Genomic DNA, 57,671 nt, shown 5'->3' with positions numbered 1-57,671 from the left:
CTTCTCGATCACCGGCGCCTCTGCCGCACGCCAGGTGTTCGTCAAGGGCGGCCCGAACCAGGACCTGTACAACTACGACGCGGCCCACGGCTTCCCCGGCGGCGTCGCGGCCGACACCGCCCTCCACGCCCCCCTCGGCGCGGGCCCGGACGGCAGCAAGTTCTTCGGCCTCAGCCACATCGACTTCTGCTTCATCCCCAGCCCGTACAACGGCGGCATGTGACATCACCGGAGACCGGGGGTCCGCACCACGGGCCCCTCACTCCGGACACACGCCCCAGGGGCGGTCCCGAGCAGCCCGTGCAACCGTCTCGATCACCTCATCGGCACCCGCCTCCAGCGTCCTCGGTCAGTCGTCATCCGGCGAAGGCGGCTGCTGACGTTCGCGGCGCCGGGTTGCCCACGCGGAAACGGATGTCAGCACGAGCGCTGTACCACCGCTCAGCAGGGACAGGATGCCGTCCACGCTGGCAATTCCTGCCGCAACCGCAACCGAGACGAAGCCGCTGACTGAAGTCAGCGCCAAACCTAGGTACGCCGCCCAGCGTTCACGCTCACGCATAGGTCTTCACCCCTGCCACGACGGAGGACAGCAGCACGACGAGCCCGATGGCGTCAGCGCACACGACGTACAGCCAACCCCTAATGGTCCCGCTGCCGTCGTAGCAGAGCATCCGAACTCCGTAAGGCATGAAGGTGAGCCCCATGACCAGCACGACGAGGGCGGTGAAGACAGTCGTCGTAGCAATGGGCTTGTGGTCCAGGCTAGCGGCCACGAGTGATCCGCAGAGTGCCACGGCTGCGGTCACGATCCAATCGATCCAAAAGACAGCGTCGTCCAATACCAGGGCGTGACGCGCAGGTGGGACAGGCTCGCGTGATACGAGCTTCAGCCACGTCTGAAGAGCAGCAACTCCGAACGCGAGCCCAAGGGTGAGTAGCCAGGCCAATCCGTTGCCCCCAAGGTCGTACGGTTCGCGCAGGCATCATGCCAGGGCCGCTGGTCACAAGTCACCTGATGCTGACGCAAGTTGGAGTTGCATCAGGCGCCCGAGGCGGGGGCGGTCGGCTCGGTCAACTGCCAACGGCTTGGCGCTGGCTTGAAGTAGAAGCGCCTCCCCCAGGCGTCCCCCGACAGCGCCCAGCCCCTAGAAAGCCGCAGGTCATGATAGGCAAACGGAGCCCGCTGTAAACCTGCGACCGTGCTGGCTGGGCCGTCTCCGGGCCGTCTGAGGGTGGCCAATGACGGCCTCGGACAGCCAACAACGACCAGGACGGCCCGGCATCAAGCCGGGCCGTCCTGGTGCGTGTGTCCAGCTAGACCCAGGTGTCCAGCCACATCCGCGACCGCCAGTTGTCGATCGGGATGGCCGTGCCCGTGTACAGGGGCCAGAAGTAGATGAAGTTCCAGGCGATCAGCAGCACCAGGACGCCCGCCGCCGACGCGCCGATCAACCGGCGGGTGTCGGAGGAGCCCGGCGGGCCGACGATCGCTCCGATCATCATCGCCACCGCCAGGCACAGGAACGGCAGGAAGACGACCGCGTAGAAGAGGAAGATCGTCCGCTCCTGGTACATGAACCAGGGGAGGTAGCCCGCCGCGATGCCGCAGGCGATGGCACCGGCGCGCCAGTCGCGGCGGAACGCCCACCGCCACAGCACGTACAGGATCGCGAAGCAGGCCGCCCACCACAGCAGCGGGGTGCCGAGCGCCAGCACCTCACGGGCGCACTTCTCGCCCGCGTTCGCCGGGCAGCCGTCGGCGCCGGGGTTCGGGGACTCGTAGAAGTACGACACCGGGCGGCCCAGCACGATCCAGCTCCACGGGTTGGACTGGTAGGTGTGCGGGGACGTCAGGTGGATGTTGAACAGCCACACCTCGTGCTCGTAGTGCCACAGGCTGCGCAGCCAGTCCGGCAGGAAGGTCCAGCTGCCACCCCTGCCGTCGGTGGCCGCCCAGTTGCGGAAGTAGCCGCCGGTGCCGTCCGCCGGGGAGAGGATCCAGCCGAGCCAGGAGAGCAGATAGACGGCGATCGCCACCGGCACCGTCGCCAGGAAGGCGATGCCCGTGTCGTACTTCAGGACCGCCATGTACGGGTGCCGGGCGCCGGCCGTCTTCCGGGCGCCGACGTCCCACAGCACCGCCATCACACAGAACACGATCAGGATGGGCAGGCCGTTCCACTTGGTGCCGATGGCCAGGCCCAGCATCAGCCCGGCCGCCCAGCGCCAGGGGCGCAGGCCGAAGCGGAACGCGTCGGCGACGTGCCCGGCGGGGCGGACCCGGCCGTCGGCGTCCACGGGCAGGGCAGCGGCGAGCCTCTCCCGCGACCGGTCCCGGTCGAGGACCAGACAGCCGAACGCGGCCACCACGAAGAACATCAGCAAGCCGTCCAGCAGCGAGGTCCGGCTCATCACGAAGTGCAGCCCGTCCACCGCCATCAGCGCGCCCGCCAGGCAGCCCAGGAACGTCGAGCGGAACATCCGGCGCCCGATGCGGCACAGCAGCAGGACGGAGAGCGTGCCCAGCAGCGCCGTCATGAACCGCCAGCCGAACGGGTCGAACCCGAAGATCAGCTCGCCGAGCCCGATGACGTACTTGCCGACCGGCGGATGCACGACGTACGCCGCGTCCGTCGGGATCGTGAGATGGCCGTGCGTCTGCAGCACCAGGTCGTTGGCGTTCTTGTCCCAGTTGACCTCGTACCCGCGGTGGACGAGCGCCCAGGCGTCCTTGGCGTAGTACGTCTCGTCGAATATCACCGCGCGCGGGCTGCCCAGGTTCCAGAACCGCATCAGGCCCGCCATCAGCGTCACCAGCAGCGGACCGCCCCAGCCCGACCAGCGGGTGATCCGCTCGGCGAGGACCGGCGGCACGCCGAGCACCTGCCACAGCCGGGGACTCGGCTCGGCGTACGGCGGCACCAGCCGGTCGCGTACGTCACCCGAGGGCGCGTCCTTGGCCGGTACGTACCCGAATCGGCGCAGCCGCTGCTGCCACGACGGCCGCTGGTCGTGCGGTGCCTGGCCCTGCCGGAGGTCCATGGAGGACGCGGTACTGGTCACCCGCGCCATGGTAGGGAACCGTTCTGTGCAAGTCCCGGGCATGTGGCGTACCGGTCGGGATGCGGTCGGTTTCCGGGGGTGCGCCCAGGTGCTGGGAGGATGGGGGTGTGACTGGAATCCTTGTCCTCGCAGGTACCCCCATCGGCGACATCGCGGACGCGCCGCCCCGGCTGGCCGAGGAGCTCGCCGGCGCCGACGTGGTCGCCGCCGAGGACACCCGGCGGCTGCGCCGGCTCACCCAGGCCCTCGGCGTCGCGCCCAAGGGCCGCGTCGTGTCGTACTTCGAGGGCAACGAGTCCGCCCGTACGCCGGAGCTGGTCGAGGAGCTGCTCGGCGGCGCGCGCGTACTGCTCGTGACCGACGCCGGGATGCCGTCCGTCTCCGACCCGGGCTACCGGCTGGTCGCGGCCGCCGTGGCGAAGGACGTCCGGGTCACCGCCGTACCGGGGCCGTCCGCCGTGCTGACCGCGCTCGCGCTGTCCGGCCTGCCCGTCGACCGCTTCTGCTTCGAGGGCTTCCTGCCGCGCAAGGCCGGCGAGCGTCTGTCCCGGCTCCGGGAGGTCGCGGCCGAGCGGCGCACGCTGGTCTACTTCGAGGCGCCGCACCGGCTCGACGACACCCTGGCCGCCATGGCCGAGGTCTTCGGTGCGGACCGGCGGGCCGCCGTGTGCCGCGAGCTGACCAAGACGTACGAGGAGGTACGGCGCGGCCCGCTGGCCGAACTGGCGCAGTGGGCCGCGGAGGGGGTCCGCGGGGAGATCACCGTGGTGGTCGAGGGCGCGCCGGAGAGCGGTCCCGAGGAACTGGACGCGGAGGAGCTCGTACGGCGGGTACGCGCGCGTGAGGAGGCGGGGGAGCGGCGCAAGGAGGCGATCGCGGCGGTGGCGGTGGAGGCGGGCGTGCCGAAGCGGGTCGTGTTCGACGCCGTCGTTGCAGCGAAGAGCTCCGCTGGGTGAGCCGGGGCCGGGGAGCGCCGTAGGGCCCGGGTTCTGTGGCGGGCTGCGGGTGTGTTGTGGCTGGTCGCGCGGGTTCCCCGCGCCCCTTCGGGGCGCTGCCCCGCACCCCATCCATACCCCCTCTGAGCAGGGCTGTTCTCGGGTGAGCGGGTGCGCCATGGGACGGCAAAGGGCTGTCGCCGATGGCAAAGGGAAACGCCGCCGATCGGGGCCTTTTCTGCAAGGAAGGCCCAAATCGCCTCCAACACTCGACAGCCCTGATGCGTTCGCGCTGGTGAAGGCGTCCACTGGTTGAAGAGACGCCCCGGTGAGGGGCGCTTGTCCAGCGGACAAGAGGAGCTGGCATGAGCGAGATCGCAGGGCAGACCGGCCTCCGTGGCACGCCGACAGCCGTCGTTCACGAGTCGTATTCCTTCGCCTGCATGCGATGCGGGCACGGCTGGGAGCAGTCGTACGAGATAGAACACCACACGGACGCCGACGGGCATGAGTTCGTGCTGTACGTGGCCGACGGCCGGGTGGTGCCGTCGCCGCTGAGCCGGCCCGGCTGCCAGAACTGCGACGGCCACGTCGTGCGGATCATGCGCCCGGGGCAGGTCTCGTCGGTGCGCGGCGCCGCCGAGCGGCACCACGCCGTGCCCCAGGCGGGCCCGGTCGAGGCGCCCGCGGTACCGGCGGAGCCCCGGGAGCCGCACCACTGGCACCTGTCCGATCTCCTGCACCCGTTCCAGCGCAAGGCCGGCTGAGCGGATCACCGGACGGTGACGGCATGCCCCTTTCGTAGGATCGGGGCATGCCTTCGAACGCCGGCCAGACCTCCAAGGGCGACAAGAACGCCGCACCGCCGCTTCCGGCGCCGCTGCGCGTTGCGGTCGCCGACTCGCACACCCACCTCGACATGCAGTCCGGCACGGTCGAGGAGGGCCTCGCGAAGGCCGCGTCGGTGGGCGTGACGACCGTCGTCCAGGTCGGCTGCGACATCAAGGGCTCGCAGTGGGCCGCCGAGATCGCCGCGGCCCACGACAGCGTCCACGCCACCGTCGCCCTCCACCCCAACGAGGCCCCGCGGATCGTGCACGGCGACCCCGACGGCTGGTCCCGGCAGGGCGCCCGCGAGCCCGGCGGCGACGCCGCCCTGGACGAAGCCCTCGCCGAGATCGACCGGCTCGCCGGGCTGCCCCAGGTCAAGGGCGTCGGCGAGACGGGCCTGGACCACTTCCGCACCGGCCCCGAGGGCAAGGCGGCCCAGGAGCGGTCCTTCCGCGCCCACATCGAGATCGCCAAGCGGCACGGCAAGGCGCTCGTCATCCACGACCGGGAGGCGCACGCCGACGTCCTGCGCGTCCTGAAGGAGGAGGGCGCCCCCGAGCGGACCGTCTTCCACTGCTACTCCGGCGACGCCGCGATGGCGGAGATCTGTGCCCGCGAGGGCTACTTCATGTCCTTCGCCGGCAACGTCACCTTCAAGAACGCCCAGAACCTGCGGGACGCCCTCGCCGTCGCCCCCCTGGAGCTGGTCCTCGTGGAGACCGACGCGCCCTTCCTGACCCCGGCGCCGTACCGCGGTCGCCCCAACGCGCCGTATCTGATCCCCGTCACGGTGCGCGCCATGGCCGCCGTGCGCGGCATCGACGAGGACGCGCTGGCCACGGCCCTGGCCGCCAACACCGCACGGGCCTTCGGCTACTGAGCGCACGTTCGCAGCGCAACAGTACGTAGTCGCGTCGCTTTGGAGAGTGACGGAGGCTCCGCTAGGTTCTGGGGGCCCGATCCGGACCCCTCTGGCACCTCTGGAGCGTGTCGGCGTGAGCAAGCCGCAGTACGAGACGTACGACCCCTACGGCCATGACGGCTCCGTGCACAGCGCGGAGACCCTGCCCTACGGGCTGTACCAGGACACCTACCGGCCTGCTTACGAGGCCGAGGCGTACTTCGTCCCCGAGCCGGTGCTGCCGCGGCAGGCGGCGAGCGTGCCCGAACCGGTGACCGCGGAGGAGCCCGGCCCGCCCGAGGAGGTGGATGGGCGTGCGGCACGCCGGCGCAGGATGCGCTGCGCCGAGCGCCCGGAGTCCGCCGTGCGCCGCCTGCTGCCGCAGGCGCTGGTCGTGGCCTTCCTCGCCGGCGGTACCACCGCCTTCGTCGCCAAGGACAAGGCGGTCGAGCTGACCGTCGACGGCCGGCCGCGCACCCTGCACACCTTCGCCGACGACGTGCGCGAACTCCTCGCCGAGCAGGGCGTACGCGTGGGGACGCACGACATGGTCGCGCCCGCCCCCGGAAGGGCGCTCGCCAGCGGAGAAGCGGTCGCCGTGCACTACGGGCGCCCTGTCCGGCTCACGCTGGACGGCAGCCGGCGCGAGGTGTGGACGACGGCGCACACCGTGGAAGGGGCGCTGGACGAGCTGGGTGTGCGCGCCGAGGGCGCGTATCTGTCCACCTCGCGCTCCCAGCCCATCGGACGGGCCGGGCTCGCGCTCGACGTGCGCACCGAGCGCGCCGTCACGATCATGGCCGACGGCCGGACCCGGACCATCCGCACCAACGCGGCCACCGTCCGCGAGGCCGTCGAGGAGGCCGGGATCGGCCTGCACGGCCAGGACACCACCTCCGTGCCGCCCGACAGCTTCCCCCGCGACGGGCAGACGGTGACCGTGCTCCGGATCAGCGGCACCCGGGAGGTCCGCGAGGAGCAGATCCCGTTCGAGACCGAGCGCACCGAGGACCCCACCCTCTTCGCCGGCGCCGAGGTCGTCCTGCAGCCCGGGCTGCCCGGACTGCGGCGCGACACCTACCTGCTGCGCATCGTCAACGGGGTCCGCGAGAAGCCCCGCCGGGAGACCACCGAAGTGGTGCGCAAGCCCCGCAGGCAGATCGTGAAGGTGGGCACCAAGCCCCGGCCGACCTCCGGGGACGGCGCCGACCACCTGAACTGGCACGGTCTCGCCGCCTGCGAGTCCGGCGGCCGTCCGCACGCCGTCGACCCCTCCGGGACGTACGGCGGGCTCTACCAGTTCGACGCCCACACCTGGCACAGCCTCGGCGGCACCGGCCGCCCCCAGGACGCGTCGACGGAGGAACAGACCTCCCGCGCGAAGAAGCTGTACATGCGGCGCGGAGCGACGCCTTGGCCGCATTGCGGGACGCGGTTGCACGGCTGACGCGGGCGGGCGGCGCCGGCAAGTGACCCCACCCCCGCCCGGCCACAGCAACCGGCACCTGGCAACTCGGCCGACTTCGTCCCCGTACCCTTGTCCCGTGAGCAGCCCCACCCCCGACGCCCTCCTCGGTCCCGCCGACATCCGTGAGCTGGCGGCAGCGCTCGGTGTCCGTCCCACCAAGCAGCGCGGCCAGAACTTCGTGATCGACGCCAACACGGTGCGCCGTATCGTCCGCACCGCCGAGGTCCGCCCCGACGACGTCGTCGTCGAGGTCGGCCCGGGGCTCGGCTCCCTCACGCTCGCGCTGCTGGAGGTCGCCGACCGGGTCACCGCCGTCGAGATCGACGACGTGCTCGCCGCGGCCCTCCCCGCGACGGTCCAGGCGCGCATGCCGGCGCGCGCCGACCGGTTCGCGCTCGTCCACTCCGACGCGATGCACGTCACCGAACTGCCCGGCCCCCCACCGACGGCGCTGGTGGCGAACCTCCCCTACAACGTCGCCGTACCGGTGCTGCTGCACATGCTCGACACCTTCCCGAGCATCGAGCGCACCCTCGTCATGGTGCAGTCCGAGGTCGCCGACCGGCTGGCCGCCGCGCCTGGCTCGAAGGTGTACGGCGTGCCGTCGGTGAAGGCCAACTGGTACGCCGAGGTGAAGCGGGCCGGGGCCATCGGCCGCAACGTCTTCTGGCCCGCGCCGAACGTCGACAGCGGCCTGGTGTCGCTGGTGCGACGGACGGAGCCGATCAAGACGACCGCCTCAAAGGCCGAGGTCTTCGCCGTCGTCGACGCGGCCTTCGCACAGCGCCGCAAGACCCTGCGGGCGGCACTGGCCGGCTGGGCCGGGTCCGCCGCTGCTGCCGAGGCCGCCCTGGTCGCGGCCGGTGTCTCGCCGCAGGCGCGCGGCGAGTCGCTGACGGTGGAGGAGTTCGCGCGGATCGCCGAACACAAGGACGCCGGGAGCACCGAGCACGAGGAGAGCGGCGAGTGAGCGTCACGGTACGGGTACCGGCCAAGGTCAACGTCCAGCTCGCGGTCGGCGCCGCCCGCCCCGACGGGTTCCACGACCTCGCCAACGTCTTCCTCGCGGTCGGCCTGTACGACGAGGTCACGGTGACCCCCGCCGAGGAACTCCGGATCACCTGCGAGGGCCCGGACGCGCACGAGGTCCCCCTGGACCGCACCAACCTCGCCGCGCGCGCCGCGATCGCCCTCGCGGCGCGCCGGGGCATCGAGCCGAACGTCCACATCCACATCGCCAAGGACATCCCGGTCGCCGGCGGCATGGCGGGCGGCAGCGCGGACGGCGCGGGCGCGCTGCTCGCCTGCAACACGCTGTGGGGTACGGCGGCCTCGCGGGCCGAGCTTCTCGCCATCTGCGCCGAGCTGGGCAGCGATGTGCCGTTCAGCCTGGCCGGGGGTGCCGCTCTCGGCATCGGGCGGGGCGAGCAGCTGACCGCGCTGGACGTCGGCGGCACCTTCCACTGGGTGTTCGCGATGGCCGGGCGGGGGCTGTCGACCCCGGCGGTCTTCCGGGAGTTCGACCGGCTGGCCGAGGGGCGGGAGATTCCGGAGCCGGTGGCTTCGGCGGAGTTGCTGGAGGCGCTGGCGAAGGGGGACGCGGACGCGCTGGGAGCGGCCGTTTCCAATGATCTTCAGCCCGCGGCGCTGTCCCTGTTCCCGGAGCTGGCGGACACCCTGGACGCGGGGCGCGGGGCGGGTGCGCTCGCCGCGCTGGTCTCGGGATCGGGTCCCACGACCGCCTTCCTCGCGCGCGATTCCGAGTCGGCGGAAAAGGTGGCGGCGGCCCTGCGGGCGTCGGGGACGTGCAGGGCCGTGCGGACGGCGGAGGGGCCGGTGGCGGGGGCGACGGTGGTCTGAGGGGCGGGTTCAGAGGTCGTCGATGGCGGTCAGGTCGACGTCGATGTCGTAGGGCACGCTGACCTTGACGTGGTCGTGGTAGATGCCGGTCAGTGCGTAGGTGCCGGTGGCCTCGCCGAGTTCGTACACCTGGACAACAGGGTGGTCGTCTTGGCCCGCCATGTCGACCAGCCAGAAGTGCGGGATACCCGCTGCGGCGTACTTGTGCGGTTTGGTGTCGCGGTCGCGAGCCTCCGAGTCCGGTGAGATCACCTCGATGGCGAGTAGGACATCGGCTGCCTTGAAGTGGGTCTGACGACGGCCGGTCACGGCTTCGGCGCGGACCACGGAGACATCTGGTTCGGGGCCATTGCGCTTGTCGATCACGACGGTCATCTCGCGCTTGACCTTCACCTCGGGCGGTGCTGTGCGCCTGAGGCCGCTGATCAGCATGTCGATCGCATCAGCGTGGAAGATGCGCTGCGGACTCACGAAAACCAGGCTCCCGTCGATCAGCTCGGTGTGCGGCGGGAGATCCGGCAGGGTGAACAGGTCGTCCACGGTGTAGCCGTCCTGCGGTGGCACCGGCCACTGGACGCGGTGCTCTGCGGACTCGGCGGTCATGGTTCCTCCCATGGACGGGATCCTGCTGCCTGCCCTCCACGGTAGCGGCCGCTTCCCGATCAGGTCATCACAAAGAGTGACCACCGCCTCGCGCGCCGCCCTCACCCCCCGAGGCCCTAGGCTAGAAGGCTGACCGTCCCCGCGCACAGGAGTGAAATGGCCGTCAACCTGGTCAATGTCGAGAACGTCAGCAAGGTGTACGGCACCCGTGCCCTGCTGGACGGCGTCTCGCTCGGTGTGTCGGAAGGTGACCGGATCGGGGTCGTCGGGCGCAACGGCGACGGCAAGACCACCCTCATCCGGATGCTCGCCAAGCTGGAGGACGCCGACACCGGACGCGTCACGCACTCCGGCGGGCTGCGGACCGGCGTGCTCACGCAGCACGACTCCCTCGACCCCGCCGCCACCGTCCGCCACGAGGTGATCGGTGACATGGCCGACCACGAATGGGCCGGCAACGCCAAGGTCAGGGACGTACTGACCGGGCTGTTCGGGGGGCTGGACCTGCCGGGCTTCCCGAAGGGGCTGGACACCGTCATCGGGCCGCTGTCCGGTGGCGAGCGGCGCCGTATCGCGCTCGCCAAGCTGCTCATCGAGGAACAGGACCTGATCGTCCTGGACGAGCCCACCAACCACCTCGACGTCGAGGGCATCGCCTGGCTCGCGAAGCACCTGCAGAACCGGCGCTCGGCCCTTGTCTGCGTCACGCACGACCGATGGTTCCTGGACCAGGTCTGCACGCGGATGTGGGACGTGCAGCGCGGTGACGTGTACGAGTACGAGGGCGGTTACTCGGACTACGTCTTCGCGCGCGCCGAGCGTGAGCGGATCGCCGCCACCGAGGAGGCCAAGCGGCAGAACCTGATCCGCAAGGAGCTGGCCTGGCTGCGGCGCGGCGCCCCCGCCCGTACGTCCAAGCCGCGCTTCCGCGTCGAGGCCGCCAACGAGCTGATCGCGGACGTGCCGCCGCCCCGGGACAGCTCCGAGCTGATGAAGTTCGCCTCCTCGCGGCTGGGCAGGACCGTCTTCGACCTGGAGGACGTCACCGTGCAGGCCGGGCCGAAGGTGCTGCTCAAGCACGTCACCTGGCAGCTCGGCCCCGGTGACCGGATCGGTCTCGTCGGCGTGAACGGCGCCGGCAAGACCTCGCTGCTGCGCGCCATGGCCGCCGCCGCCCGCACCGAGGGCGAGGAGCAGCCGGCCGGTGGCCGTGTCACCGTCGGCAGGACGGTCAAGCTCGCCTACCTCTCCCAGGAGGTCGCCGAACTCGACCCCACCTTGCGGGTCCTGGAGGCCGTGCAGCAGGTCCGCGAGCGCGTCGATCTCGGCAAGGGGCGCGAGATGACCGCCGGGCAGCTGTGCGAGACCTTCGGCTTCAACAAGGAGAAGCAGTGGACGCCGGTCGGTGACCTGTCGGGTGGCGAGCGCCGCCGCCTGCAACTGCTGCGCCTGTTGATGGACGAGCCCAACGTCCTCTTCCTGGACGAGCCCACCAACGACCTCGACATCGAGACCCTCACCCAGCTGGAGGACGTCCTCGACGGCTGGCCCGGCTCGATGATCGTCATCTCCCACGACCGCTTCTTCGTCGAGCGCACCACCGACCGGGTCTTCGCGCTCCTCGGCGACGGCACCCTGCGGATGCTGCCGCGCGGCATCGACGAGTACCTGGAGCGGCGCCGGCGCATGGAGGAGGCGGTCGCCGCGCAGGCCGCCGCCGCGGCGCCCAAGCCGGCCACCACGGAGAGGAGCGCCGCCGACCAGCGCGCCGCCAAGAAGGAACTCCAGAAGATCGAGCGCCAGTTGGACAAGATCTCGGAGAAGGAGTCCAGGCTGCACGCCCAGATCGCCGAGAACGCCACCGACTTCGGCAAGGTCGCCGACCTGGACGCCCAACTGCGCGACCTCACCGGCGAACGCGAGGAACTGGAGCTGCGCTGGCTGGAGTTGGCGGAGGACGCGTAAGAGGCACGCGCCCGCTGCCTCCCCGGTGTGAACCAGCCACCGCACGCCCTCTCTTCACCCCCCGCCCCTCACTGCCCCGCCGTCCGCCCCCGGCGCGCAGGGCTGTTGCGTGCGCTGCGTGAAGGGGGCGTGAAGGTGCGTAACGGCGGCATCACGGCCCGGTCGTCCCTTGGGAACAGCGGCGGATCCGAGCCCGTGGGCTGTCGGTGCCGGGTGATAGAAAGGGCCGTCTGAGAACCGTCTGAGTAACGACCCAGGGTCCGTCGAGAACCTCAGGGCGTGGCGAAGAATCAGTGAACGAGGGGGAAGAGCGCTGATGACCCAGCCGCCCGACCAGCCGCCGCAGGGCGGATTCGGAGCGCCGCAGGACCAGCCACCGCAGGGTGGCGGATTCGGCGCCCCGCAGCCGCCATCGGCCCCGGGCGGTTTCGGCCCCCCGAGCGCCCCACAGAGCACCCCGGGCGCACCCCAAGGCGTCCCCGGTGCACCCGGCGTACCACCAGTGCCCCCGCCGCCGGCCCAGCCGCCCGCCGCCCCGCCCCAGCCGGGCTACGGCTACCCGCAGCAGCCGGGCCCGTACGGCACCCCGGGCCCCTACGGAGCCCCCACCCCGCCCGGCGCCCCGGGCCCCTACGGCTATCCGCAGCAGCCGGGACCCTACGGGGCGGCGCCCCAGCCCGGTTTCGGCCGGCCGCAGCAGCCGCCGTACCCGGGCATGCCCGCCGGCGCGCCCGGCAAGAAGAGGACCGCGCTGATCATCGGTGCCGCGGTGGCCGCGCTGCTCGTCATCGGCGGCACGGTGTACGCGGTCACGAGCGACGGCGGCGACGGCGGCAAGAAGCAGCCGGTCGCCCAGCAGAGCGACGACCCCAAGCACGCCGCCTCCGGCACCCCGAGCCCGTCGAGCGGCGGCGGTGACGACCCGGAGAACCTCAACGCCGGCCGCAAGGCCGGTGAGGCGAAGGTGCTCTGGTACAAGTCGGCACCGGACGCACCCGGTGGCGGCGCCGACGCGCCCGGCCTGTGGGTCACCGGCAAGGCCGCGGTGAAGGCGGCGTACAAGCAGGTCTTCGCCTACGGCGTCGGCGACGGCAAGCCCGTGTGGGGGCCGATCTCCTTCCCGCAGAAGATCTGCGCCGTCACCCCGCAGAAGTCGGCCGACGACAAGGTCGTCGTGGCGTACATGAGCGGCGCCGGCGACAACGCCAAGTGCAACCGGCTGCAGCAGATCGACCTGGGCACCGGCCGGAAGGGCTGGAGCGCGGAGGTCGCCGACGGCGGGCTGTTCGACAGCGCGCTCAACGTCGAACTGACCGTGAGCGGCAGGACGCTGATGGTGGGCCGGTCCGAGTCGGGCACGGCGTACGACATCGACAGCGGCAAGAAGCTGTACGACAAGACGAAGTACGGCGCGGGCTGCTTCCCGGCCGCGTACGCGGGCGGCACCGACCGGCTGATCCAGGTGTCCTCCTGCGGCGCCGGCGGCGGCAACGAGCACGACGAGATCCAGGAACTGGACCCGGCCACCGGCAAGGTCCGCTGGACCCAGCCGGTCAAGAAGGGCTGGCAGGTCACCCGGACGTTCTCCGTGGACCCGCTGGTGGTCTATCTGACCAACCAGGACAAGAAGGCCTGGAACATCTCGACGTTCACCAAGGACGGCAAGTTCCGCTCCGAGGTGAAGGTGAACGAGAAGTTCGCCCCCCGCTGCGGCTGGGCGATCCTCGAACGCGATCTGCAGGGCTGCCAGGGCGTCGCCGCGGACGCGAACACGCTCTACCTGCCGACGGACGCCACCAGCACCGCCAACGAGATCGTCGCGATCGGCCTCGCCGACGGCAAGGCCGAGTGGCGGACCAAGTCCCCGGCGGACGAGCCGATGTACCCGGTGAAGGCCGAGGGCGGCAAGCTCGTCGCGTATGTGCAGCCGTCGTACGACGCGGGCGGCCAGGTGGTGTCGATCCCGGTCACCGGCTCCTCCCACACGACCACCAAGCTGCTGCAGAACCCGCAGGGCACCGCCGAGATCGAGGACACCTTCTTCGACAGCGTCGTGGACTGGGTCGACGGGCGGTTCTTCATCTCCGCCGGCCGGCTGTCCGGCAGCGACCAGTCGAAGGAGAAACTGATCATGGCCTTCGGCAACTGAGCCGCCGTCCCCGGCTCCTCGCCCGTCCCCACCGAATCCTTTCGCCGTCCGGCCGTCCGGCCCCACCGAGGTACCCGTCCCATGACCCAGCCGCCCCCTCCGCCGCCGAACCAGCCGCCTAACCAGCCCCCGCAGCAGCCCGGTTTCGGCCCCCCGAGCCCCAACCAGCCACCGCAGCAGCCTCCGCAGCCCCCGCAGCCGCAGCCCGGCTACGGCTATCCGCAGTCCGGCCCGGCCCCCCAGCCGCCGCAGCCCGGCTACGGCTACCCGCAGACCGGGTCCGCGCCGCAGCCCGGCTACGGCTACCCCGGCGCGCAGCAGAACCCGTACGGCCAGCAGCCCCCGGCCTACGGCCAGCAGCCCTCCGCTCCCTACGGGGGCCGGCCGCAGAACCCGTACGCGCAGCCCGCGCAGCCGGGTTACGGCTATCCGGGCCCGCCGCCCGCCGTCCCGATGCAGCCGCAGCCGGGGCAGGGCGGCGGCGGACGGAACAACACCGTGCTGTTCATCGTCGTCGCGGCGGTCGTCGCCATCGCGCTGATCGTCGGCGGCGGCATCTGGTACGCCAGCTCCTCCGGGGACAGCGGCCAGAAGCACGACACCGCGTCCTCCAGCGGCGGCACGGGCGGCAAGAACGGCAGCGGCAGCACGGGGGGCGGGGGCAAGGAGAAGGTACCGGCCGACCCCGCGGCCGACGTGCTGTTCAAGGTTCCGCTGCCCACCACGGACGACGTGGTGAGCACCCCGGGTTCATGGCTGACCGACAAGGTGTACGCCAAGAGCGGCGTCGCCGAGATCGTCGGTTACGACCCGGCCAAGGGCACCAAGCTGTGGACGATCAAGCTGCCCGGCCCGGTCTGCGCGGCCAGCAAGCAGGCCACGTCCGACGGCAGGACCGCGATCACCTACCAGCCGAAGTGGGACACGAAGAACAAGTTCGCCGGGTGCACGCAGATCGCCGCGATCGATCTCGACGCCGGCAAGAAGCTGTGGACGAAGTCGGTCAAGTCCGGTGACTACCCGGTCAACTATCAGAATGTGACGGTCGGCCAGCGCGCCGTCGCGGTCGGCGACACCAACGGCGGTGCCGCGTTCGACATCGACTCCGGCAAGCCGCTGTGGCTGCCGAAGCCGGGCGACGACTGCTACGACGCGGGCTACGGCGGAGGCGCCAAGCTGGTCGCGGTACGCAACTGCGGAGACGTCGACAACGCGCGGCTGCTCATCCAGACCCTGGATCCGAAGACGGGGAAGGTGATCTCCGAGTACCGCATGGACCAGGGTATCGACGAGGCCTCCATCGTCTCCACCGATCCGCTGGTGGTGGCCGCCGCCGCGGGTGACAGCAGCCAGATCACGGACTACTTCTCCATCGACGACAAGACGGGGAAGCTGCTCGCCCACATCTCAGCGCCGGCCGACACCTACGGCGGCAAGTGCGAGGGCATCACCCGCTTCGAGGACTGCCACGGGATCGTCGTCGGCAACGGCAAGCTCTATCTGCCGACCGCGGAGCACGCCGGCTCCTCCGGCCTCGGCCAGACCAACTCGATCGTCGCCTTCGACCTCACCACCGGAAAGCCGACGGGCCAGCGCGCCGACGCCGGCGACGACACCACGCTCGTCCCGCTGCGCATGGACGGGAGCAATCTGCTCGCCTACCGGCCGCCGACGTACAACAAGGGCGGTCAGATCGTCAGTGTCGACGGCGGCAGCTTCAAGATGACCAAGCTGTTGCAGAACCCTGCCGTGCAGAACGTGCGGGAAGCGGAGAGCAACATCCTGCCCGACAGCGACGAGTTGCTCTTCGGCGACGGCCGCCTGTACATGGGGCAGGTCTTCGCCCGCCGCAAGGGCACGTCGTCGATCGGTGAGGAGGACCTGGTGCTGGCGTTCGGCACGGGGGGCTGACGCAACGCCGTCGCCGAAGCGGGTCTCGCCCGAATGGGTGACTTACCGAGAAGTGCCCCGGATTTCATCGATCCGGGGCACTTCTCATCAAGAGGGGCAGCGCTCCGTCGAACAAGCGTGTAGCTTCCGGGGGCATGAAGGACGAGGAGCCGGGGGGCCCTCTGTCCGTGCGGACCGGTGGGCGTCCATAGTGGGGCATCCATGGGGGGGACTGGGGGGTTGCTCTATGGGAGTGCGGCTCATGGTCGTCGACGACCATCGCCTGCTCGCGGAGGCGCTCGCGTCGGCGCTCAAGCTGCGCGGGCACCGGGTGCTCGCCGCGGCGGCACCGGCCGCGGGCGCGGCGGACCTGGTGATCGCGCGGGCGCCGGAGGTGTGCCTGCTGGGTACGGCGGCGCCGGCCGAACCGGGTGTCTTCGATCCGGTGCTGAAGATCAAGCGGGAGCGCCCGCAGGTCGCGGTGTTGGTGCTCGGCCCGGTGCCCTCGCCGCGCGGCATCGCGGCGGCGTTCGCGGCCGGGGCGTCGGGGTACGTGCGGCACGACGAGCGGATCGAGGGCGTCGAGCGGGCGATCATGAAGGCGCGCGCGGGGGAGGCGGCGGTGGCGCCGCAGTTGCTGCAGGGGGCGTTCGAGGAACTGCTCAACCCTGCCGCGCAGCCCGACGACGAGGCGCAGCGGTTGCTGTCGGTGCTGACGCCGCGGGAGGTGGAGGTGCTGGTGCGGGTGGCCGACGGGGAGGACACGCGGCTGATCGCGGCGGGGATGGGGATCGCGCCGAGCACGGCCCGCACCCATGTCCAGCGGGTGCTGATGAAGTTGGGCGTGGGGTCGCGTTTGGAGGCTGCGGCACTGGCGGCGCGGACGGGGTTGCTGGACCGGGCGGGGCCGTTCGGTTCCGGTCCCGAGTAGGCGCCGCTGCCGCGGCGCGGCGCCCCGTAAGGGGCGCGGGGAACTGCGCGAGCAGCCACGACGCGCCGGCAGCCGGGGGACGGCCCGCAGCCCTACGGCGGAACCGTCCCCGACCGACGCTCACTCCTGCGCCGAACCCTCCGGAGGAAGCGGCGGCGGAGTCGGCCGGAGCTTCAGCCAGGCCAGGAAGAAGATGCCCAGCAGGAGCATGCCGATCCCGGTCCAGAGGTTGATGTTGACGCCCTGGGCCTTGTCGATGGCGGCCTTGGAGTCGGTGATGCCGGCGATCGTGACGATGACGCCGTACAGCACGAACAGGCCGCCGATGATGCGCCGCAGGTCGAAGATGCGGGCGGCCGTCGCGGACTTGCCCTCCAGCTCGGTGACTTGCCGCGCCACCTCGTCCTCGGTGTAGTGGTGGCGGCGGTCAGGGTGCTCGGGGTGTTCGGACATGGTTTCCTCGATCCTCCCGCGTCAGAACGAGAACGGGACGTAGCAGACGGCGGCCAGCACGACCGCGCCCCAGCCCAGCAGGGCCGGCCTGCGGTACCAGGCCTCGTCTCCGGGCGCGGACGGTTCGGACATGCCGGGGGAGCGCGTGCCGTAGACCAGGCCCTGCAGCTCCTGCGCCGGCTTCGGCGTGGTGAACAGGGACACCACGACCATCACGACCGCGCCGGCGACGAAGCCCGCGATCGCGGAGACGAAGTTGGCGCCCTGGTCGGAGGGGATGGAGATGATCCCCTTCTTGTAGAACACGAAGTAGTTGATCATCGCGGTCACGGTGCCCGCGAGCAGGCCCCAGAAGCCGGACTTGGCGGACGCGCGCTTCCAGAACATGCCGACGATGAACACGACGAACATCGGCACGTTGAAGAAGGAGAACAGCGTCTGCAGGTAGCTCATGATGTTCGAGAACGAGGACGCCAGGAACGCCGTGCCGATGGAGGCGAGGACGCCGATCACGGTGATCAGGCGGCCGAACCGGACGTAGTAGGCGTCCTCACGGTCGCGCACCACGTACTTCGCCCAGATGTCGTTGGTGAACACGGTGTTGAAGGACGACACGTTGGCCGCCATGCCGGCCATGAAGGCGGCGAGCAGGCCGGTGACGGCGATGCCGAGGACACCGTTGGGCAGCAGTTCCTGCATCAGGTACGGGATGGCGTCGTTGTACTGCAGGCCCGAGGAGGAGGTGCCGATCTTCGGCACGAGGGCTGCGGCGACCAGGCCCGGGATCATCACCAGGAAGACGATGAAGATCTTCGGGTAGGCGGCGATCAGCGGGGTCCGCTGCCCGGCGGAGAGGTTCTTGGCGGACAGGGCGCGCTGCACCTCGGCGAAGTTGGTCGTCCAGTAGCCGAAGGACAGCACGAAGCCGAGGCCGAGGACGATGGTCAGCCAGTTCGCGCCGAGCGGGTTCACATGGCCGATGCCGGTGCCTCCCCACGCGGTGGTGAAGTTCGCGCCGTGCGTCGCGGTGAGCTTGTGGGTCAGGCCGTCCCAGCCGCCGACCTTCTTCAGGCCGAGGGCGGTGATCGGGATGAGGGCGGCCAGGATCACGAAGAACTGCAGCACCTCGTTGTAGATCGCCGAGGACAGACCGCCGAGGGTGATGTACGCCAGCACGAACGCACCGGCGACCACGATCGCGACCCACTGCGGCCAGCCCAGCAGGGCCTCGACGACGATCGCGAGGGCGTAGAGGTTGACGCCCGCGATCAGGATGGCGGCGAACGCGAACAGGATCGAACTGAGCAGGTGCGCACCCCGGTCGAAGCGCAGCAGCAGGAACTCGGGGACCGAGCGGACCTTGCTGCCGTAGTAGAACGGCATCATCACCAGGCCCAGGAAGACCATGGCGGGGATGGCGCCGATCCAGTACCAGTGCACGGTGTAGGCGCCGTACTGGGCGCTGTTCGCGGCCATGCCCAGGATCTCGGTGGCCGCCAGGTTCGCCGAGATGAAGGCGAGACCGGTGATCCAGGCGGGCAGCGAGCGTCCGGAGAGGAAGAAGTCGAGGCTGGTCTTCACCGAGCGGCGGGCGGCGAAGCCGATGCCGAGCACGACGACGAAGTAGATCGCCAGGATCGTGTAGTCCAGCCAGTTGGTGGGGAGCCGTAGCACCGCCGCCAAGTACAGGGGGCTGTCTGTGGGGGTTTGCATGAGTACTCGCTTCGTTGCGCGAACTGATCCAGAGCGGAACCTACGTCTCCGCGTTCAGAAATTGAACACTTCTGTTGGTGTTCTTTGTTTGATTGTGATGATCTGGACGTTGTCGAGTTGCGTTCTGTTATGTTTGATTGTGTTGAGTGATTGGGTGCGGGACGTAGAGGAGTCCGGCGTTGAAGAAGACCTCGACACGGCTGGCAGACGGTCGTGAGCTGATCTACTACGACCTGCGGGACGACACCGTGCGGGACGCCGTCGACCGCCGACCCCTGGAGCGGACCCATACGACGTCCGAGGTCCGCCGCGACGAACTGCTCGGCGACGCGGTCGCCGTCGCCTCCCACCGGCAGGGCCGCACCTACCATCCGCCGGCCGACGAGTGCCCCCTGTGCCCCACGCAGGGCGACCGGCTCAGCGAGATCCCGGACTCGTCGTACGACGTCGTCGTCTTCGAGAACCGCTTCCCCTCCCTCGCCGGTGACTCCGGCCGCTGCGAGGTCGTCTGCTTCACCTCCGACCACGACGCCTCCTTCGCCGACCTGACCGTCGAGCAGGCGCGCCTGGTGCTGGACGCGTGGACGGACCGCACCTCGGAACTGTCGCATCTGCCTGCCGTCGAGCAGGTGTTCTGTTTCGAGAACCGCGGTGCCGAGATCGGAGTGACCCTCGGCCACCCGCACGGACAGATCTACGCCTACCCCTTCACCACTCCGCGCACCGCGCTGATGCTCCGCTCGCTCGCCGCCCACAAGGAGGCAACCGGCGGGGACAACCTCTTCGACGCCGTCCTGGAGCGGGAACTCGCCGGTGAGCGGGTCGTCCTTGAGGGTGAACACTGGGCGGCCTTCGTGCCGTACGCGGCGCACTGGCCGTACGAGGTCCACCTGTACCCCAAGCGCCGCGTGCCCGACCTGCTCGCGCTGGACGAGGCGGCGCGCACAGAGTTCCCCCAGGTGTATCTGGAACTCTTGAGGCGCTTCGACCGTATCTTCGGCGAGGGTGAGCCTCCGACGCCCTACATCGCGGCCTGGCACCAGGCCCCGTTCGGCGCGCTGGAGGACTTCGAGGGGGTCACGCGGGACGACTTCGCGCTCCACCTCGAGCTTTTCACCGTCCGCCGCACTTCCGGCAAGCTGAAGTTTCTCGCGGGTTCCGAGTCCGGCATGAGCGTGTTCATCAACGACGTGCCGCCGGAACGCGCGGCCGAGCGACTGCGAGAGGTAGCGAGTTCATGAAGTACCTGGTGACGGGTGGCGCGGGTTACGTCGGCAGTGTCGTGGCCCAGCATCTGCTGGAGGCCGGCCACGAGGTCACCGTCCTCGACAACCTCTCCACCGGCTTCCGCGCGGGCGTGCCCGCCGGGGCGGCCTTCGTCGAGGGCGACATCCGCGACGCCGCCAAGTGGCTCGACCCCTCCTACGACGGCGTGCTGCACTTCGCCGCGTCCTCGCAGGTCGGCGAGTCGGTGGTGAAGCCGGAGAAGTACTGGGACAACAACGTCGCCGGCTCGATGGCGCTGCTCGGCGCGATGCGCGAGGCGGGCGTCCGCACGTTGGTCTTCTCCTCCACGGCGGCCACCTACGGCGAGCCCGAGCAGGTCCCGATCGTGGAGAGCGCCCCGACGCGGCCGACCAACCCCTACGGCGCCTCCAAGCTGGCCGTCGACCACATGATCACCAGCGAGGCGAACGCCCACGGCCTGGCCGCGGTCTCCCTGCGCTACTTCAACGTGGCCGGTGCGTACGGCACCTGCGGCGAGCGCCACGACCCCGAGTCGCACCTCATTCCGCTGGTCCTCCAGGTCGCCCAGGGCCGCCGCGACGCGATCTCCGTCTACGGCGACGACTACCCGACCCCGGACGGCACCTGCGTGCGCGACTACATCCACGTCGCGGACCTCGCCGAGGCCCACCTGCTCGCCCTGACGGCCGCCACCCCGGGCGAGCACCTGATCTGCAACCTCGGCAACGGCGAGGGCTTCTCCGTCCGCGAGGTCGTCGAGACGGTCCGGCGGGTCACCGGCCGCCCGATCCCCGAGGTCGTGGCCCCGCGCCGCGGCGGCGACCCGGCCGTCCTGGTCGCCTCGGCGGACACGGCCCGCGAGAAGCTGGGCTGGAACCCGAGCCGCGCGGATCTCGCGGGCATCGTCGCGGACGCGTGGGAGTTCGCACAGCACATCTCAAGGGAGCAGTAGTGGGGGCACAGCAGGTCGCGGAGCGCTTCGCCGAGTTGTACGGCGCGGAGCCGGAGGGCGTGTGGGCGGCGCCCGGCCGTGTCAACCTCATCGGTGAACACACCGACTACAACGACGGCTTCGTGATGCCGTTCGCGCTGCCGCACCGGGCCGTCGCGGCGGTCTCCCGGCGCACCGACGGCGTCCTGCGCCTGCACTCGGCGGACATCGACGGCGGCATCGTGGAGCTGTCCCTGGACGCCCTGACGCCCGGGAGCGACGAGAACTGGACGGCGTACCCGGCGGGTGTGGTCTGGGTCCTGCGCGAGGCGGGCCACGCCGTGACCGGCGCGGACGTCCACCTGTCGTCCACGGTCCCGACGGGCGCCGGCCTGTCCTCGTCCGCCGCGCTGGAGGTCGTGATCGCGCTCGCGCTCAACGACCTCTACGAACTGGGCCTGCCGCGCTGGAAGCTGGCCCGGCTGTGCCAGCGCGCCGAGAACGTCTACGTCGGCGCGCCCACCGGGATCATGGACCAGACCGCGTCGGCCTGCTGCGAGCAGGGCCACGCGCTCTTCCTGGACACCCGCGACCTGTCCCAGCAGCAGATCCCCTTCGACCTCGCGGCCGAGGGCCTGCGCCTGCTGGTCGTGGACACCCAGGTCAAGCACGCCCACAGCGGCGGCGAGTACGGCAAGCGGCGGGCCGGCTGCGAGAAGGGCGCGGCCCTGCTCGGCGTCGACGCCCTGCGGGACGTCCCGTACGACGGGCTGGACGCGGCGCTGGCCCGCCTCGGCGACGAGGAGGAGGTCGTGCGCCTGGTCCGCCATGTGGTGACGGAGGACCACCGGGTCGAGCGGGTCGTCGGCCTGCTCCGCGCCGGCGACACCCGCGCCATCGGCCCCGTCCTCACCGAGGGCCACGCCTCGCTGCGCGACGACTTCCGCATCTCCTGCCCGGAGCTGGACCTGGTCGTCGACACGGCCCTGGGCGCGGGTGCGCTGGGCGCCCGGATGACCGGCGGCGGCTTCGGCGGCTCGGCGATCGTCCTGACGGAGGCGGCCGAGGTGGACACCCTCACCAAGGCGATCGAGGAGGCCTTCGCGGCCGCCGGCTTCACGGCTCCGCGCGTGTTCGAGGCGGTGCCGTCGGCGGGCGCCGGCCGACTGGTCTGAGACCCGCCCCGGCCACGACGATCACCGGCCCCCGTACCCGCCCGGCGGGTGCGGGGGCCGGCGCGGATCACGTCGATCTTTGTCGACTTCCGCCTCAATACGAAACTTGCGGCACACGACAAGCACGCTGGACGGCCAGTTCTGTAAATCTCCTTCCGCTGCGTGCTCCCATCCGTACTCTGTGGAACAGCACCGGTGGGGGCCGGTGCTGTTCAGGGGGCGAGACAGGCGGGTACGGCACCCGCGGTGGGGGTAGCAGTTTCCGCGACGGCGGCGGCCGTGCGGCGCGCGTCCTTTCCGTGGGCGTCCGTACCCGCGCGGGTCGTCGCTCTCCGGAGGGCCAGGCCCGGTCCGGGAGGGGTTTCGTGGTTCGTATCCGAGTCCTGGTCGTCGACGACCACCGCATCTTCGCCGAGTCGCTCGCGGCCGCCCTGGCCGCCGAGCCCGATGTCGACGTCTCCGCCGCCGGCAGCGGTCCCGCCGCGCTGCGCTGCCTGGAGCGGGCGGCCGGTGAGGGCCGCCGCTTCGACGTGCTGCTGGTCGACGCCGACCTGGGCGGCCATGTGCCCGGCACCCGCCCGGCCGTGCCCGTTCCGGTGCAGGAGGGTCATGAGGACGGGCTGGTCGACGGGATCTCGCTCGTCGCCGGGGTCCGGGCCGCCCAGCCCGCCGTCCGGATCGTCGTGCTCGCCGAGAAGGACGACTCCCGGCGGGCGGCGCTCGCGCTGCAGGCCGGTGCCTCGGGATGGGTCGCCAAGGACTGCTCGCTGTCCCGGCTGCTGACGGTGATCCGGGGTGTGCTGCGCGACGAGACCCATCTGCCGCCCGCCCTGCTCACCGGCGTGCTCAGGGAGCTGACGGCCGCCCGCCGGCACCGCACCGAGAGCGAGCGGCTGGTGGAGTCCCTCACCCCGCGCGAGCGGGAGGTGCTGCGCTGCATGGTCGCGGGCCTCGGCCGCAAGGCCGTCGCCGAGCGGCTGTTCCTCTCCCCGCACACCGTGCGCACCCATATGCAGAACGTCCTCGGCAAGCTGGGCGTCCACTCCACCCTGGCCGCCGTCGCGCTCGCCCGCCGCGCGGGGGTCGGACCGGCCGAGCTAACCGGGAATGTTGTCGAACGGGGCGGTCAACTGGCGTAGCAGTCCGGCCAGTTCCGCGCGCTGGGCGGGGGACAGCTCCGCGAGGATCGCCCGCTCCTGCTCCAGCAGGCCGGCCAGCGCCTGGTCGGCGCGGTCCCTGCCGGTCTCGGTCAGCCGGACCAGCACGCCCCGCCGGTCGCTCGGGTCCGGCAGCCGCCCCACCAGGCCCTTCTTGGCCAGCCGGTCGATCCGGTTGGTCATCGTGCCCGAGGTGACCAGGGTCTGTGTCAGCAGCTGGCCGGGGGAGAGCTGGTACGGCGCGCCCGCGCGCCGGAGCGCGGTCAGCACATCGAACTCCCACGGCTCCAGCTGGTGCTCGGCGAAGGCGAGCCGGCGCGCACGGTCCAGATGCCGGGCGAGACGGCTCACCCGGCTGAGCACTTCCAGCGGCTCCACGTCGAGGTCCGGACGTTCCCGGCGCCACGCTGCGACCAGCCGATCGACCTCGTCCTCCATGGAGATCAGTGTAGTGGTTGTGTCGACGTGAAGTCTCTTGACATCAAGTCTCTTGACATCAAGAGAGTTGGAGGGGACAGTGGTCGGTATGACGACACCCATCTGGGACCCCGGGCAGTATCTGCGGCACGCCGGTCACCGGGCCCGTCCCTTCGCCGACCTCCTCGCCCGCGTCCCCGCCCCGCCCACGCGGGCGCCCCGCATCGCCGACCTCGGCTGCGGCCCGGGCAACGTCACCGTGCTGCTCACCGAACGCTGGCCCGCCGCACACGTCACCGGCTACGACAACTCGCCGGAGATGCTGGACAAGGCCCACACCCAGCACGAGGGCCCCACCGCCGGGGGCGGACGGCTGGACTTCGCCCACGCCGACGTCCGCACCTGGGCGCCCGAGGAGCCGTACGACCTGATCGTCTCCAACGCCACCCTCCAGTGGGTGCCGGGCCACGCCGACCGCTTCGCCGACTGGATCGCCGGCCTCGGGCCCGGTGGCACCTTCGCCTTCCAGGTGCCCGACAACATCGACGCCCCGCTGCACGCCCTGATGCGCGAACTCGCCGGCACCCCCCGCTGGAAGTCCCGCCTCGCCGACATCCTGCGCCGCACCGACTCCGTGCACACGCCCGGCGCCTATCTGGACCGCCTCGCCCGCCTCGGCTGTGCGACCGACGTGTGGCAGACGACGTACTACCACGTCCTGGAAGGGGCGGACCCGGTCCTTGACTGGGTGAAGGGCACGGGGCTGCGGCCCGCCCTGACCGCGCTCGCCGACGACCCCGAGGCGCGCGACGCGTTCCTGGCCGAGTACCGGGACCTGCTGCGGCAGGCCTACCCGAGTGCGCCGTACGGCACGGTCATGCCGTTCCGCCGGCTGTTCGCCGTCGCCGTGAAGGAGGCCTGAGCATGCTCGCCGCGGTCGATCATGTGCAGCTGGCGGCGCCGGCGGGGTCCGAGCCCGCTCTTCGGTCGTACTACGCCGATGTCCTCGGCATGACCGAGATCCCCAAGCCACCGGTCCTCGCGGCGCGCGGAGGCTGCTGGTTCCAGGCCGGGGCCGTGCAGCTGCATCTGGGCATCGAGACCGACTTCCGGCCCGCGAAGAAGGCCCACCCCGGGCTGCGGGTGACGGACATCGAGGCGTACGCCGGCCGGCTCACCGCCAAGGGGGCCCAGGTGACCTGGGACGACAACCTCCCCGGCCACCTGCGCTTCTACTCGGAGGATCCGGTCGGCAACCGGCTGGAGTTCCTGGAGCCGGTCAAGTCGTCCGGCCGAGGTGGGTGACGGTGGCTGAGTGACGGCGCCTCTTTGCCAGTGGTCGGCAATGGCCAGGGCATCTTCGAGATCCTCGATCACACGGGGAGAGACGAGGAGCGCGCCGACGCGTTCCTGGCCGGTGAGGGCTATGGTCTCGCGGTTGTGGGCCACCCGGCGGACCAGGGCGTCGAGCTGGAGTGCGGCGTCACTGATCGCGATCTCGCTCATGCGCACGCGATCCCGCAGGCATGCCCCGCGGGGGCCCGTTCAGCTCTTCCGATGCCCGATCAACCGCGGCTTCTGCTCCAGACCGTCCAGGCCGTGCCACGCCAGGTTCACCAGATGCGCCGCCACCTCGGCCTTCTTCGGGCGGCGCACGTCAAGCCACCACTGGCCGGTCAGGGCGACCATGCCGACCAGCGCCTGCGCGTACAGGGGGGCCAGCTTCGGGTCGAAGCCCCGGGACTTGAACTCGCGGCCCAGGATGTCCTCCACCTGCGTGGCGATGTCGGAGATGAGGGAGGCGAAGGAACCCGTCGACTGCGGGATGGGGGAGTCACGGACCAGGATGCGGAAGCCGTCCGTGTACTCCTCGATGTAGTCCAGCAGCGCGAAGGCGGCCTGCTCGCACAGTTCGCGCGGATGGCCGGCCGTCAGCGAGCTGGTCACCATGTCCAGCAGCCGCCGCATCTCGCGGTCCACCACCACCGCGTACAGACCCTCCTTGCCGCCGAAGTGCTCGTACACCACCGGCTTGGACACTCCGGCCTTCGCCGCGATCTCCTCCACCGAGGTGCCCTCGAAACCCTTCGCCGCGAAGAGGGTGCGACCGATCTCCAGCAGCTGCTGGCGGCGCTCGGCACCGGTCATACGGGTCCGGCGGGTCCGCCGTGGTTTGTCGTTGCTGGAGGTGCTGCTGGAGTCGGTCGCCACGGCGTCAATCATGCCGCCTTCGCGGTCTCCCTCCGGCGCCGGGAGCCGTCCTGGTCGGAGTTCCGGCGCGAATCGATACGCGAGCGTGACGGCCAGCGCACGTCGTACGCCCAGCCGAGCAGCTCGAAGATGCGGATGAACCGCGCCGAGGAGTCGATCTGCCCGCGCATCACACCGTGCCGCGCCGAGGTCGGGTCGGCGTGGTGCAGGTTGTGCCAGGACTCACCGCACGACAGCACCGCCAGCCACCACACGTTGCCCGAACGGTCCCGCGACTTGAACGGCCGCTTGCCCACCGCGTGACAGATCGAGTTGATCGACCACGTCACATGGTGCAACAACGCCACCCGTACGAGTGAACCCCAGAAGAACGCGGTGAACGCGCCCCACCAGGACATCGTCACCAGACCGCCGACCAGCGGCGGCGCCAGCAGCGACAGGGCCGTCCACAGCACGAACTGCCGGGAGATCGCCCGGATCGCCGGGTCCTTGATCAGATCCGGCGCGTACTTGTCCTGCGGGGTCTGCTCCTCGTCGAACATCCAGCCGATATGAGCCCACCACAGGCCCTTGACCAGCGCCGGAACCGTCTCGCCGAACCGCCACGGAGAGTGCGGGTCACCCTCCGCGTCGGAGAACCTGTGGTGCTTGCGGTGATCGGCCACCCAGCGCACCAGGGGCCCCTCGACCGCCAGCGAACCCATGATCGCCAGCGCGATCCGCAGCGGCCGCCTGGCCTTGAACGAACCGTGGGTGAAGTACCGGTGGAAACCGATCGTGATGCCGTGGCACCCCAGGAAGTAGAAGAACACCAGCAGGCCCAGATCGAGCCAGCTCACCCCCCAGCCCCAGGCCAGCGGCACAGCAGCCACGAGCGCCAGGAACGGCACGGTGATGAACAGAAGCAGCGTGATCTGCTCGATCGAGCCCTTCTGCTCGCCGCCCAGCGTGGCGGAGGGGGTGGAGGTGTCGGTGGCCTGACGGGCTTCTTCGATCACATCGGAACTTGAGGTCATGCGCGTCCCCTGTGGGGTCGAGGGTCGAGACAGGTGCCGGGCCGCCGGGACCGGACGGAAGGCTCCGGCACTTCCCTACGGTTCCGTAACCTACGGCGTCGTAAGTATGGCAGCGTGTCGAGCGGCGGCAAGAGCCCCGGAGCCTGCGCGTCCCCATCGACACCTATCCTTGAACTCGGTCGGACAGCGCGGTCCGCTGAAGTTTCCTTCCCGGACGCTCCGGCCCGTATGCGGCGCCCGCCGCGCGGCAGCCGGCCGGGTTCCCTCCCAGAGAGCTTCCACACTGCAAGGAGCCGCACCTGTGAGCAGTGCCGACGACCAGACCACCACGACCAGCAGCGAGCTGCGCGCCGACATCCGCCGGCTGGGTGATCTCCTGGGCGAGACCCTCGTACGGCAGGAAGGACCCGAGCTCCTCGACCTGGTCGAGAAGGTCCGCCGCCTCACCCGCGAGGACGGCGAGGCCGCCGCCGACCTGCTGCGCGGCACCGAACTGGAGACCGCCGCCAAGCTGGTGCGCGCCTTCTCCACCTACTTCCACCTCGCCAACGTCACCGAACAGGTGCACCGCGGCCGCGAACTGCGCGCCCGGCGCGCCGCCGAGGGCGGCCTCCTCGCCCGTACCGCCGACCGGCTGAAGGACGCCGACCCCGAGCATCTGCGGCAGACCGCCCAGAACCTCAACGTTCGCCCCGTGTTCACGGCACACCCCACCGAGGCCGCGCGCCGCTCGGTGCTGAACAAGCTCCGGCGCATCGCCGCGCTCCTGGAGACCCCCGTCCAGGGCTCCGACCGCCGCCGCCACGACGTCCGCCTCGCCGAGAACATCGACCTCGTCTGGCAGACCGACGAACTGCGCGTCGTCCGCCCCGAACCCGCCGACGAGGCCCGCAACGCCATCTACTACCTCGACGAGCTGCACGCGAACGCCGTCGGCGACGTCCTGGAGGACCTGACCGCCGAACTGGAGCGCGTCGGCGTCAAGCTCCCCGACGACACCCGCCCGCTCACCTTCGGCACCTGGATCGGCGGCGACCGCGACGGCAACCCCAACGTCACCCCCCAGGTCACCTGGGACGTCCTCATCCTCCAGCACGAGCACGGCATCAACGACGCCCTGGAGATGATCGACGAGCTGCGGGGCCTGCTCTCCAACTCCATCCGCTACACCGGCGCCACCGAAGAGCTGCTGGAGTCGCTGAACACCGATCTGGAGCGGCTGCCCGAGATCAGCCCCCGCTACAAGCGCCTCAACGCCGAGGAGCCCTACCGGCTCAAGGCCACCTGCATCCGGCAGAAGCTGGAGAACACCAAGCAGCGCCTCGCCCAGGGCACCCCCCACGACGCGGGCCGCGACTACCTCGGCACCAGCGAACTGCTGAACGACCTGCGGATCATCCAGACCTCCCTGCGCGAGCACCGCGGCGCCCTGCTCGCCGACGGCCGCCTCGCCCGCACCATCCGCACCCTCGCCGCCTTCGGCCTCCAGCTCGCCACCATGGACGTCCGCGAACACGCCGACGCCCACCACCACGCCCTCGGCCAGCTCTTCGACCGCCTCGGCGAGGAGTCCTGGCGCTACGCCGACATGCCCCGCGAGTACCGCGCCAAGCTCCTCGCCAAGGAACTGCGCTCCCGGCGCCCGCTCGCCCCCACCCCGGCACCCGTCGACGCGGCCGGGCAGAAGACCCTCGGCGTCTTCGAGACCGTCAAGAAGGCCCTGGAGGTCTTCGGCCCCGAGGTCATCGAGTCCTACATCATCTCCATGTGCCAGGGCGCCGACGACGTCTTCGCCGCCGCCGTCCTCGCCCGCGAGGCCGGCCTGATGGACCTCCACGCCGGCTGGGCGAAGATCGGCATCGTCCCCCTCCTGGAGACCACCGACGAGCTGAAGGCCGCCGACACCATCCTCGAGGACATGCTCTCCGACCCGTCCTACCGGCGCCTGGTCGCGCTGCGCGGCGACGTCCAGGAGGTCATGCTCGGCTACTCCGACTCCTCCAAGTTCGGCGGCATCACCACCAGCCAGTGGGAGATCCACCGCGCCCAGCGCCGCCTGCGCGACGTCGCCCACCGCTACGGCGTACGGCTGCGCCTCTTCCACGGCCGCGGCGGCACCGTCGGCCGCGGCGGCGGCCCCTCCCACGACGCCATCCTCGCCCAGCCCTGGGGCACCCTCGAAGGCGAGATCAAGGTCACCGAGCAGGGCGAGGTCATCTCCGACAAGTACCTCATCCCGTCCCTGGCCCGGGAGAACCTCGAACTCACCGTCGCCGCCACCCTGCAGGCCTCCGCCCTGCACACCGCCCCCCGCCAGTCCGACGAGGCACTGGCCCGCTGGGACGCCGCCATGGACGTGGTGTCCGACGCGGCCCACGCCGCCTACCGCCGCCTGGTCGAGGACCCCGACCTCCCGGCCTACTTCTTCGCCTCCACCCCGGTCGACCAGCTCGCCGAACTCCACCTCGGCTCCCGGCCCTCCCGGCGCCCCGACTCCGGCGCCGGTCTCGACGGCCTGCGCGCCATCCCCTGGGTGTTCGGCTGGACCCAGTCCCGGCAGATCGTCCCCGGCTGGTTCGGCGTCGGCTCCGGCCTGAAGGCGCTGCGCGAGGCAGGCCTGGACGGTGTCCTCGACGAGATGCACCAGCAGTGGCACTTCTTCCAGAACTTCATCTCCAACGTCGAGATGACCCTGGCCAAGACCGACCTGCGCATCGCCCGGCACTACGTCGACACCCTCGTCCCCGACGACCTCAAGCACGTCTTCGCCACCATCGAGGCCGAACACGAACTGACCGTCCGCGAGGTGCTCCGCATCACCGGCGAGCAGGAACTGCTGGACGCCCAGCCCGTCCTCAAGCAGACCTTCGCCATCCGCGACGCCTACCTGGACCCCATTTCCTACCTCCAGGTCACCCTGCTCAAGCGCCAGCGCGACGCCGCCGCGGCCGGCGTCAGCCCCGACCCGCTGCTCTCCCGCGCCCTGCTCCTCACCGTCAACGGCGTGGCGGCGGGCCTGCGCAACACCGGCTGACCCGCCGCTGAAACAGACGGTGCCCCCGAGGCCGTACGACCCCGGGGGCACCGCCCTTTCCGGCTCCGGTCAGCCACGCGCCTTCCGGCGCCGCACCACCAGATAGCCGCCCGCGCCCATCAGCACGGCCGCGACACCCGACAGCGCACCCACCGGAACACCGTTGCCGGTCTCGGCGAGACCACCGCCACCGCCCTGCGCGGACGGCGAGGAGGACGGAACGGGAGACGACGAGGACGACGAACCGGGGGCCGACGAGGACGGCGACACGGACGACGACGGGGACGAGGACGAGGACGGCGCGGGGGACGCGCTCGACGACGGACCCGACGACGGCGTGCCGCCACCGCCGCCGGAGTCCTGGCAGTTCGTCCAGAACACCTTGTGCTTGGCCGCGCCCTTCTCGCCGTCGAAGTTCCAGAACAGCTTGTAGTGCCCGTCGGGCAGGCTCATGTCCTCGGTGCGGCCGTGGCCGTCCGTGTCCAGGGACAGGGCACCCGACTTCACCGTCGAACCCTTCGTCCCACCGGTCGGGGCCCACACCTCGATGTGCCAGTCGACCTGCTGGCCGCCGTCGAAGTGGAAGGCGTCCAGGTAGAACGAGCACACGTGCGGCTCATTGCGCTGGTCGTACTCGTCCGTCGTGGACTTGTGGATCTTCACATCGCCGTTGTCACCGGGGGGAGCGGCATGCGCCGCCGGGGCGAGGAACAGCGCTGCCGAAAGGCCGGCGGACACCGCGCCGGCTCGGATGAGGGTACGCATGGGGCTGGTCCATCTTCGAGAGGCCTACGGGGAAGATGTGGAGGGGGCGCCCCAGCTTCCGGCTCCGCCTGACCCGGGGTCAATCACGAAGACACAACACCTGCCCGCCATCACCGGCGCGCGGAGTCACGAACCGGCGGACACCGCCAGAAAAGCCCCCGTCAGCAACGCCACCCCGCACCCCGCCAGCACCCACGCCACCCGCGTCAGCCGCATCCCGCCGGCCACCACCACCGACGCCAGCAACAACGCCCCGCCCAACGGCACCCACGCATACAGGATCCCCGCCGGACCCGAGCGCACCGCGTCCGCCGTACCCGGCTTCAGCACCACGTCGTACGTCCGCCCCTTGCGCACCGCCACCGACTCCGCGATCTCCACACGCGCGCGTGCCCGCGCCCCCGCCGACGTCGGCGTGAACGCACCGCTGCACGTATCGCCCGCACAGGCGGTCACCCGCACCGTGCCCTGCTCCCGCCCCTTGGCCAGCATCACGTGCTGCGCGGTCCCCCAGGAACCCCACACCCCGGCGAACAGAATCAACGCGGCGAGCGCGCCCATCACCGCGACCCGCCCGAACCGCAACGCGGTCACGGAGGCCTGGCGAGCAGTGCTGGAGGTGGCAGGCATGGCCGGGATCATTGGCCATACCCGTGCGGGTGGTCAACCTCGCTGTCCGCCGTACCCGCACATGTCAGGAGTTGTACGCGCTCTGCGCCCGCTCCAGGCCCTCGATCACCAGACACTCCACCGCGTCCGCCGCACGATCCACGAAGTAGTCCAGCTCCTTGCGCTCCCCCGACGAGAAGTCCTTCAGCACGAAATCCGCCACCTGCATACGACCCGGAGGCCGGCCGATCCCGAACCGCACCCGGTGATAGTCCGAACCCATCGCCTTCGTCATCGACTTCAGACCGTTGTGCCCGTTGTCCCCACCGCCCAGCTTCAGCCGCAGCACCCCGTAGTCGATGTCCAACTCGTCATGCACGGCCACCACGTTCGCCACCGGCACCCTGAAGAAGTCCTTCAACGCGTTCACCGGACCACCCGACAGATTCATGTACGACATCGGCTTCGCCAGGATCACCCGCCGATTCGCCGGCCCCGCCGGACCGATCCGCCCCTCCAGCACCTGCGCCTGCGCCTTGCCCGCCCGCTTGAACTTCCCCCCGATCCGCTCCGCGAGCAGGTCCGCCACCATGAAACCGACGTTGTGCCGGTTCATGGCGTACTCCGGCCCGGGATTCCCGAGCCCGACGATCAGCCAGGGATCACTACTGGCGGGAGTGGTCACGTGCATGTCTCCTTGATACGCGCCAGCCGCCGCTCCCCGCGAGGGAGAGCAGCGGCTGAACGGATGATGACGACGACGAGGATCAGGCCTCGGCGACCTCTTCGCCCTCGGCGGCCTCCTCGCCCTCGGCCTCCTCGGCCTGCGCGGCCAGGACCTGCAGAACGACAGCGTCCTCCTCGACGGCCAGCGTGGTGCCGTTCGGGAGGGTGATGTCCTTGGCGAGGATGGAGGCACCGGCCGCCAGGCCCTCGACGGAGACGGTGACGGCCTCGGGGATGTGCGTGGCCTCGGCCTCGACCGGCAGCGCGTTCAGGACGTGCTCCAGCAGGTTGCCACCCGGGGCCAGCTCGCCCTCGGTGTGCACCGGGATCTCGACCGTGACCTTCTCGCCACGCTTGACCAGCAGCAGGTCCACGTGCTCCAGGAAGCCCTTGATCGCGTCACGCTGCACGGCCTTCGGAATGGCCAGCTCGTTGGTCTTGCCGTCGATGTCCAGGGAGATCAGGACGTTCGGCGTACGCAGCGCCAGCAGCAGGTCGTGACCCGGCAGGGTCAGGTGCACCGGGTCGGTGCCGTGGCCGTACAGAACAACCGGAACCTTGTTGTCACGGCGGATGCGACGAGCCGCACCCTTGCCGAACTCGGTACGGGTCTCGGCGGCGAGCTTCACCTCGGACATAATGATCACTCCTCGTAGGAACTCGGAACGGACGTGGTCACCCGGCCACGAACGGCCTGCTACGAAGAGCGCGTCGATAACGGACCGCCGTACACACGAGTACGGCCTCCCTCGCCGAGCAACTGAAGCAGTCTACTCGGACAGGGAGGCCGCACCCAAAAGGATCTTCAGCCGCGGTCAGCGCAGCCGGCGCAGAAACCTCACTGCTCGTCGAACAGGCTCGTCACCGAACCGTCCTCGAACACCTCACGCACCGCACTCGCGATCGTCGGAGCGATCGACAGCACCCTGATCTTGTCCAGATCCCGGCCCAGCTCCGCCGGCGTCGGCAGCGTGTTCGTGAACACGAACTCACTGACGCGGGAGTTCTTCAGCCGGTCCGCGGCGGGGCCGGACAGCACACCGTGCGTCGCTGTGACGATGACATCCTCCGCACCATGCGCGAACAGCGCATCGGCGGCGGCACAGATGGTGCCACCAGTGTCGATCATGTCGTCGACGAGGACACACACCCGGCCCTTGACCTCACCCACGACCTCGTGGACGGTCACCTGGTTCGCCACATCCTTGTCACGCCGCTTGTGCACGATCGCCAGCGGCGCACCCAACCGGTCGCACCAGCGGTCCGCGACCCGCACCCGCCCCGCGTCCGGCGACACCACCGTCAGCTTGTCCCGGTCCACCTTCTCGCCCACGTAATCGGCGAGCAGCGGCAGCGCGAACAGATGATCCACCGGCCCGTCGAAGAAACCCTGGATCTGATCCGTGTGCAGATCCACCGTCAGAAGCCGGTCCGCCCCCGCCGTCTTCATCAGATCGGCGATCAGACGCGCCGAAATAGGTTCACGACCCCGGTGCTTCTTGTCCTGCCGCGCGTAACCGTAGAACGGCACAATCACCGTGATGGAGCGAGCCGACGCACGCTTCAGCGCGTCGATCATGATCAACTGCTCCATGATCCACTGATTGATCGGAGCCGTGTGGCTCTGGATCACAAAGCAGTCCGCACCACGCGCCGACTCCTGATAACGGACGTAGATCTCACCGTTCGCGAAGTCGAAGGCCTTCGTCGGGACGACCCCGACACCCAGCTGCTGGGCGACCTCCTCGGCAAGCTCGGGGTGGGCGCGGCCGGAGAAGAACATCAACTTCTTCTCGCCGGTCGTCTTGATCCCGGTCACAGCACTGTCTCCTCAGAGGTTGTCTCAGCCAGCCGACTGCTCAACGACCCCCCGTCAGGGCATGGAAGGCCGTATCCGCTGGTAAGGGTGCGGGTGCACGCGTGCGGATGTGCACTTATCACGGTACGCCGTGTTTGACGTACCCGTTTCCGGTCAGTCCTCGCTCTCGCCCCTCCGGGACGCCGCCTCAGCCGCCTTCGCCGCCGCGCTCCCCGGACGCTTCCGAGCCACCCAACCCTCGATATTCCGCTGCTGACCACGGGCCACGGCCAGCGAACCGGGCGGCACATCCTTCGTGATCACAGACCCGGCGGCGGTGTACGCACCGTCCCCGACCGTGACAGGAGCCACAAACATGTTGTCCGACCCCGTCTTGCAATGCGACCCCACGGTCGTGTGGTGCTTGTGCTCCCCGTCATAGTTCACGAACACACTCGCCGCCCCGATGTTCGTGTACTCACCGATCGTCGCGTCACCCACGTACGACAGATGCGGCACCTTCGTCCCCTCACCGATCGAGGCGTTCTTCGTCTCGACGTACGTCCCGATCTTGCCCTTGGTACCGAGCCGGGTCCCAGGACGGAGATAGGCGTACGGCCCCACGGACGCCTCCGGCCCGACCACGGCCCCGTCCGACACCGTGTTGTCCACCCGCGCCCCCGCGCCCACCTGCGTGTCCCTCAGCCGGCTGTTCGGACCCACCTCGGCCCCCTCACCGAGGTGCGTCGACCCGGTGAGCAGCGTGTTCGGAAGCACGACGACATCCCGCTCGAAGGTGACCGTCACATCCACCCAGGTGGAAGCGGGATCGACGACGGTGACACCGCCGAGCATGGCCGCGGTCAGCAGCCGGTCGTTCAGGATCCGGCGCGCCTCGGCCAACTGCACCCGGTTGTTGATCCCCGCGATCTCCCGGTGATCACCGGCCACGGAGGCCCCGACCCGATGCCCGGCCTCACGCAGGATCCCCAGCACATCGGTGAGGTACTCCTCACCCTGGCTGTTGTCCGTACGCACCTTCTTCAGCGCGTCCGCCAGCAACTGCCCGTCGAACGCGAACACCCCGCTGTTGATCTCCCGGATCGACCGCTGGGCGTCGGTCGCGTCCTTGTGCTCCACGATCGCGGTGACAGCACCGGTCACCTCGTCCCGGATGATCCGGCCGTACCCCGTCGCGTCCGGCACCTCGGCCGTCAGCACGGTCACGGCATTGCCGTCGGCGGCGTGCGTCTCCGCGAGCTGCCTCAGCGTCTCGGCGGTCAGCAGCGGCGTGTCCCCGCACACGACCACGACAGTCCCGTCGACGGCCCCGCCCAGCTGCTCCAGACCCATGCGTACGGCGTGCCCCGTGCCGTTCTGCTCCGCCTGCACGGCAGTCCTGGTGCCCGGGTCGATCTCCGCGAGGTGGGCGGCGACCTGCTCCCGGGCGTGGCCCACGACCACGACCAGGTTCTCCGGATCCAACTCACGGGCGGCGGCCAGCACATGGCCCACGAGGGAACGGCCACAGATCTCGTGCAGGACCTTCGGTGTGGCCGACTTCATACGGGTGCCCTCACCCGCTGCGAGAACGACGACGGCTGCCGGGCGGATGGCGCTCACGGGGTTGCCCTTCGGCTGTGGGTGGTGGGGGTGACAGCCGCAGGATACCGGGGTGTTTCTTGGGGGAGGTGAGAGCGGGCCCTGACGGGGGCGATGCCGGTCAGGGCCCGAACCTAGGGTTTGTGTGCTGTGGCTCCCCCGCAAGGATTCGAACCTTGTCCTGCTGGTACCAAAAACCAGTGTGCTGCCAGTTACACCACGGGGGAACAGCGCTCCAGACCTTACCCGAGACGTGCCTCAGCATGGGCCACGATTCCGTTCCACCAGCCCTCGATGCGGTTGTACAAGTGGGCGCTTCTGGCTACGACGATGACCAGGCACCCGTGGTAGTCGTCCCCGGTGTTCTTACGGACGGTCTTCGGGTTGTGCTTCTTCAGCGTCGGCTTGGCGAAGACCGACGTGTCGATGTCGGTGACGGCCGCCCAGAAGCGGTGAGCCGCCTCGACGTCCGCCGACTCGTGGATGAGAAGCCGGAAAGACAGGCGCTCGCGGTCCACCTCGAGCAGGTCCAGCCAGGCCAGGTAGGTCTTGATCACGCCGGGGTCGCTGTTGACGAAGATCGCGCGCTCGCGGCGGTCGTACGGCTTGCTCTTCGAGCCTTCTGCCCAGTAGAGCGCGATGCCCACCATGAAGAGCTCCCGATCGGTGAGTTCGCTGATCTCTCGCAGCGCAGCCCCCTTGGTCTCCTCGCGCTTCTCCCGCTCTGTGGCTCGGCGCCTTGCCAGGCCCTCTCGCATGAGCGCGCGGTGCTCCTCCGGTGTGTACCGCGGTTCAGGCCTCGGAAGATCCCGCACCCACAGCGACACGGAACTCCGCGAGCACCCCAGCTCCGCCTCGATCTGGTCGTAGGTCCAGCCCTGGAGCCGTAGCTCGCGGGCCTTCGCCCTTACGTCGTCCTTCGCGTTCGGGCGCTTCGTCCACTCCGGCGGCGGTTCCCCCTTCACCAGCTGGTTGAGGATGTCGTTGTTGAAGATCTTCAGCTCGTCCCGGATCTGCCGGAGGCTGTAGCCGGCCCGGCGCAGGGTGACCGCCTGCTCCCGCAGTACCTCGAAGTCGGCGTATTTGCTGTGTGAATGTGCCATGGGCATACCGTCCGGCCGGAATGATCCGTTCCAGGGTCGAACGGGAAGGGTTCACCAGTTCGAGTGATTCCGGTGGGTTTCGAGGTCGTCCGGTTACGGAGTGTGGTGTGTGGAGGTCGGTGAAAGTCACCGGAAAAGCCGCAGCCCTCGCCCGTAGGCTGGAGGCATGACCATGACGGGGGAAGAGCACGCCACGGCCCTGACCGGGCCGTGGTGGTGGGCCAGGTGGCGTAGCGCGGCGCTCGACGGGAGTCTCGCGCTGGTGTCGGCTGTGGAGTGCGGCGCGGAGGGTGTTCCGTTCGCCCGGGATGCCGGTATTCCGATGGCGGTGGGGATCGTTTTCGGGGTGATCGCCGGCTCCGTGCTGCTGGTGCGACGGAAGTGGCCGATCGCCGTCGTGCTGGTCGCGATCGCGATCACGCCCGCGCAGATGGGGTTCCTGCTGGGGGTCGTCGGCCTGTACACGCTCGCCGCGTGTGAGCTGCCGAGGCGGGTCATCGGGGCGCTGGCGGGGATGTCGTTGGTGGGGACGGCGGTCGTGACGTTCGTGCGGGTGCGGCAGGACATGGCGCGGGGCGATCTGACGCTGGGTGACTGGTTCGTGCCGTTCGCGGCGGTGGCGACGGCGTTGGGGCTGACGGCTCCGCCGGTGCTGCTGGGTTTGTACGTGGGGGCGCGGCGGCGGTTGATGGAGAGCTTGCGGGAGCGGGCGGACAGTCTGGAGCGGGAGCTTCAGTTGCTCGCGGAGCGGGCGGAGGAGCGGGCCGAGTGGGCGAGGAACGAGGAGCGGACTCGGATCGCGCGGGAGATGCATGACGTGGTCGCGCATCGGGTGAGCCTGATGGTGGTGCATGCCGCCGCGTTGCAGGCGGTGGCGCGGAAGGATCCCGAGAAGGCGGTGCGGAACGCGGCGCTGGTGGGGGACATGGGGCGGCAGGCGTTGACCGAGTTGCGGGAGATGCTGGGGGTGCTGCGGGCGGGGGAGGATCCGGTGCGGCGTGCTCCGCGGGTGCCGTTGGCGGCGGTGGGGCAGGCGGCTGCGGCTGCGGCTTCCCGGGTGGCCGAGGCAGAGGGTGCGGTGGACGGGCCGTGTCTGTCGGAGTTGGAGGAGTTGGTCGGGCAGTCGGCGGCTGCGGGGATGGTCGTGGTGCTGTCGGTGGAGGGGGAGGTGCGCTCGTATGCGGCGCGGGTCGAGCAGACGGCGTACCGGGTGGTGCAGGAGGCGTTGACGAACGTGCACAAGCACGCGGCGGGTGCGAAGACGCATGTGCGGTTGGCGCATCGGGTGTCGGAGATCGCGATGCAGGTGGAGAACGAGCCGCCGCCGGAGCCGGCGTCGGCGTCGGCGGCGGGGTTGCCGTCGGGTGGGAACGGCCTGGTGGGGATGCGTGAGCGGGTTGTGGCGCTGGGTGGTGTGTTCGTGTCGGGGCCGACGGATGCGGGGGGTTTCCGGGTGTCGGCGGTGATTCCGGCGGCGTAGGGCCGCTCTCGGTGTGTCAGCCCGCGGTGAGTCGTACGGGTTCGATGCCGGTGATGAGGGTGGTGAGGGCGTGGTCGATGTCGGGGCCGGCGTACCAGTCGCCGGTGTGGTCGAGGGTGTAGACGCGGCCTTCGGCGTCGATGGCGAGGACGGCGGCGGTGTCGGTCTCGGTGCCGAGGGGGCAGAGTTCGGTGCCGAGGGCGCGGCCGAGGTCGCCGAGGGTGCGGGCGTGGTGGAGGCCGTGGAGGGGGTCGAGGTGGAGGGTGGCGGGGGCGATCTGGCGGCCGGGGCCGCTGGGGGTGATGGTGAGGCCGCCGAATTCGGCCCAGGCTTCGACGGCGGCGGGGAAGACGGTGTGCCGGTGTCCGGCGGGTGAGGTGTGCTCACGCAGGGTGTCGGCCCAGATTTCTGCCTGTTTTATGTCCCAGCGTCCGGGTTGCCAGCCGGCGGCGCGCAGGGCGGCGTCGACGAGTACGGGGAAGCGGGTGGTGGAGGTGCGGTCGGGGTGCATCTGCCCTTCGTTCTCGTCGAGCTCGCTGGTGTTGCGGTGTCACTGGTGTTGACGGGGGTTGTCAGTCGTCGGTTGCGGTGGGGTCGACGATGCGGACGCCGAAGTGGGCGCTGAGGGCGGTGCAGGCGCGGCAGGGGGTGGCGAAGCTGCCGTGGAGGGGGTCGCCGTCCTCGCGTATGCGGCGGGCGGTGAGTTTGGCTTGTTTGAGGGCTTTGCGGGCTTCGCCGTTGGTCATGGGTTTGCGGGCGGCGCGTTTGCTGCGGGTGGCGTCGGCGGCGGTGAGGTGCCGGGAGATGAGGATGGTTTCGGCGCAGCGGCCGGTGAAGCGGTCGCGTTGGCTGCTGGTGAGGGTGTCGAGGAAGTCCTGGACGAGGGGGTGCAGGGTGGGTGGCTGGTCGCTGCGGGCGGCGGTGCCGGTGAGGGTGGTGCCGCGGACGGAGAGGGCGGCGGCGACGGTGGGCAGGATGCCGTCGCGGCGGTGGTGGAGGGTGGGGGCGGGGGGTGTGTCGGTGCCGCTCCAGCCGATGCGTGGGTCGCCGGCCCGCACGTCGGTACCTCCGGTTCGCAAGCTGTTCATGATCGTTTTTCCCCTCCCCGGGCGGTCCCCGGCTTCCCCCGAAGGACACAGGGTGCCAAATGCCGTGGCCGGTGCGGAAGCTGGGGCGGTGCGACACGCCCGTGTCGGGGCTGGTCGTCACGGTGGGGTGACGCCTGGTCACGGAGGTGGAGGGTGGTGCCGGGGGTGAGCGCAGGGGTGGTTTCCCCGGGGGTGTGGTGGGCCGGTGACCGGGGTTCGCGTACCGCATAGGCTGTCGGCATCCGCGATCGACACCGCCGATTTGAGGCCAGAGAGAACGCCGCAGGGGGCTACCGCCATGACGACAGGTCGGCTCGGGCAGCAAGCCGCGCCGCCGAACGCGGCCTATGCCGGGCAGGTCGTGCACTTTCCGGATCCGGTCCGGGCGGCGCGTCACCCGAGAGGGGTACGGGTCGATGAGCGTGGTTACCCGGATTTTGCTCCGTACGCGCGTGTGGCGGTGGAGATCGCCGAGCCGCCGGAGGGTTTCGGGGTCGACGAGTTGCGGCTGACGGACTATGTGTCGGCGAACGCGGCGTTGGCGGCGGCGGGGCACGAGTTGTGGGACACGGTGCCGGATGTGGCGACACCGCACGGCTGGACGTGGCATCACGTGGCCGGGACGCGGCGGCTGGAGCTGGTTCCGGTCGAGGTGAAGGCGTTGCTGCGGCATCACGGTGGTGTGGCGACGGCGTCGGTGGACCACGGCAAGCGGGGGACGCGGCCGTTGCAGGAGACGCGGCCGGCGCATTTCGGGCTGCCGAAGTCGGGTGTGGCGGTGTCGGAGGGGCAGGTGCAGGGGGTCGAGGAGGATCTCGGCTACCGGCTTCCGGGCGCGTATCGCTCGTTCCTGAAGGCGGCGGGCGGTTGTGCGCCGGTGGGTACGGCGTTGGACGCCGCGTTGGGTCTGCTGCTGGATCAGCCGTTCTTCACGGTGCGTGAGGAGGCGGCGGTCAATGACCTGGTGTACGTGAACAAGTGTCTGCGCGACCATCTGACGAAGGATTACCTCGGGGTGGCGTTCGTGCAGGGCGGGTTGCTCGCGGTGAAGGTGAGGGGCGAGCGGCCCGGTTCGGTGTGGTTCTGCGCGTACGACGATGTGCGCGATGTGGATCCGTCGTGGTCGCCGGCGGAGCGGGTGGAGCGTCTGCTGCTGCCCTGCGGTGATGATTTCGACGTGTTTCTGTCGGGGCTGGCGGGCAGTCCGCCGGAGTTGGAGACGGTGGCGAATCTGATGGTGGACGGCGGTTTCGCGCGTGTCGTCCCGGCGTCTTCCGGCCCGGTGGGGGAGTGAGCTTCAGGCGATGGTGACGTACGCGCAGGCGCAGGAGCGCGCCGAGGAGTGGATCAACGGTGACGTGCCCGCGTACCTGCATCGTGAGGTGCGGGTGCGGGAGTTCGAGCTGGGTTTCGTGGTGTGGGGTGAGGACCGGGCGGAGGGTCCGCGTTCTGATGCGGGTGCGCAGCGGCTGGTGATCGCCCGGGACAGCGGGGAGGCGACGCTGTGGCCGGGGTTGCCGGTGGGTGAGGTGATCCGCCGGTTCGAGGAGGAGTACGGCCGTGCGGAGGAGCCGCAGGACGCGGTGCCGGCGCCGGCTGCGGCGCGGGTGGATCTGAATCAGACGTCGTTCCTGCTGACTCCTCCGGAGTGGTTGCAGGAGGCGGCGGACAAGCTGGGCATCGGGGAGCGGCGGCCGGGGGGCGAGGACGGTTCGGGGGCCGGAGCCGGTTCCGGTGCGGGCCTTGGTGTGGCCGGAGCCGGGGCCGGTTCCGGTGTCGATGGTGGGGCTTCGTCCGGTGGGGCGGGGCCGGCGCAGACGCAGGCCGGGGTGCCGGCGGGGGCGTCCGGGGGCGCTGGGTCCGGTGTCGCGCCGCAGGGTGTCTCCGGTGTGCCGGGCGCGCCTGGTGTGCCCGGGGCGCCTGCTCCTACGTCCGCGCCTTCGGCCGGGGTGCCGGTGGGGGCCACGCCCTGGGCCGGTACGGACACGAACGCGGACGCCGGTGGGGACGACCGTTCGGTGCCGCTGCCCGCGACGGTGTTCGCGCCGCCGTTGAGCGACTCCGACGACGAGGCTGTGCGGCCGCCGGCGAGTGTGCCGGATGCGAAGACGGCGCTGATGTCGGGGGGCAGCCAGCTGCCGCCGACGGCGGTCGCGCCGGCGCTCGATGCTTCGAACGCGCCGGGCGCGCAGGGCTTCCCGCCGGGCGCGCCGGGTGGCCCGTCCACCCCTGGAGGTGTGCCGGGGGCGCCCGGGACTGCGTATGCGCCGGGCGTGCCTGGTGTGCCGGGCGCTCCGCAGGGCAGCACGCCTCCACCGCCGCCCGGTACGCCGCCGTACGGCTACCCGCAGCCGCCCGTGGTCGCCGGCACGCCTCCGCCGGGCGTACCCGCGTACCCGCAGGGGCCTGGCGCTCCGCAGGGCAGCACGCCTCCGCCGCCGCCCTCGGGCGCGCCGACCTACGGCTATCCGCAGGGGCCCGGTGCTCCGCAGGGTGCTCCGGGTTACGGCTACCCGCAGGCGCCGGCGCCGGATGGGGCGGGTGCGCCGCAGCCTCCGGGCGACACCGGTGCCTCGGCGCGGCGGCTCGCGCCGAACGCCGGGGACATCGCGGATGCCGCGACGAGCAAGGCCGCGCCGCCGCCGAAGAAGGCACGCGGTGGTGTGGGTGCGCCGCCTCCGCCGCCGGGTGTCCCTGGTACGCCGGGCGCGCGCCCGGGCAGCGCTCCGCCGCCTCCCGCACCGGGTGCGCCTGCGGGTGGGTATGTGCCGACCCAGCTGGTGTCGGCGCTCGGGCCGGAGGGGCCCGGGGGTCCGGGGGGTGCCGGTGCGCCGACGGGTTCCGGTGGTGCGGACGGGGCGCAGGCTCCGGGCGCGCCGAATGCTCCGGGCGCCCCCAATCCGCCTGCCGCGCCTCCGGGCAACGTGCATCACGCGGCCACGGTCCTGGCCGACCCCAGCCAGCTGGGCGGGGGCGTGCCACAGCCGCCGGGCGTCCCGGGTGTTCCGGGCATGCCGGGCGTGCAGGGCGTGCAGGTTGGTCCGGGCGCCCCGGGTATGCCGAACCCGCCCGGGGCACCGCAGCCTCCCGGCGCCCCCGGCATGCCTCCCGCGCCCGGCGCACCGCAGCCCTCGGGCGCCCCTGCCGGTCCCGGCACACCCGGTGCCCCGGGCGGTGGGCGCGGGGCCGTGCACCACGCTGAGACCGTGCTGGCCGCGCCCCCGGTGACCGGTCCGGGCGCACCCCCGCCGCCGCCCGCCCCCGGCGCACTCGGTGCGCCGGGCGTCCCCGGCATGCCGCCGGGCGGTCCTGGTGCCCCGCAGCCGATGCCTCCGGGCGCGCCCGGGCAGCCGTCGGCGTACGGATATCCGCAGCAGGGGCAGCCGACGGTGGGTCCCGGCTATCAGGCCGTGCTGCGCTATCGCGCGCAGGACGGTTCGGAGCAGCAGTTGATCCGGCGTTCGGCACCGGGCACCCCGCATCCGGAGTGGCAGATCTTCCACGAGCTGCGGGCGATGAACGTGCCGGCGGACCAGGTGCTGGAACTGCACACGGAGCTGGAGTCGTGCGAGCTGCCGGGTGCCTACTGCGCGCGGATGATCCGGGAGCAGTGGCCGCAGGCGAGGATCACGAGCATCGCGCCGTACGGCACCGATCACGCGAGTCGGCAGCAGGGCATGCAGCAACTGCTGGCGCACCAGGGCGAGTTGCACCAGGTGGCGGACGGGCCGGCGCGGCCCGCGCCGGTGCGGGCGCCGTTGCCGCCGGTGCAGGCCGCGCCGCCGGTCCCGCCGGAGGGCATCGCGCAGGAGCTGGCGGGGGCGTTCGGGCCGGGGGTCTTCCGGTTCGAGCAGCAGGCGGTGTCGCGGCAGGGTGTGCCGCCGATCGTCGCGCACACGCTGGTCGTGGCGGGTCTGCCGGTGGACATGGGCCCGTTCTTCTGGGCGCAGGCCCAGCCGGGCCGGCCGGTGCCGACGCTGGCGGAGCTGGCGGCCGAGCGCGGGGTGCAGCCGGCGCCGGACGCGGGCTCGTACCTGGTCATGGGCACCGACTTCGGCAAGGCGATCTGTGTGCAGTACGGCACGGCGAACATCGTGGCCGTGCCGGTGGAGGCGGGTCCGGGCGGGGTTGCGGTGCCGCCGCAGTTCGTGAACTCCGGGCTGCCGGAGTTCGCGCGCTGCCTGGCGCTGCTGGGCCGGATGTGGCGCCTGCGGTTCGGGCTGAACCAGGAGCAGGCGGGCCGCTGGACCGTCGACTTCCAGGCGCAGCTGGCCGCCCTGGACCCGGCGGCGCTCGGTTCGCCGGAGAGCTGGTGGTCGGTGCTGCTGGAGCAGATGTGGGACGGGCTGCTGTAGGCGACGCCGGGCCGCCGGCCGGAGGTGAGCGGATCTTGCCCTTCACGCGCGTGTGAAGGGCAAGATGGGCCGGTGGACTTCGAGCCGTGCCGGGGCGGGCTGGTGGCGTACTGCTATCGCATGCTGGGCTCGTTCCACGAGGCCGAGGATCTGACGCAGGAGTCGATGCCGCGGGCCTGGAAGGCGCGGGACCGCTACGAGGCCACGCGCGTGTCGCTGCGGACCTGGCTGTACCGCATCGCGACCAACGCCTGTCTGAACGCTCTGGAGAGCCGTGCGCGCCGCCCCCTGTCCGTCCGGTCCGGGGGCGGCCTCCGGTGATCCCGGCGCGCCGCCGAGGCCCGCGCCGGACGTGCCCTGGCTGGAGCCGTTCCCCGAGGCGCGGTTCGACGTGGAGGCGCGCGCGGACCGCCGGGCCGGCGGAACGTCAGGTCTGTGGAGCATGCGTAAGACCTTGGGCGGTACAAGGAGCGGGTGTTCGCGCTGCGTGGCACGGCCGGCGGGCGGAGCGCGTGGCGGCCAACGGGCAGTCGGTGCTCGCGGCGTACGCGCCGGTGCCCGGCGGCGGTCATGCGCTGCACACCGTGCAGGTGCTGACGGTCACCGGCGGCCGGGTCGCCCGGAACGTGGTGTTCGCCGGCCCGCGCGTCCTGGCCGCGTTCGCGCCCACTGCGCCCGCCGCTCTCCTGAGGCGCCACGGCCCCGACGGCGACCCCCGCAGCTTTTTCCGGTGGGAGCGATGAGTCCGCCCGATGCCGCCGGTAGGTACCGGTGAGCCATCGAGCCGAGCGAAGCTTCCGGCACGGCCCGGAGGCGGCCGCCGGGGAAAGGTTCCGGCTCGGCCGGGTGCTGGACGAAGGGGTTCTGCAACTGGGCCGTACCACCTGGGAGCTGTTCGCGCGGCTGCGGCCCGGGCGGGACGACGTTCCCCCGCTAGCGGGGGTACCCCCAGCCGCGCGGATGAACGCCGTACCGAAGCTGGTCTTCTCCCGCGGCACCCCGGACGTGTCCGCATGGACCAACTCCCGCCTGCCGAAGGGCGGGGTGGTGGACGCCGTACGTGCCGAGCGGCGGGACGTGGTCGTCACCGGCAGCCTTGCCGTCGTGGCCGCCTTGCGGAGGAGGGCCTGGCCGACGAGTACCGGCTGCTGACCTTCCCGGTCGTGCTGGGACAGGGCCGGCGGCTGTTCCCGGCCGGGAGCGGGCCGGCCCGGCTGGGGTGCCTGTCGGCCGAACGGGTGGGCGCCGCCGTTCTCACGCGCCATGGAAGGGCCGCACGATGACGGTCCGTTTCCACGCCCCGAACGAGCCCCCCGCAGACCCACAGGCCTTCGACCGGCACGACCGTCAGGCGCGCTTCCCGCCAGGCCGCCGACCGCCCCCGGGCTGCGCCGTACTACCTGGTCGCGGCGCTGGACTCGCCGGCGGAGCATGCGCCCGTGCGCGGCGTGATCGTCACCCTTGAGGAGGACGTGCCGGAGCCGGTCCCGGCCGCCACGCCGAGCCCCAAGTGCGGGATGGGGAGCGTGACGTGACTGCGGAGTGTCGCGTTATGAGCACTTACGCCCGATCCATCAAGATGTGCGGGAAATCATCCTGTCGCGTACGTCCGGTGGAGAGGAGTTCCCAGGGTGAGCAGCACATCGATGTCGCCGCACGGCTTCGTGACCGTCCGGGGGCGCGGCTACCGCCCCGAGCAGGTCGACGCCTACCTGGAGAAGCTGTCGCACGACCGCGACGCCGCGTGGGAGCGGGCCGCGCGGCTGACCGTGCTCGCCAAGGACATGGAGGCGGAGGCCGCGCGGATGCGCGAGGTCGTCGCCCAGCTCGCACCGCAGACGTACGAGTCGCTCGGGGAGGGCGCACGGCGCGTGTACCAGCTGGTTCTGGAGGAGGCGGCCGACCTCGGTGAGCGCACGCGGCGGGAAGCCCACCAGCACCTCGCGCAGGCCGAAGCGTACGCCGAGGGCGTCCGCCGGGGGGCGCAGGAGAAGGCGGACGCGCTCCGCGCGGAAGCCGACGAACACGCCCGCCGGCGGCTCCTCACCGCGCGCGCCGAGGCCGACGACATCCGCGTCCGCACGCGGCGCGACGTGAAGGAAGGGCGCTCGGAGGCGCTCACCGTGTTGCGTGAGGTACGGCAGCGCACCACCGTCATGCTCGCCGAGCAGTCGAAGGAGCACGCCGAGCGGTGGGCCGAGGCCGAGCGCGAGGAGGCCGGGCGGATCGCCGCGCTGGACGCCGTGCACGCCGAGCGGGAGAGCCGGGCCGAGACCGCGCTGTCCGCCGCCGAGCGGGCCCTCGGCGAGGCCGAGGAGTACGCCCGCCGCAGCCAGGAGGAGGCACACGCGCGTGCCGCCGAGATCATCGCCGACGCGCGCGTGCGCGAGGAACGCATCGCCCTGGAGACGGAACAGGTGCTGCGCGAGCACGGCGACACCTGGGACGTCGTGCGGGCGCACATGGACCACGTCCAGAGCAGCCTGATCTCCCTGCAGGGCAGGGCGGCCCTGGAGTGACCCACCGGGTCGTGCACCCCGGGCTCAGCTCCCCTTGCGCACCGCCCCGGCCAGGATCCATCCCTCCACGGCCTCGTACTGGTGCCGCTGCTGCTCCGCCTTGACGCGGCCCGAGGCGAGCGTGCCGAGCCAGCCGAAGAGGAAGCCGGCCGGGATGGAGACGATGCCGGTGGTGGTGAACGGGAACCAGTTGAAGTCGGCGTGCGGGAAGGCCGAGATCGGTGAGCCGGAGACCAGGTTGGTGCCCGGCATGAGCAGCAGCACGGTCAGCGTGCCCCCGATCAGCGTCGCCAGCAGTCCGCTGCGGGTGTAGCGGCGCCAGAAGAGCCCGTACACCAGGGCCGGCGCTATGGCCGAGGCGCCCAGGCAGAAGGAGAGCGTCACCAGGGGCTGCAGGCTGTGGTGCTGCACCAGCGTGGCGAGCAGGATCGTCGGCACGCCTATGGCGAGCGCCGAGACACGGGCGAGGGCCATCTCGCGCCGGGCCGGCATCTCCTGCACGCGGGCCGCGAAGACGTCGTGGGCGAGGGAGTTGGCGCAGGCGAGGATCATCCCGGCGACCGAGGCGAGCAGGGTCAGGAAGAGCGCCGTCGTCACCATGGTGAACAGGAAGGTGTCCGCGGTGGACACGTCCGCGCCGAACGCCGCCCGTGAACCCAGCAGGTAGGCGGTGTTGCCCTGCGGGTCGGCCCCGGCGATCACGGCACGGCCGACCAGCGCCGTCGCGCCGAACCCGACCACCGTGATGACCAGCACGAACAGCGCGACGATCGACACGGCCCAGGACATCGAGCGGCGCACCTGGCGGGCGCTGGAGGCGGTGTACATGCGCATGGTGATGTGCGGCAGGACGGCGCCGCCGAGCACCACGGTCAGCTCCGAGGCGACCATGTCGAGGCGGGATGTGCCCGAGGTGCCGAACTCCAGGCCCGAGTGCAGGAAGGCCGGTCCGGCGCCGCTCTGTTGCGAGGCCGCGGTGAACAGCGCGCCCGGGTCCCAGTCGAAGCGGCGCAGGATCAGCACGGCGACCACGGCGCCCGATCCGACCAGCATCACGATCTTCAGGATCTGGATGAGCGCGGTGCCCTTCATCCCGCCGATCGCCGCATAGGCGATCATCAGGGCGCCCAGCCCGACGACGCAGGCGGTCTTCAGCGACGCGTCGGTGAAGCCCAGGATGAACGCCATCAGCTGCCCGGTTCCGGCGAGCTGGACCAGCATCAGCGGCAGCAGCGCGGCGATCGTCACCGCGCAGGCCGTGATGCGCACACAGCGGCCCGGCAGCCGGCGGGCGAGCGCGTCGCCCATGGTGAACCGGCCGGCGTTGCGCAGCGGTTCGGCCAGCAGGAACATCAGCAGCATCAGCGACAGCGTGGTGCTCAGGGCGAGGACGAGTCCGTCGTAGCCGCACAGGGCGATCACTCCGCCGGTGCCGAGGACGGTGGCCGCGGAGATGTAGTCGCCGGCGATGGCGAGGCCGTTGCGCAGCGGGGACAGGGAGCTGTAGCCGGTGTAGAACTCGTCGAGGTCGTCGCGGTCCGGGCCGGTCATCACGCACAGCAGCAGGGTCACCGTGGCGACGGTGGAGAAGGCGATCAGGGACATGGACTGGGCCGAGCCGCTGAACCCGGTGAAGCCTCCCACGGCCGGGTTGCCGGCGGCGGCTGTCATCGGTTCGCTCCTCGGCGTGCGTCCAGTTCGGCCTGCCTGCGGATGCGGTCGGCGAGCGGGTCGACGTGCCGGCGCGCGGTGTGCTCGTACAGGGCGATCGCGAGCCAGGTGACGGGGAGTTGGATCAGGGCGAGCAGCAGTCCGGCGGGGATGCCGTCGGCGACGGTGCGTGTCATCACGCCGGGCGCCGACGCGGACAGCACCAGGAACAGCGTGAAGTAACCCAGCGCGGTGAGCGTGGCCGTACGCCGCTGCCAGCGGTAGGCGCTGCGCAGCACCCGCAGGTCACTGTGGTGGCCGAGGAGTTCGCGGGGCGGCCGGCGGTCCGGGCCGGGTGGCGGCGGGGGAGCGGGCTGCCAGGGGTAGGTGAGGTGGGGAGGGTCGTACGGGGATCGGGGCCGGTCGTAGGACGGTGGGGGCGTGTCGTAGAACGGCTGGGGCGAGTGGTACGAGGGGTGCGGCGGGTCGTAGGACATCCCGGGGCTCCTTGCGTGGCTCGGGTCCGTGGCGGCGGACCGCAGGGAGGTGGGGGGTGTGCGGAGCCACGCACGCTACTCGCGCGTACCGGGCCCGCGCGACGTTTTCACCAAACTGGCCGGTCGGTATGCGCTTACTACGCGAAGACGGGGGCCGACGTGGGGTGTTACCCGCGTTAACCCGGCTCTCGTACGCTCACTCGTCGCGCACCGGGAACCGTCGCGGCGCCACCAGCAGCAGCACCAGGAAGGCCAGCGCCGCAGCGGCCGCCGCCCCGAGGTACACCGCGTGCACCGCGTCGGCGATCGCGCGCCGGGTCGCCCCGGGGGCCGTACCGGCGTCCAACGCGCGCGTGACGGAGTCCAGATCGCCCGCCCCGCCCAGCCGTGCGGCGAGCACCCCGTTGGCGACGGCGCCGAACAGCGAGGCGCCCAGGGTCTGTCCGGTCTGCCGGCAGAACAGCACGGACGCGGTCGTGGTGCCCCGCTCCGACCAGCCCACCGTCGACTGCACCCCGACGATCAGCGGCAGCTGGAACAGGCCGAGCGCCGCGCCCAGCAGAAGCATCAGCAGCGTCGGCTGCCACCACGAGCCGGGGTAGGGCAGGAGGGGGAACGCGCACAGGATCAGCGCCGCAAGGCCGATGCCGAGCAGCGCGGTGTCCCGGAAGCCGATGCGCCGGTAGACGTGCTGGCTGAGCGCCGCCGACACCGGCCAGGTGAGCGTCCACACCGACAGCACGAAACCGGCGGCCACGGGCGCGAGCCCGAGCACAGACTGCGCGTACGTCGGCAGGAACACGCTGGGCGCCACCATCAGCAGCCCCAGCGCGCCCAGCGCCAGATTGACGGCCGCGATCGGGCGGCGCCGCCACACCCACCCGGGGATGATCGGCTGCGCCGCCCGCCGCTCCACCACGACCACCACACCGGCCAGTGCCAGGCCGGTCCCGAAGAGCGTGAGCGACGGCGCCGACAGCCACGGCCAGGCGACCCCGCCCTGCACCAGCGCGGTCAGCAGCACCCCGCCGCACGCGAACACCGCGAGCGCGCCCGCCCAGTCCACGCGCGCGTGCACGCCGTTTTCCGGCATCTCCCGCTCGGGCTCGTGCAGATGACGGACGATCAGCCACAGCGCGGCGGCGCCGATCGGCAGGTTGATCAGGAAGATCCAGCGCCAGTCGGCGTACGCGGCGAGCACCCCGCCGAGCCCCGGGCCCGCCACCGCCGACACCGCCCACACCGTGGACAGCTTGGACTGGATCTTCGGGCGCTCCGCCAGCGGGTACAGATCGGCGGCCAGCGTCTGCACGGTGCCCTGCAACGCCCCGCCGCCCAGCCCCTGCACGATCCGGAACGCGATCAGCGCCGCCATGTTCCAGGCGCCCGCGCACAGCAGTGAGCCCAGCAGGAACACGGCCGCGCCCGTCACCAGCACCGGCTTGCGGCCGAAGGTGTCGGACAGCTTGCCGTAGACGGGGAGCGTGACGGTCACGGCGAGCAGATAGCCGGAGAAGAGCCAGGAGAAGACGGAGAACCCGCCGAGGTCGCCGACGATCTGCGGTACGGCCGTGGAGACGATGGTGGCGTCGAGCGCGGCCAGCGCCATCGCCAGCATCAGCGCGGCGACGACGGCGCCTCGGCGCCGGGTGCCCTGCTCGTCGGCGGCGGCGTTGCGTATCGCGGGTGTCGTACTCCCCACCGGATCCCCTCCCGTGCCCCATGCACCTATGTCCGGTACGACAGCTTCCCACGGCAGCGGGAACTGGACCCTGACGCGACGGCAGGGTGGAGGCTGGGAGTGCCGAAGGGTGGAGACGACCCCGAGAAGGCCTCCGCCCGAGGGTGGAGCACCCCTAGGGGTTCCTCCGTACTACGGCTCGGGGAGGGTTCGTCCCGCCGGAGGACGAGAGGGACCCGGTGCCGTCCTTAACCTGGCTTTACGCCGCTGGGGGGCGGCTGACCGCACCGACGGGGTGGGGTTTTCCCCCGGGAAAGACGGGGCTTCGCACCAGCGCGCGAGGACCCCGCCGACCGCGAGACTCGACGACGTACCCAAGAACGACGCCCTGGCGTGCCAGGGCACAACTCACCGACATGCCGACCGACATAGGAGATATACCGTGACATCGGCTGTAACCATTCCCAGGCACGGGGGCACTGGAGGGCGAACGGCCGTTGCCGCGCGGGCGCGGCAGGTCGTGAAGGCGTACGGGTCCGGCGAGACCCGTGTCGTCGCCCTCGATCACGTCGACGTGGACATCGCGCGGGGCCAGTTCACCGCCATCATGGGCCCCTCGGGGTCCGGCAAGTCCACGCTGATGCACTGCCTCGCCGGGCTCGACACCGTCACCGGCGGCAAGATCTATCTGGACGAGACCGAGATCACCGGGCTGAAGGACAAGAAGCTCACCCAGTTGCGCCGGGACCGGATCGGCTTCATCTTCCAGGCGTTCAACCTGCTGCCGACGCTGAACGCCCTCGAGAACATCACGCTGCCCATGGACATCGCCGGGCGCAAGCCGGACAAGGCCTGGCTGGACCGCGTGGTGGAGACCGTCGGGCTCGCCGGACGGCTCAGGCACCGGCCCACCCAGCTCTCCGGCGGTCAGCAGCAGCGCGTCGCCGTGGCCCGCGCCCTCGCCGCCCGTCCGGAGATCATCTTCGGCGACGAGCCGACCGGAAACCTCGACTCGCGCGCCGGCGCCGAGGTCCTCGGCTTCCTGCGCCGCTCGGTGGACGAACTCGGCCAGACCATCGTGATGGTCACTCACGACCCCGTCGCCGCCTCCTACGCCGACCGCGTGCTCTACCTCGCCGACGGCCGGATCGTCGACGAGATGCACCAGCCGACGGCCGATCAGGTCCTGGACCGCATGAAGGACTTCGACGCCCGGGGGCGTACGTCATGACCGTCCTGAAGACCTCGCTGCGCAACTTCTTCGCGCACAAGGGCCGCATGGCGCTCTCCGCGATCGCGGTCCTGCTGTCGGTGGCCTTCGTCAGCGGCACCCTTGTCTTCACCGACACGATGAACACCACCTTCGACAAGCTGTTCCAGGCCACTGCCGCGGACGTGACGGTCGCCGCGAAGGGCTCCTCCGACACCGGGGAGACCACCTCCCGCACCGGCAAGCCGCCGGTCATGCCGGCCTCCGTGGTCGGCACGGTCCGCGGCGCCCAGGGCGTCCAGAAGGCCGAGGGCACGGTGTTCTCCACCTCGGTGACCGTCATCGACGCCCACCGCGACAAGCTCTCGCCGAGCAGCGGCGCGCCGACCATCGTCGGCAACTGGAACAGCAACGACGCCCGCACCATGAAGATCTCCTCCGGTACGGCGCCCAAGGGCCCGGACCAGGTCATGGTCGACGCGGACACCGCCTCCAAGCACCACCTGAAGCTCGGCGACGACATCGGCATGATCTCGGTCGTCGGCACGCACCACGCGCGCGTGTCCGGCATCGCCGACTTCCAGGTCACCAATCCCGGCGCGGCCATCTTCTACCTGGACACGAGGACCGCCCAGCAGACCCTGGTCGGCAGGACCGGCGTCTACACCAACGTCGACGTCACCGCCGCCCACGGCGTGACGAACGACCAGCTGAAGAAGAACGTCACCGCCGCCCTCGGCGGCGGCTACAAGGTGCAGACCGCCAAGGAGGTCGCCGACGCCAACCAGAAGAGCGTCGCGAGCTTCCTGAACGTCATGAAGTACGCGATGCTCGGCTTCGCCGGGATCGCCTTCCTCGTCGGCATCTTCCTGATCATCAACACCTTCTCCATGCTGGTCGCCCAGCGCACCCGCGAGATCGGCCTGATGCGCGCCATCGGCTCCTCCCGCAAGCAGGTCAACCGGTCGGTGCTGATCGAGGCGCTGCTGCTCGGCGTGATCGGCTCCGTGCTCGGCGTCGGCGCGGGCGTGGGCATCGCGGTCGGCCTGATGAAGCTCATGGGCCAGATGGGCATGCACCTGTCGACCGACGACCTGACCGTCGCCTGGACCACCCCCGTCGTCGGCCTGCTCCTGGGTGTCGTGGTCACCGTCCTGGCCGCCTACCTGCCCGCCCGCCGCGCCGGCAAGGTCTCCCCGATGGCCGCCCTGCGCGACGCCGGCGCCCCCGCCGACGCCAGGGCCGGCGCCATCCGCGCCGTGATCGGCCTGCTCCTGACCGCCGGCGGCGGCTGGTGCCTGTACGTCGCCGCGACCGCCGACAAGGCCAAGGCCGGCTCGGGCTGGCTGGGCCTGGGCGTGGTGGCCACTCTGATCGGCTTCGTCGTCATCGGCCCGCTGCTGGCCGCCGGACTGGTCCGCGTCCTCGGCGCGATCATGCTGCGGATCTTCGGCCCGGTCGGCCGGATGGCCGAGCGCAACGCGCTGCGCAACCCGCGCCGCACCGGCGCCACCGGCGCGGCCCTGATGATCGGCCTGGCCCTGGTGGCCTGCCTGTCGGTGGTCGGCTCCTCCATGGTGGCCTCGGCCACCGACCAGCTCGACAAGACCGTCGGCACCGACTTCATCATCCAGGGCGACCAGGAGTACACGCTGATCAACCCGCAGATGGTGAAGAAGATCAAGGACACGCCCGGCCTGGAGCGGGTCACCGAGTACAAGCTCCTGGACGCGGACCTGAGCACGCCGGACGGCCGCGTCTCCACGAAGGAGACCATCAACGCGGCCGACCCGACCTACGCACAGGACCTGCGCACCAAGACGGTCGCCGGCAACCTCGCCGACGCCTACCAGCCCGACTCGATGTCCGTCTTCGAGGGCTTCGCCAAGAAGCACGGCATCAAGCTCGGCTCCACGGTCGCCGTCGACTTCAAGGACGGTACGACGGCGAAGCTGACCGTCCGCGCCATCACCAGCGACGACGCCGTGGTCGACAAGGGCGCGATGTACGTCTCCATCGCCACCGCCGCGAAGTACGTGCCGGCCGGCCGGATGCCCCTGGACCAGCTGGTCTTCGCCACCGCCAAGGACGGGCAGGAAGCGGCCGCCTACAAGGCGCTGAAGTCGACGCTGCGCGACGACCCGGCCCTGACCGTGCGCGACCAGACCGACTACAAGAAGGCGCTGAAGGACCAGATCGGCCAGCTGCTCAACATGATCTACGGCCTGCTGGCCCTCGCGATCATCGTCGCGGTCCTGGGCGTGGTGAACACCCTGGCCCTGTCGGTGGTCGAGCGGACCCGGGAGATCGGCCTCATGCGGGCCATCGGCCTCTCCCGCCGCCAGCTGCGCCGCATGATCCGCCTGGAGTCCGTGGTGATCGCCGTCTTCGGCGCCCTGCTCGGCCTCGGCCTGGGCATGGGCTGGGGTGCGACCGCCCAGAAGCTCCTCGCGCTGGAGGGCCTGAAGATCCTCGACATCCCCTGGCCGACGATCATCACGGTCTTCGTCGCCTCGGCCTTCGTGGGCCTGTTCGCCGCGCTGATCCCGGCGTTCCGGGCGGGCCGGATGAACGTACTGAACGCGATCGCGACGGACTAGGGGTCTCAGGGCCACCGTGGACGGGGGTCACGGGGGAGGCCGGGTGCCGGGGAGTCCCAGGACTCTCCGGCACCCGGCTTTTTTGCGGCAGACCGAGCTGGGACTCGGTGGTGTCACCTCAAGAGCGGGGGGTCCAGGAGGCGGAGCCCCCTGGGAGGGGACTGCAGCACCGGGCACAGAACGGCGAGGGTTGTCCACAGGCTCCGACGCCAACCCCGACGGAGTCGTACGCTGGACACCCCCGGCCGCCACCCGCGCCGGGCTACTTGCGTTGCCCACCCCTGGACGGAAAAAGCCCCATGAGCCTGCACGGCCTGCTCGACGCCGTCGTCAAGGACCCCGCCCTCGCGGAAGCGATCACGGCGGCCGCGGACGGCAACCGCATGCACATCGACCTCGTCGGCCCCCCGGCGGCCCGCCCCTTCACGGTCGCCGCGCTCGCCCGCGAGGCCGGCCGCCCGGTGCTCGCGGTCACGGCGACCGGCCGCGAGGCCGAGGACCTGGCGGCGGCCCTGCGCTCCCTGCTGCCCGCCGAGGGCGTCGTGGAGTACCCCTCCTGGGAGACCCTTCCGCACGAGCGGCTCAGCCCGCGCAGCGACACCGTCGGCCGCCGCCTCGCCGTCCTGCGCCGCCTGGCCCACCCCAGCCCGGACGACCCCGGCACCGGCCCCGTCTCCGTCGTCGTGGCGCCCGTGCGCTCCGTGCTCCAGCCGCAGGTCAAGGGCCTCGGCGACCTGGAGCCGGTGTCCCTGAGGACCGGCCGGACCGCCGACCTGAACGACGTCGTGGAAGCCCTCGCGGCCGCCGCCTACGCGCGCGTGGAGCTCGTCGAGAAGCGCGGCGAGTTCGCCGTACGCGGCGGCATCCTCGACGTCTTCCCGCCCACCGAGGAACACCCCCTGCGCGTCGAGTTCTGGGGCGACGACGTCGAGGAGATCCGCTACTTCAAGGTCGCCGACCAGCGCTCCCTCGAAGTCGCCGAGCACGGCCTGTGGGCACCCCCGTGCCGCGAACTGCTGCTCACCGACGACGTCCGCGCACGCGCGCGTGCCCTCGCCGAGGAGCACCCGGAGCTCGGCGAACTCCTGAACAAGATCGCCGAGGGCATCGCGGTCGAGGGCATGGAGTCCCTCGCCCCCGTGCTGGTCGACGACATGGAGCTGCTCCTCGACGTCCTCCCCAAGGGCGCGATGACCGTGGTCTGCGACCCGGAGCGGGTCCGCACGCGTGCCGCCGACCTCGTCGCGACCAGCCAGGAGTTCCTGCAGGCCTCCTGGGCGGCCACCGCCGGCGGTGGCGAGGCCCCCATCGACCTCGGCGCCGCCTCCCTGTGGTCCATCGCCGACGTCCGTGACCGCGCGCGCGAACTGGACATGATGTGGTGGTCGGTGTCGCCCTTCGCGGCCGACCTCGAACTCGACGCCGACACCCTCAAGCTCGGCATGCACGCGCCCGAGACCTACCGCGGCGACACCGCGCGTGCCCTCGCCGACACCAAGGGCTGGCTCGCCGACGGCTGGCGCGCGGTCTTCGTCACCGAGGGCCACGGCCCGGCCGCCCGCACGGCGGAGGTGCTCGGCAACGAGGGCATCGCCGCCCGCATGGACGCCGACCTCGGCGAACTGAACCCCTCCGTCGTGCACGTCTCCTGCGGCTCGATCGAGTACGGCTTCGTGGACCCGGCCCTCGAGCTCGCCGTGCTCACCGAGACCGACCTGTCCGGCCAGCGCGCCACCGGCCGCGACGGCGCCCGGATGCCGGCCCGCCGCCGCAAGACCATCGACCCGCTCACCCTGGAGGCGGGCGACTACATCGTCCACGAACAGCACGGCGTCGGCCGCTACATCGAGATGGTGCAGCGCACGGTGCAGGGCGCCACCCGTGAGTACCTGGTCGTGGAGTACGCCCCCGCCAAGCGCGGCCAGCCGGGCGACCGCCTCTACATCCCCACCGACCAGCTGGAGCAGATCACCAAGTACGTCGGCGGCGAGGCCCCCACCCTGCACCGCCTGGGCGGCGCCGACTGGACGAAGACCAAGGCACGCGCCAAGAAGGCCGTCAAGGAGATCGCCGCCGACCTGATCAAGCTCTACAGCGCGCGCATGGCCGCTCCCGGCCACACCTTCGGCGCCGACACACCCTGGCAGCGCGAGCTGGAGGACGCCTTCCCCTACGCCGAGACCCCGGACCAGCTCACCACCATCGCCGAGGTCAAGGAGGACATGGAGAAGTCCGTCCCCATGGACCGCCTGATCTGCGGCGACGTCGGCTACGGCAAGACCGAGATCGCGGTGCGGGCGGCCTTCAAAGCCGTACAGGACGGCAAACAGGTCGCGGTCCTGGTGCCGACGACCCTGCTGGTGCAGCAGCACTTCGGGACGTTCTCCGAGCGGTACGCGCAGTTCCCGGTGAGCGTGAAGGCACTGTCCCGCTTCCAGACCGACACCGAGGCCAAGGCCGTCCTGGAGGGCCTGAAGGACGGCGCCGTGGACGTCGTCATCGGCACCCACCGCCTGTTCTCCTCCGAGACCCGGTTCAAGGACCTGGGCCTGGTCATCGTCGACGAGGAGCAGCGCTTCGGCGTCGAGCACAAGGAGCAACTGAAGAAGCTCCGCGCCAACGTCGACGTGCTGACCATGTCCGCCACGCCCATCCCGCGCACCCTGGAGATGGCGGTCACCGGCATCCGCGAGATGTCCACGATCACCACGCCCCCCGAGGAGCGCCACCCGGTGCTCACCTTCGTCGGGCCGTACGAGGAGAGGCAGATCGGCGCCGCCATCCGTCGTGAACTGCTGCGCGAGGGCCAGGTCTTCTACATCCACAACCGGGTCGAGTCCATCGACCGCGCGGCGGCGAGACTCCGCGAGATCGTCCCCGAGGCGCGCATCGCCACCGCCCACGGCCAGATGTCGGAGTCGGCGCTGGAGCAGGTCGTGGTCGACTTCTGGGAGAAGAGGTTCGACGTCCTCGTCTCCACGACGATCGTCGAGTCCGGCATCGACATCTCCAACGCCAACACCCTCATCGTGGAGCGCGGTGACACCTTCGGCCTGTCCCAGCTGCACCAGCTGCGCGGCCGCGTCGGCCGGGGCAGGGAGCGCGGCTACGCCTACTTCCTGTACCCGCCGGAGAAGCCGCTGACCGAGACCGCGCACGAACGTCTGGCCACGATCGCCCAGCACACCGAGATGGGCGCGGGCATGTACGTGGCGATGAAGGACCTGGAGATCCGCGGCGCCGGAAACCTCCTCGGCGGCGAGCAGTCCGGGCACATCGCGGGCGTCGGCTTCGACCTGTACGTCCGCATGGTCGGCGAGGCCGTCGCCGACTACCGGCGCCAGCTGGAGACCGGCGCGGTCGAGGAGGAGGCGCCGCTCGAGGTCAAGATCGAGCTGCCCGTCGACGCGCACGTCCCGCACGACTACGCACCCGGCGAGCGCCTGCGCCTCCAGGCCTACCGCTCCATCGCCTCCGCCAACTCGGAGGAGGACATCAAGGCCGTCCGCGAGGAACTCACCGACCGCTACGGCAAGCTGCCCGAACCGGTGGAGAACCTGCTGCTGGTGGCCGGGCTGCGGATGCTCGCGCGCGCGTGCGGAGTCGGCGAGATCGTGCTCCAGGGCACCAACATCCGCTTCGCACCGGTGGAGTTGCGCGAGTCGCAGGAACTGCGGGTCAAGCGTCTCTACCCGGGCACGGTCATCAAGCCGTCCGTCCACCAGGTGCTGGTCCCGCGCCCGAAGACCGCGAAGGTCGGCGGCAAGCCGCTGGTCGGCCGCGAACTTCTGGGCTGGGTCGGCGAGTTCCTCGCCTCGATCCTGGGGTCGTAGGAGCCGTTGAAGTCGTAGGAGCCGTAGAAGTCGTAGGGGGATGTAGGAGTCATAGGGGCGGTGGCGTCCGTCACGTTGTGAGCGGGCTCACGCGCGCGCCGGCCGCACTCCCCTCCTACGGACCGACATGCCCCAACTCGCCCGCCGGCTGCCCGAAAGCTCCGCATCGGTCCCCATCTGAAGTGGGCCTCACGGCGGTTA

50 protein-coding genes and 1 tRNA gene (1 of these 51 running past the window's edge) are annotated in these 57,671 nt (G+C 71.0%); 29 read left to right on the top strand and 22 right to left on the bottom strand.

Features of this window, described 5'->3' with window-relative positions; all coding sequences use genetic code 11:
• Positions 1-223: the 3' end of a hypothetical protein gene (locus SRB17_RS29255; RefSeq protein ID WP_153543170.1), read on the top strand. It extends 317 nt beyond the left edge of the window; 223 of the gene's 540 nt are visible here — the last part of the coding sequence; the start codon falls outside the window, past its left edge; the stop codon is at positions 221-223.
• A 126-nt stretch (positions 224-349) separates the two neighbouring features.
• Here the strand turns inward: SRB17_RS29255 and SRB17_RS29250 are convergent, their stop codons facing one another.
• From SRB17_RS29250 to SRB17_RS29240, 3 genes are all read right to left on the bottom strand, one after another.
• Positions 350-562: a hypothetical protein gene (locus SRB17_RS29250; RefSeq protein WP_153543169.1), complete on the bottom strand. Its 213-nt coding sequence runs from the start codon at positions 560-562 to the stop codon at positions 350-352.
• The gene (locus SRB17_RS29245; RefSeq protein WP_153543168.1) at positions 555-776 is read right to left on the bottom strand and encodes a hypothetical protein; all 222 of its coding nucleotides are present in this window, start codon (positions 774-776) and stop codon (positions 555-557) included. Before SRB17_RS29245 ends, SRB17_RS29250 begins: the two co-directional genes overlap by 8 nt.
• 541 nt (positions 777-1,317) lie before the next feature.
• Positions 1,318-3,066 (bottom strand): dolichyl-phosphate-mannose--protein mannosyltransferase, encoded by a 1,749-nt coding sequence (locus SRB17_RS29240; protein ID WP_323376398.1) that lies wholly within the window; start codon positions 3,064-3,066, stop codon positions 1,318-1,320.
• 107 nt (positions 3,067-3,173) lie between these two features.
• Here SRB17_RS29240 and rsmI point away from each other — a divergent pair, with 107 nt between their 5' ends.
• From rsmI to SRB17_RS29210, 6 genes are all read left to right on the top strand, one after another.
• Positions 3,174-4,022, top strand: coding sequence for a 16S rRNA (cytidine(1402)-2'-O)-methyltransferase (gene rsmI / locus SRB17_RS29235; protein WP_323376397.1), 849 nt, complete (start codon positions 3,174-3,176; stop codon positions 4,020-4,022).
• A 344-nt stretch (positions 4,023-4,366) separates the two neighbouring features.
• A complete protein-coding gene (locus tag SRB17_RS29230; protein ID WP_153543165.1) occupies positions 4,367-4,768 on the top strand; it encodes a hypothetical protein in 402 nt (133 codons plus the stop codon).
• Positions 4,769-4,815: 47 nt separating this feature from the next.
• Positions 4,816-5,712: a TatD family hydrolase gene (locus tag SRB17_RS29225; RefSeq protein WP_153543164.1), complete on the top strand. Its 897-nt coding sequence runs from the start codon at positions 4,816-4,818 to the stop codon at positions 5,710-5,712.
• A gap of 115 nt (positions 5,713-5,827) precedes the next feature.
• Positions 5,828-7,180, top strand: a complete 1,353-nt coding sequence (locus SRB17_RS29220) for a ubiquitin-like domain-containing protein (RefSeq protein ID WP_323376396.1) — start codon at positions 5,828-5,830, stop codon at positions 7,178-7,180.
• Between the two features lie 97 nt (positions 7,181-7,277).
• Positions 7,278-8,171, top strand: a complete 894-nt coding sequence (rsmA, locus tag SRB17_RS29215; RefSeq protein ID WP_323376395.1) for a 16S rRNA (adenine(1518)-N(6)/adenine(1519)-N(6))-dimethyltransferase RsmA — start codon at positions 7,278-7,280, stop codon at positions 8,169-8,171.
• Positions 8,168-9,061, top strand: a complete 894-nt coding sequence (locus tag SRB17_RS29210; RefSeq protein WP_323376394.1) for a 4-(cytidine 5'-diphospho)-2-C-methyl-D-erythritol kinase — start codon at positions 8,168-8,170, stop codon at positions 9,059-9,061. Before rsmA ends, SRB17_RS29210 begins: the two co-directional genes overlap by 4 nt.
• A 9-nt stretch (positions 9,062-9,070) precedes the next feature.
• Here SRB17_RS29210 and SRB17_RS29205 read toward each other — a convergent pair whose 3' ends face one another.
• On the bottom strand, positions 9,071-9,664 hold the full coding sequence (locus SRB17_RS29205) for a Uma2 family endonuclease (protein WP_153543163.1): 594 nt from the start codon (positions 9,662-9,664) through the stop codon (positions 9,071-9,073).
• 156 nt (positions 9,665-9,820) lie between these two features.
• Here SRB17_RS29205 and SRB17_RS29200 point away from each other — a divergent pair, with 156 nt between their 5' ends.
• The 4 genes from SRB17_RS29200 (at position 9,821) to SRB17_RS29185 (ending at position 16,599) form a co-directional block, all read left to right on the top strand.
• On the top strand, positions 9,821-11,629 hold the full coding sequence (locus SRB17_RS29200; RefSeq protein ID WP_153543162.1) for an ABC-F family ATP-binding cassette domain-containing protein: 1,809 nt from the start codon (positions 9,821-9,823) through the stop codon (positions 11,627-11,629).
• 316 nt (positions 11,630-11,945) lie between these two features.
• Positions 11,946-13,778: a PQQ-binding-like beta-propeller repeat protein gene (locus SRB17_RS29195; protein WP_153543161.1), complete on the top strand. Its 1,833-nt coding sequence runs from the start codon at positions 11,946-11,948 to the stop codon at positions 13,776-13,778.
• Between the two features lie 81 nt (positions 13,779-13,859).
• The gene (locus SRB17_RS29190) at positions 13,860-15,689 is read left to right on the top strand and encodes a PQQ-binding-like beta-propeller repeat protein (protein ID WP_153543160.1); all 1,830 of its coding nucleotides are present in this window, start codon (positions 13,860-13,862) and stop codon (positions 15,687-15,689) included.
• A 226-nt stretch (positions 15,690-15,915) separates the two neighbouring features.
• Complete coding sequence (locus SRB17_RS29185) at positions 15,916-16,599, top strand: helix-turn-helix transcriptional regulator (RefSeq protein ID WP_153543159.1); 684 nt, start codon at positions 15,916-15,918, stop codon at positions 16,597-16,599.
• Positions 16,600-16,719: 120 nt separating this feature from the next.
• On the opposite strand, the gene SRB17_RS29180 is transcribed toward SRB17_RS29185, so the two are convergent.
• Positions 16,720-17,052, bottom strand: a complete 333-nt coding sequence (locus SRB17_RS29180; protein WP_153543158.1) for a hypothetical protein — start codon at positions 17,050-17,052, stop codon at positions 16,720-16,722.
• 21 nt (positions 17,053-17,073) lie between these two features.
• Complete coding sequence (locus SRB17_RS29175) at positions 17,074-18,765, bottom strand: sodium:solute symporter family protein (RefSeq protein ID WP_153543157.1); 1,692 nt, start codon at positions 18,763-18,765, stop codon at positions 17,074-17,076.
• Positions 18,766-18,944: 179 nt separating this feature from the next.
• Between SRB17_RS29175 and galT the strand changes: the two genes are divergently transcribed.
• The 4 genes from galT (at position 18,945) to SRB17_RS29155 (ending at position 23,258) form a co-directional block, all read left to right on the top strand.
• Positions 18,945-20,006, top strand: coding sequence for a galactose-1-phosphate uridylyltransferase (gene galT, locus SRB17_RS29170; RefSeq protein ID WP_153543156.1), 1,062 nt, complete (start codon positions 18,945-18,947; stop codon positions 20,004-20,006).
• On the top strand, positions 20,003-20,965 hold the full coding sequence (gene galE, locus SRB17_RS29165; protein ID WP_153543155.1) for a UDP-glucose 4-epimerase GalE: 963 nt from the start codon (positions 20,003-20,005) through the stop codon (positions 20,963-20,965). The genes galT and galE overlap by 4 nt, the downstream gene beginning before the upstream one ends.
• Positions 20,965-22,119, top strand: a complete 1,155-nt coding sequence (gene galK / locus SRB17_RS29160; protein WP_323376393.1) for a galactokinase — start codon at positions 20,965-20,967, stop codon at positions 22,117-22,119. Before galE ends, galK begins: the two co-directional genes overlap by 1 nt.
• A gap of 365 nt (positions 22,120-22,484) precedes the next feature.
• Positions 22,485-23,258, top strand: coding sequence for a response regulator transcription factor (locus SRB17_RS29155; protein ID WP_323376392.1), 774 nt, complete (start codon positions 22,485-22,487; stop codon positions 23,256-23,258).
• On the opposite strand, the gene SRB17_RS29150 is transcribed toward SRB17_RS29155, so the two are convergent.
• Entirely contained in the window at positions 23,217-23,714 is a 498-nt protein-coding gene (locus SRB17_RS29150; protein WP_153543154.1) for a MarR family winged helix-turn-helix transcriptional regulator, read from the bottom strand. The two genes, SRB17_RS29155 and SRB17_RS29150, sit on opposite strands and share 42 nt — an antisense overlap.
• An 88-nt stretch (positions 23,715-23,802) precedes the next feature.
• Between SRB17_RS29150 and SRB17_RS29145 the strand changes: the two genes are divergently transcribed.
• Both SRB17_RS29145 and SRB17_RS29140 read left to right on the top strand, forming a co-directional pair.
• Positions 23,803-24,615 carry a trans-aconitate 2-methyltransferase gene (locus SRB17_RS29145; RefSeq protein ID WP_153543153.1) on the top strand — a complete coding sequence of 271 codons (813 nt, stop codon included), beginning with the start codon at positions 23,803-23,805 and terminating at the stop codon, positions 24,613-24,615.
• Positions 24,616-24,617: 2 nt separating this feature from the next.
• Positions 24,618-24,998: a VOC family protein gene (locus SRB17_RS29140; protein ID WP_153543152.1), complete on the top strand. Its 381-nt coding sequence runs from the start codon at positions 24,618-24,620 to the stop codon at positions 24,996-24,998.
• A 240-nt stretch (positions 24,999-25,238) separates the two neighbouring features.
• On the opposite strand, the gene SRB17_RS29135 is transcribed toward SRB17_RS29140, so the two are convergent.
• Positions 25,239-25,916: a TetR/AcrR family transcriptional regulator gene (locus SRB17_RS29135; RefSeq protein WP_153543151.1), complete on the bottom strand. Its 678-nt coding sequence runs from the start codon at positions 25,914-25,916 to the stop codon at positions 25,239-25,241.
• The gene (locus SRB17_RS29130; protein WP_153543150.1) at positions 25,913-26,920 is read right to left on the bottom strand and encodes an acyl-CoA desaturase; all 1,008 of its coding nucleotides are present in this window, start codon (positions 26,918-26,920) and stop codon (positions 25,913-25,915) included. Before SRB17_RS29130 ends, SRB17_RS29135 begins: the two co-directional genes overlap by 4 nt.
• A gap of 301 nt (positions 26,921-27,221) precedes the next feature.
• Between SRB17_RS29130 and ppc the strand changes: the two genes are divergently transcribed.
• The gene (ppc, locus tag SRB17_RS29125) at positions 27,222-29,954 is read left to right on the top strand and encodes a phosphoenolpyruvate carboxylase (protein WP_323376391.1); all 2,733 of its coding nucleotides are present in this window, start codon (positions 27,222-27,224) and stop codon (positions 29,952-29,954) included.
• Positions 29,955-30,023: 69 nt separating this feature from the next.
• Here ppc and SRB17_RS29120 read toward each other — a convergent pair whose 3' ends face one another.
• The 8 genes from SRB17_RS29120 to SRB17_RS29085 all read right to left on the bottom strand — a co-directional run bounded on the left by SRB17_RS29120 (position 30,024) and on the right by SRB17_RS29085 (position 36,557).
• Positions 30,024-30,719 carry an LPXTG cell wall anchor domain-containing protein gene (locus tag SRB17_RS29120; protein ID WP_153543149.1) on the bottom strand — a complete coding sequence of 232 codons (696 nt, stop codon included), beginning with the start codon at positions 30,717-30,719 and terminating at the stop codon, positions 30,024-30,026.
• 126 nt (positions 30,720-30,845) lie between these two features.
• A complete protein-coding gene (locus SRB17_RS29115) occupies positions 30,846-31,361 on the bottom strand; it encodes a hypothetical protein (protein WP_153543148.1) in 516 nt (171 codons plus the stop codon).
• Between the two features lie 52 nt (positions 31,362-31,413).
• A complete protein-coding gene (pth, locus tag SRB17_RS29110; protein ID WP_153543147.1) occupies positions 31,414-32,019 on the bottom strand; it encodes an aminoacyl-tRNA hydrolase in 606 nt (201 codons plus the stop codon).
• 76 nt (positions 32,020-32,095) lie between these two features.
• Complete coding sequence (locus SRB17_RS29105) at positions 32,096-32,692, bottom strand: 50S ribosomal protein L25/general stress protein Ctc (protein WP_153543146.1); 597 nt, start codon at positions 32,690-32,692, stop codon at positions 32,096-32,098.
• 200 nt (positions 32,693-32,892) lie between these two features.
• Positions 32,893-33,873: a ribose-phosphate diphosphokinase gene (locus SRB17_RS29100; RefSeq protein WP_323376390.1), complete on the bottom strand. Its 981-nt coding sequence runs from the start codon at positions 33,871-33,873 to the stop codon at positions 32,893-32,895.
• 153 nt (positions 33,874-34,026) lie between these two features.
• A complete protein-coding gene (glmU, locus tag SRB17_RS29095; protein WP_323376389.1) occupies positions 34,027-35,475 on the bottom strand; it encodes a bifunctional UDP-N-acetylglucosamine diphosphorylase/glucosamine-1-phosphate N-acetyltransferase GlmU in 1,449 nt (482 codons plus the stop codon).
• Between the two features lie 130 nt (positions 35,476-35,605).
• Positions 35,606-35,681 (bottom strand) — tRNA-Gln (locus SRB17_RS29090).
• Between the two features lie 15 nt (positions 35,682-35,696).
• Positions 35,697-36,557 carry a helix-turn-helix domain-containing protein gene (locus tag SRB17_RS29085; protein ID WP_153543145.1) on the bottom strand — a complete coding sequence of 287 codons (861 nt, stop codon included), beginning with the start codon at positions 36,555-36,557 and terminating at the stop codon, positions 35,697-35,699.
• 166 nt (positions 36,558-36,723) lie between these two features.
• Between SRB17_RS29085 and SRB17_RS29080 the strand changes: the two genes are divergently transcribed.
• The gene (locus SRB17_RS29080) at positions 36,724-38,037 is read left to right on the top strand and encodes a sensor histidine kinase (RefSeq protein WP_153543144.1); all 1,314 of its coding nucleotides are present in this window, start codon (positions 36,724-36,726) and stop codon (positions 38,035-38,037) included.
• Positions 38,038-38,053: 16 nt separating this feature from the next.
• On the opposite strand, the gene SRB17_RS29075 is transcribed toward SRB17_RS29080, so the two are convergent.
• Both SRB17_RS29075 and SRB17_RS29070 read right to left on the bottom strand, forming a co-directional pair.
• Entirely contained in the window at positions 38,054-38,548 is a 495-nt protein-coding gene (locus SRB17_RS29075) for an SUKH-3 domain-containing protein (RefSeq protein ID WP_153543143.1), read from the bottom strand.
• Positions 38,549-38,609: 61 nt separating this feature from the next.
• Complete coding sequence (locus tag SRB17_RS29070; RefSeq protein ID WP_153543142.1) at positions 38,610-39,125, bottom strand: YwqJ-related putative deaminase; 516 nt, start codon at positions 39,123-39,125, stop codon at positions 38,610-38,612.
• Positions 39,126-39,423: 298 nt separating this feature from the next.
• Between SRB17_RS29070 and SRB17_RS29065 the strand changes: the two genes are divergently transcribed.
• From SRB17_RS29065 to SRB17_RS29045, 7 genes are all read left to right on the top strand, one after another.
• Positions 39,424-40,419 (top strand): SMI1/KNR4 family protein, encoded by a 996-nt coding sequence (locus SRB17_RS29065; RefSeq protein ID WP_153543141.1) that lies wholly within the window; start codon positions 39,424-39,426, stop codon positions 40,417-40,419.
• A gap of 10 nt (positions 40,420-40,429) precedes the next feature.
• Positions 40,430-43,480 carry an SUKH-4 family immunity protein gene (locus SRB17_RS29060; RefSeq protein WP_153543140.1) on the top strand — a complete coding sequence of 1,017 codons (3,051 nt, stop codon included), beginning with the start codon at positions 40,430-40,432 and terminating at the stop codon, positions 43,478-43,480.
• Positions 43,481-43,552: 72 nt separating this feature from the next.
• Positions 43,553-43,801, top strand: coding sequence for a sigma-70 family RNA polymerase sigma factor (locus SRB17_RS46710; protein WP_323376388.1), 249 nt, complete (start codon positions 43,553-43,555; stop codon positions 43,799-43,801).
• Between the two features lie 191 nt (positions 43,802-43,992).
• Positions 43,993-44,223, top strand: a complete 231-nt coding sequence (locus tag SRB17_RS46705) for a hypothetical protein (RefSeq protein ID WP_228396399.1) — start codon at positions 43,993-43,995, stop codon at positions 44,221-44,223.
• A 28-nt stretch (positions 44,224-44,251) separates the two neighbouring features.
• A complete protein-coding gene (locus SRB17_RS48170; protein ID WP_323376387.1) occupies positions 44,252-44,632 on the top strand; it encodes a hypothetical protein in 381 nt (126 codons plus the stop codon).
• A gap of 11 nt (positions 44,633-44,643) precedes the next feature.
• Entirely contained in the window at positions 44,644-44,763 is a 120-nt protein-coding gene (locus tag SRB17_RS48165) for a hypothetical protein (RefSeq protein ID WP_323376386.1), read from the top strand.
• A gap of 348 nt (positions 44,764-45,111) precedes the next feature.
• A complete protein-coding gene (locus SRB17_RS29045) occupies positions 45,112-45,999 on the top strand; it encodes a DivIVA domain-containing protein (RefSeq protein WP_323376385.1) in 888 nt (295 codons plus the stop codon).
• Between the two features lie 24 nt (positions 46,000-46,023).
• Here SRB17_RS29045 and SRB17_RS29040 read toward each other — a convergent pair whose 3' ends face one another.
• The 3 genes from SRB17_RS29040 to SRB17_RS29030 form a co-directional block, all read right to left on the bottom strand.
• Positions 46,024-47,670, bottom strand: coding sequence for a cation acetate symporter (locus SRB17_RS29040; protein WP_153543139.1), 1,647 nt, complete (start codon positions 47,668-47,670; stop codon positions 46,024-46,026).
• A complete protein-coding gene (locus tag SRB17_RS29035; RefSeq protein WP_153543138.1) occupies positions 47,667-48,146 on the bottom strand; it encodes a DUF485 domain-containing protein in 480 nt (159 codons plus the stop codon). Before SRB17_RS29035 ends, SRB17_RS29040 begins: the two co-directional genes overlap by 4 nt.
• Positions 48,147-48,342: 196 nt before the next feature.
• Complete coding sequence (locus tag SRB17_RS29030) at positions 48,343-49,848, bottom strand: MFS transporter (RefSeq protein WP_323376384.1); 1,506 nt, start codon at positions 49,846-49,848, stop codon at positions 48,343-48,345.
• Positions 49,849-50,269: 421 nt separating this feature from the next.
• Between SRB17_RS29030 and SRB17_RS29025 the strand changes: the two genes are divergently transcribed.
• From SRB17_RS29025 to mfd, 3 genes are all read left to right on the top strand, one after another.
• The gene (locus SRB17_RS29025) at positions 50,270-51,058 is read left to right on the top strand and encodes an ABC transporter ATP-binding protein (protein WP_323376383.1); all 789 of its coding nucleotides are present in this window, start codon (positions 50,270-50,272) and stop codon (positions 51,056-51,058) included.
• The gene (locus tag SRB17_RS29020) at positions 51,055-53,637 is read left to right on the top strand and encodes an ABC transporter permease (RefSeq protein WP_153543136.1); all 2,583 of its coding nucleotides are present in this window, start codon (positions 51,055-51,057) and stop codon (positions 53,635-53,637) included. Before SRB17_RS29025 ends, SRB17_RS29020 begins: the two co-directional genes overlap by 4 nt.
• A 299-nt stretch (positions 53,638-53,936) precedes the next feature.
• Complete coding sequence (mfd, locus tag SRB17_RS29015) at positions 53,937-57,470, top strand: transcription-repair coupling factor (RefSeq protein ID WP_153543135.1); 3,534 nt, start codon at positions 53,937-53,939, stop codon at positions 57,468-57,470.
• Positions 57,471-57,671 lie beyond the last annotated feature (201 nt).

The organism is Streptomyces sp. RB17 (assembly GCF_009604455.1).
Taxonomy (GTDB): domain Bacteria; phylum Actinomycetota; class Actinomycetes; order Streptomycetales; family Streptomycetaceae; genus Streptomyces.
The sequence above is the reverse complement of the archived record's forward strand: the minus strand, read 5'-3'. Positions and strand labels throughout refer to the sequence as shown.

Bases quoted from the DNA above. Each gene is read 5' to 3' on its own strand.
- SRB17_RS29250 (WP_153543169.1), bottom strand. From the start codon at position 562: ATGCGTGAGCGTGAACGCTGGGCGGCGTACCTAGGTTTGGCGCTGACT.
- SRB17_RS29230 (WP_153543165.1), top strand. From the start codon at position 4,367: ATGAGCGAGATCGCAGGGCAGACCGGCCTCCGTGGCACGCCGACAGCC.
- SRB17_RS29225 (WP_153543164.1), top strand. From the start codon at position 4,816: ATGCCTTCGAACGCCGGCCAGACCTCCAAGGGCGACAAGAACGCCGCA.
- SRB17_RS29205 (WP_153543163.1), bottom strand. From the start codon at position 9,664: ATGACCGCCGAGTCCGCAGAGCACCGCGTCCAGTGGCCGGTGCCACCG.
- SRB17_RS29200 (WP_153543162.1), top strand. From the start codon at position 9,821: ATGGCCGTCAACCTGGTCAATGTCGAGAACGTCAGCAAGGTGTACGGC.
- SRB17_RS29195 (WP_153543161.1), top strand. From the start codon at position 11,946: ATGACCCAGCCGCCCGACCAGCCGCCGCAGGGCGGATTCGGAGCGCCG.
- SRB17_RS29190 (WP_153543160.1), top strand. From the start codon at position 13,860: ATGACCCAGCCGCCCCCTCCGCCGCCGAACCAGCCGCCTAACCAGCCC.
- SRB17_RS29185 (WP_153543159.1), top strand. From the start codon at position 15,916: ATGGGAGTGCGGCTCATGGTCGTCGACGACCATCGCCTGCTCGCGGAG.
- SRB17_RS29180 (WP_153543158.1), bottom strand. From the start codon at position 17,052: ATGTCCGAACACCCCGAGCACCCTGACCGCCGCCACCACTACACCGAG.
- SRB17_RS29175 (WP_153543157.1), bottom strand. From the start codon at position 18,765: ATGCAAACCCCCACAGACAGCCCCCTGTACTTGGCGGCGGTGCTACGG.
- galE (WP_153543155.1), top strand. From the start codon at position 20,003: ATGAAGTACCTGGTGACGGGTGGCGCGGGTTACGTCGGCAGTGTCGTG.
- SRB17_RS29150 (WP_153543154.1), bottom strand. From the start codon at position 23,714: ATGGAGGACGAGGTCGATCGGCTGGTCGCAGCGTGGCGCCGGGAACGT.
- SRB17_RS29145 (WP_153543153.1), top strand. From the start codon at position 23,803: ATGACGACACCCATCTGGGACCCCGGGCAGTATCTGCGGCACGCCGGT.
- SRB17_RS29140 (WP_153543152.1), top strand. From the start codon at position 24,618: ATGCTCGCCGCGGTCGATCATGTGCAGCTGGCGGCGCCGGCGGGGTCC.
- SRB17_RS29135 (WP_153543151.1), bottom strand. From the start codon at position 25,916: ATGATTGACGCCGTGGCGACCGACTCCAGCAGCACCTCCAGCAACGAC.
- SRB17_RS29130 (WP_153543150.1), bottom strand. From the start codon at position 26,920: ATGACCTCAAGTTCCGATGTGATCGAAGAAGCCCGTCAGGCCACCGAC.
- SRB17_RS29120 (WP_153543149.1), bottom strand. From the start codon at position 30,719: ATGCGTACCCTCATCCGAGCCGGCGCGGTGTCCGCCGGCCTTTCGGCA.
- SRB17_RS29115 (WP_153543148.1), bottom strand. From the start codon at position 31,361: ATGATCCCGGCCATGCCTGCCACCTCCAGCACTGCTCGCCAGGCCTCC.
- pth (WP_153543147.1), bottom strand. From the start codon at position 32,019: ATGCACGTGACCACTCCCGCCAGTAGTGATCCCTGGCTGATCGTCGGG.
- SRB17_RS29105 (WP_153543146.1), bottom strand. From the start codon at position 32,692: ATGTCCGAGGTGAAGCTCGCCGCCGAGACCCGTACCGAGTTCGGCAAG.
- SRB17_RS29085 (WP_153543145.1), bottom strand. From the start codon at position 36,557: ATGGCACATTCACACAGCAAATACGCCGACTTCGAGGTACTGCGGGAG.
- SRB17_RS29080 (WP_153543144.1), top strand. From the start codon at position 36,724: ATGACCATGACGGGGGAAGAGCACGCCACGGCCCTGACCGGGCCGTGG.
- SRB17_RS29075 (WP_153543143.1), bottom strand. From the start codon at position 38,548: ATGCACCCCGACCGCACCTCCACCACCCGCTTCCCCGTACTCGTCGAC.
- SRB17_RS29070 (WP_153543142.1), bottom strand. From the start codon at position 39,125: ATGAACAGCTTGCGAACCGGAGGTACCGACGTGCGGGCCGGCGACCCA.
- SRB17_RS29065 (WP_153543141.1), top strand. From the start codon at position 39,424: ATGACGACAGGTCGGCTCGGGCAGCAAGCCGCGCCGCCGAACGCGGCC.
- SRB17_RS29060 (WP_153543140.1), top strand. From the start codon at position 40,430: ATGGTGACGTACGCGCAGGCGCAGGAGCGCGCCGAGGAGTGGATCAAC.
- SRB17_RS29040 (WP_153543139.1), bottom strand. From the start codon at position 47,670: ATGACAGCCGCCGCCGGCAACCCGGCCGTGGGAGGCTTCACCGGGTTC.
- SRB17_RS29035 (WP_153543138.1), bottom strand. From the start codon at position 48,146: ATGTCCTACGACCCGCCGCACCCCTCGTACCACTCGCCCCAGCCGTTC.
- SRB17_RS29020 (WP_153543136.1), top strand. From the start codon at position 51,055: ATGACCGTCCTGAAGACCTCGCTGCGCAACTTCTTCGCGCACAAGGGC.
- mfd (WP_153543135.1), top strand. From the start codon at position 53,937: ATGAGCCTGCACGGCCTGCTCGACGCCGTCGTCAAGGACCCCGCCCTC.